Annotated in this window: 38 protein-coding genes (1 of these 38 running past the window's edge); 11 read left to right on the forward strand and 27 right to left on the reverse strand. The window is 72.9% G+C overall.

Annotation, left to right across the window (positions count from 1 at the left end; all coding sequences use genetic code 11):
• Nucleotides 1–171 precede the first annotated feature (171 nt).
• The 16 genes from ABZ822_RS22210 to ABZ822_RS22285 all read right to left on the reverse strand — a co-directional run bounded on the left by ABZ822_RS22210 (nucleotide 172) and on the right by ABZ822_RS22285 (nucleotide 29,005).
• Nucleotides 172–1,275 (reverse strand): S8 family peptidase, encoded by a 1,104-nt coding sequence (locus tag ABZ822_RS22210; protein WP_360856777.1) that lies wholly within the window; start codon nucleotides 1,273–1,275, stop codon nucleotides 172–174.
• 153 nt (nucleotides 1,276–1,428) lie between these two features.
• The gene (locus ABZ822_RS22215; RefSeq protein WP_360856780.1) at nucleotides 1,429–2,619 is read right to left on the reverse strand and encodes a GDSL-type esterase/lipase family protein; all 1,191 of its coding nucleotides are present in this window, start codon (nucleotides 2,617–2,619) and stop codon (nucleotides 1,429–1,431) included.
• 160 nt (nucleotides 2,620–2,779) lie between these two features.
• Entirely contained in the window at nucleotides 2,780–3,349 is a 570-nt protein-coding gene (locus tag ABZ822_RS22220) for a WHG domain-containing protein (RefSeq protein ID WP_360856783.1), read from the reverse strand.
• Between the two features lie 135 nt (nucleotides 3,350–3,484).
• Entirely contained in the window at nucleotides 3,485–4,051 is a 567-nt protein-coding gene (locus tag ABZ822_RS22225; protein ID WP_360856786.1) for a TetR/AcrR family transcriptional regulator, read from the reverse strand.
• 67 nt (nucleotides 4,052–4,118) lie between these two features.
• On the reverse strand, nucleotides 4,119–16,709 hold the full coding sequence (locus ABZ822_RS22230) for an amino acid adenylation domain-containing protein (protein ID WP_360856789.1): 12,591 nt from the start codon (nucleotides 16,707–16,709) through the stop codon (nucleotides 4,119–4,121).
• Between the two features lie 140 nt (nucleotides 16,710–16,849).
• Nucleotides 16,850–17,308 carry an SRPBCC family protein gene (locus ABZ822_RS22235; RefSeq protein ID WP_360856792.1) on the reverse strand — a complete coding sequence of 153 codons (459 nt, stop codon included), beginning with the start codon at nucleotides 17,306–17,308 and terminating at the stop codon, nucleotides 16,850–16,852.
• A 103-nt stretch (nucleotides 17,309–17,411) separates the two neighbouring features.
• The gene (locus ABZ822_RS22240) at nucleotides 17,412–18,797 is read right to left on the reverse strand and encodes a carotenoid oxygenase family protein (RefSeq protein ID WP_360856795.1); all 1,386 of its coding nucleotides are present in this window, start codon (nucleotides 18,795–18,797) and stop codon (nucleotides 17,412–17,414) included.
• Between the two features lie 138 nt (nucleotides 18,798–18,935).
• Nucleotides 18,936–20,378: an MFS transporter gene (locus ABZ822_RS22245; protein WP_360856798.1), complete on the reverse strand. Its 1,443-nt coding sequence runs from the start codon at nucleotides 20,376–20,378 to the stop codon at nucleotides 18,936–18,938.
• A 321-nt stretch (nucleotides 20,379–20,699) separates the two neighbouring features.
• Entirely contained in the window at nucleotides 20,700–21,305 is a 606-nt protein-coding gene (locus tag ABZ822_RS22250) for a TetR family transcriptional regulator C-terminal domain-containing protein (RefSeq protein WP_360856801.1), read from the reverse strand.
• A gap of 228 nt (nucleotides 21,306–21,533) precedes the next feature.
• Nucleotides 21,534–22,394: a 3-hydroxybutyryl-CoA dehydrogenase gene (locus ABZ822_RS22255; protein ID WP_360856804.1), complete on the reverse strand. Its 861-nt coding sequence runs from the start codon at nucleotides 22,392–22,394 to the stop codon at nucleotides 21,534–21,536.
• Between the two features lie 163 nt (nucleotides 22,395–22,557).
• Entirely contained in the window at nucleotides 22,558–23,730 is a 1,173-nt protein-coding gene (locus tag ABZ822_RS22260; RefSeq protein ID WP_360856807.1) for an acyl-CoA dehydrogenase family protein, read from the reverse strand.
• Nucleotides 23,731–23,784: 54 nt separating this feature from the next.
• Nucleotides 23,785–24,957, reverse strand: coding sequence for an acyl-CoA dehydrogenase family protein (locus ABZ822_RS22265; RefSeq protein WP_360856810.1), 1,173 nt, complete (start codon nucleotides 24,955–24,957; stop codon nucleotides 23,785–23,787).
• Nucleotides 24,958–25,040: 83 nt separating this feature from the next.
• Entirely contained in the window at nucleotides 25,041–27,101 is a 2,061-nt protein-coding gene (locus tag ABZ822_RS22270; protein ID WP_360856812.1) for an acetate--CoA ligase family protein, read from the reverse strand.
• A 1-nt stretch (nucleotide 27,102) separates the two neighbouring features.
• Nucleotides 27,103–27,294 (reverse strand): ferredoxin, encoded by a 192-nt coding sequence (locus ABZ822_RS22275; protein ID WP_360856815.1) that lies wholly within the window; start codon nucleotides 27,292–27,294, stop codon nucleotides 27,103–27,105.
• Nucleotides 27,295–27,308: 14 nt separating this feature from the next.
• A complete protein-coding gene (locus ABZ822_RS22280; protein WP_360856817.1) occupies nucleotides 27,309–28,601 on the reverse strand; it encodes an NADH-ubiquinone oxidoreductase-F iron-sulfur binding region domain-containing protein in 1,293 nt (430 codons plus the stop codon).
• Nucleotides 28,598–29,005 (reverse strand): hypothetical protein, encoded by a 408-nt coding sequence (locus ABZ822_RS22285; RefSeq protein ID WP_360856820.1) that lies wholly within the window; start codon nucleotides 29,003–29,005, stop codon nucleotides 28,598–28,600. Before ABZ822_RS22285 ends, ABZ822_RS22280 begins: the two co-directional genes overlap by 4 nt.
• A gap of 368 nt (nucleotides 29,006–29,373) precedes the next feature.
• Between ABZ822_RS22285 and ABZ822_RS22290 the strand changes: the two genes are divergently transcribed.
• From ABZ822_RS22290 to ABZ822_RS22325, 8 genes are all read left to right on the forward strand, one after another.
• Entirely contained in the window at nucleotides 29,374–30,519 is a 1,146-nt protein-coding gene (locus ABZ822_RS22290; RefSeq protein ID WP_360856823.1) for an aromatic ring-hydroxylating dioxygenase subunit alpha, read from the forward strand.
• A 149-nt stretch (nucleotides 30,520–30,668) separates the two neighbouring features.
• Complete coding sequence (locus ABZ822_RS22295; RefSeq protein ID WP_360856826.1) at nucleotides 30,669–31,796, forward strand: spermidine/putrescine ABC transporter substrate-binding protein; 1,128 nt, start codon at nucleotides 30,669–30,671, stop codon at nucleotides 31,794–31,796.
• Between the two features lies 1 nt (nucleotide 31,797).
• Nucleotides 31,798–32,703: an ABC transporter permease gene (locus tag ABZ822_RS22300; RefSeq protein WP_360856829.1), complete on the forward strand. Its 906-nt coding sequence runs from the start codon at nucleotides 31,798–31,800 to the stop codon at nucleotides 32,701–32,703.
• On the forward strand, nucleotides 32,700–33,611 hold the full coding sequence (locus tag ABZ822_RS22305) for an ABC transporter permease (protein ID WP_360856832.1): 912 nt from the start codon (nucleotides 32,700–32,702) through the stop codon (nucleotides 33,609–33,611). Before ABZ822_RS22300 ends, ABZ822_RS22305 begins: the two co-directional genes overlap by 4 nt.
• 5 nt (nucleotides 33,612–33,616) lie before the next feature.
• Nucleotides 33,617–34,687 (forward strand): ABC transporter ATP-binding protein, encoded by a 1,071-nt coding sequence (locus ABZ822_RS22310; protein WP_360856835.1) that lies wholly within the window; start codon nucleotides 33,617–33,619, stop codon nucleotides 34,685–34,687.
• A 169-nt stretch (nucleotides 34,688–34,856) separates the two neighbouring features.
• Complete coding sequence (locus ABZ822_RS22315) at nucleotides 34,857–36,170, forward strand: NAD(P)/FAD-dependent oxidoreductase (RefSeq protein ID WP_360856838.1); 1,314 nt, start codon at nucleotides 34,857–34,859, stop codon at nucleotides 36,168–36,170.
• A gap of 43 nt (nucleotides 36,171–36,213) precedes the next feature.
• Nucleotides 36,214–37,605 (forward strand): aminobutyraldehyde dehydrogenase, encoded by a 1,392-nt coding sequence (locus ABZ822_RS22320; protein WP_360857201.1) that lies wholly within the window; start codon nucleotides 36,214–36,216, stop codon nucleotides 37,603–37,605.
• Nucleotides 37,606–37,753: 148 nt separating this feature from the next.
• The gene (locus ABZ822_RS22325; protein WP_360856841.1) at nucleotides 37,754–38,200 is read left to right on the forward strand and encodes an SRPBCC family protein; all 447 of its coding nucleotides are present in this window, start codon (nucleotides 37,754–37,756) and stop codon (nucleotides 38,198–38,200) included.
• On the opposite strand, the gene ABZ822_RS22330 is transcribed toward ABZ822_RS22325, so the two are convergent.
• Nucleotides 38,175–39,848, reverse strand: a complete 1,674-nt coding sequence (locus ABZ822_RS22330; protein WP_360856843.1) for an FAD-binding oxidoreductase — start codon at nucleotides 39,846–39,848, stop codon at nucleotides 38,175–38,177. The genes ABZ822_RS22325 and ABZ822_RS22330 overlap by 26 nt on opposite strands.
• Nucleotides 39,849–40,025: 177 nt before the next feature.
• Here ABZ822_RS22330 and ABZ822_RS22335 point away from each other — a divergent pair, with 177 nt between their 5' ends.
• Complete coding sequence (locus ABZ822_RS22335) at nucleotides 40,026–41,144, forward strand: AraC family transcriptional regulator ligand-binding domain-containing protein (RefSeq protein ID WP_360856846.1); 1,119 nt, start codon at nucleotides 40,026–40,028, stop codon at nucleotides 41,142–41,144.
• Nucleotides 41,145–41,413: 269 nt separating this feature from the next.
• A complete protein-coding gene (locus tag ABZ822_RS22340) occupies nucleotides 41,414–42,406 on the forward strand; it encodes a helix-turn-helix transcriptional regulator (protein ID WP_360856849.1) in 993 nt (330 codons plus the stop codon).
• A gap of 279 nt (nucleotides 42,407–42,685) precedes the next feature.
• Here ABZ822_RS22340 and ABZ822_RS22345 read toward each other — a convergent pair whose 3' ends face one another.
• Nucleotides 42,686–43,915, reverse strand: coding sequence for an amidohydrolase (locus ABZ822_RS22345; protein ID WP_360856851.1), 1,230 nt, complete (start codon nucleotides 43,913–43,915; stop codon nucleotides 42,686–42,688).
• A 202-nt stretch (nucleotides 43,916–44,117) separates the two neighbouring features.
• Here ABZ822_RS22345 and ABZ822_RS22350 point away from each other — a divergent pair, with 202 nt between their 5' ends.
• Entirely contained in the window at nucleotides 44,118–44,294 is a 177-nt protein-coding gene (locus tag ABZ822_RS22350) for a thiazolylpeptide-type bacteriocin (RefSeq protein WP_003968635.1), read from the forward strand.
• Nucleotides 44,295–44,433: 139 nt separating this feature from the next.
• Here the strand turns inward: ABZ822_RS22350 and ABZ822_RS22355 are convergent, their stop codons facing one another.
• The 9 genes in view from ABZ822_RS22355 to ABZ822_RS22395 are tightly spaced (at most 38 nt apart) and all read right to left on the reverse strand, a layout consistent with a single transcriptional unit that may run on beyond the window.
• Complete coding sequence (locus ABZ822_RS22355) at nucleotides 44,434–46,386, reverse strand: TOMM precursor leader peptide-binding protein (protein WP_360856855.1); 1,953 nt, start codon at nucleotides 46,384–46,386, stop codon at nucleotides 44,434–44,436.
• Complete coding sequence (locus ABZ822_RS22360; RefSeq protein WP_360856858.1) at nucleotides 46,383–47,138, reverse strand: ABC transporter permease; 756 nt, start codon at nucleotides 47,136–47,138, stop codon at nucleotides 46,383–46,385. Before ABZ822_RS22360 ends, ABZ822_RS22355 begins: the two co-directional genes overlap by 4 nt.
• Before the next feature lie 38 nt (nucleotides 47,139–47,176).
• A complete protein-coding gene (locus tag ABZ822_RS22365) occupies nucleotides 47,177–48,109 on the reverse strand; it encodes an ABC transporter ATP-binding protein (RefSeq protein WP_360856861.1) in 933 nt (310 codons plus the stop codon).
• Between the two features lie 26 nt (nucleotides 48,110–48,135).
• A complete protein-coding gene (locus ABZ822_RS22370; RefSeq protein WP_360856864.1) occupies nucleotides 48,136–49,272 on the reverse strand; it encodes a M50 family metallopeptidase in 1,137 nt (378 codons plus the stop codon).
• The gene (locus ABZ822_RS22375) at nucleotides 49,269–50,339 is read right to left on the reverse strand and encodes a lantibiotic dehydratase C-terminal domain-containing protein (protein ID WP_360857204.1); all 1,071 of its coding nucleotides are present in this window, start codon (nucleotides 50,337–50,339) and stop codon (nucleotides 49,269–49,271) included. Before ABZ822_RS22375 ends, ABZ822_RS22370 begins: the two co-directional genes overlap by 4 nt.
• An 8-nt stretch (nucleotides 50,340–50,347) precedes the next feature.
• Nucleotides 50,348–53,038, reverse strand: a complete 2,691-nt coding sequence (locus ABZ822_RS22380; RefSeq protein ID WP_360856867.1) for a lantibiotic dehydratase — start codon at nucleotides 53,036–53,038, stop codon at nucleotides 50,348–50,350.
• A 31-nt stretch (nucleotides 53,039–53,069) separates the two neighbouring features.
• A complete protein-coding gene (locus tag ABZ822_RS22385; RefSeq protein WP_360856870.1) occupies nucleotides 53,070–54,719 on the reverse strand; it encodes a SagB family peptide dehydrogenase in 1,650 nt (549 codons plus the stop codon).
• 14 nt (nucleotides 54,720–54,733) lie between these two features.
• Nucleotides 54,734–56,830, reverse strand: coding sequence for a TOMM precursor leader peptide-binding protein (locus ABZ822_RS22390; protein ID WP_360856874.1), 2,097 nt, complete (start codon nucleotides 56,828–56,830; stop codon nucleotides 54,734–54,736).
• On the reverse strand, nucleotides 56,820–57,671 hold the 3' portion of the coding sequence (locus ABZ822_RS22395; RefSeq protein ID WP_360856877.1) for a TOMM precursor leader peptide-binding protein. The gene runs 1,473 nt beyond the window's last position; only the last 852 of its 2,325 coding nucleotides appear in the window; the start codon falls outside the window, past its right edge; the stop codon is at nucleotides 56,820–56,822. The genes ABZ822_RS22390 and ABZ822_RS22395 overlap by 11 nt, the downstream gene beginning before the upstream one ends.

Genomic DNA, 57,671 nt, shown 5'->3' on the forward strand with positions numbered 1-57,671 from the left:
CCCAGGCACTTCTCCGCCTGGCCCGCCAGCGGATCAACGTGCTGTTCGCAATGCTCCGCGACGGCACCTTCTACGAACCCAGAACCCCACGCCTCGCTTGACGAAAGACATAGAGGCACCCCCCCCGTCACCTGCGGCGGGATCCGTATTCCCCTACAGGCTCGAATTCCCCTACAGGCCCGAGACGTTGAGAAACCGGTTCGGGGTGTCCGGGGGCACCTTCTTCAGGACACCGCGGGAGGCGTGGTCGACGAGCCACGACTCGACCTGGCCGGGTGTGGCCCTGGGGTGCGCCGAGAGATACAGAGCGGCTGCTCCTGTGACGTGGGGCGCCGCCCAGGACGTGGCGCCCCAGGGGTGGGTCGCGTCGCCGTGTTCGTACCAGGCGCTGGTGATGTGGTCGCCGGGCGCGTACAGGTCGACGCACCGCCCATGGCCGGAACCGTTCTCGTCGCTTTCCTGCCAGGCCCGTCCGCGCCGGGTGGACGCCGCCACGACGACGGCCTCCCGCACTCCGGCCGGGGAGTGCTTGCACGCGTCGTCGCCGTAGTTCCCCGCGGAGACGACGACGCTCACGCCGGAGGCGATCAGGCGCCGGACCGCCGCGTCGACGGCCTTCGTCACGCCCTTCTGGTTGATGGACATGTTGACCACGGCCGGCTTCTTCGCGTGCGTGCGGACCCAGTCGACCGCCTGGATGAGCTTGGTGTCCTGAACGCCATCCGGCAGGGGCTTCCGGCCCTCGCCGCACCGGATGCCCTGCACGCGCACGAGCCGCGCCTCCGGAGCCACCCCGTACGGATCGCCCGCGACGATCCCGGCAACGAACGTCCCGTGCCCCGTCCCGTCCGAAGCCGGGCAGTCCGACGCGTCCGGCTCGTCGAAGAAGTCGGCGCCCAGGGAGGCCCGTCCGCCGAACGCCCGGTGCTTGATGTCCAGTCCGGTGTCGATGACGTAGGCCGTGACGCCCTTGCCGGTTGCCTCCGTGGTGAACGCGCCGTTCAGCGGGGGAGTGCGCTGGTCGATACGGTCCAGATTCCACGGGGCGCCGTCCTGCCGTCCGGGCCCGGAGGAGGCGCTCGCGGAGTCGGACGGCTTCCCGTCGTCGGCGGGCCGTGACGGCTTCGAGGACTCCGACGCGGTGCCGTGTCCGGAGGAACCTGTCCGGCGCGCCTCCGGATCGGTCTCACCGGTCGATGTGCAGCCGGCGAGCAGACACGCCGTCGCCGCGGTCACTGCGGCCGCCGCGCGCAGGGTGGTGGTGCGGGTGGTCATCGGGCTCCCTCTCTCAGGCAGGTGCCACCTCTCAGGCAGGTGCCACGTGCAGACGGGGGTTCCGCGGCGGCCGGTTGCACGCGAGGCATCCCCGGGAGCCCGAATGAGTACCTCGATCACACCACTTGAGTAGCCGTACCGGGGCGAAGCGTGTCAGAGGGAGCGGGAGGCGAAGGGGCCGTCGGCGCCGAAGGCGAGCGCGGCGAAGCGTTCGCCGATACGGCGGTGGGTGGCGGCATCCGGGTGCAGCTGGTCCGGCAGCGGCAACTCGGCCGCGTCGGTCTCCCCGTACAGGTCACGGCCGTCGAGGTGGTGCAGGTTCGGGTCATCGGCTGCCCGCTGCTCCACGATGCGGGTCAGTTGCTCCCGGACGATCCGCAGCGTCAGCTTCCCGCTCGCCCGCTCCGCCGGATCGCCCATGGGCCGGAACCGGAGCTGTCCGGAGCCGATCCCGCCCAGGTCCGGGGCCGTGGGACCCGGCGTGTCCTCGTGCATGGGGCACAGGATGGGTGAGACGACCAGCAGCGGTGCGGTGGGGTGCCCCTCGCGGACGGTGTCGAGGAAACCGTGGACGGCCGGGGTGAAGGCGCGCAGCCGCATCAGATCGGTGTTGACCAGGTTGATGCCGATCTTGACGCTGATCAGGTCGGCGGGGGTGTCGCGCAGCGCGCGAGCGGTGAACGGGTCGAGCAGGGCACTGCCGCTCAGCCCCAGATTGATCAGCTCCACCCCGCCGAGGGACGCGGCGAGCGCGGGCCAGATGGCGGTGGGGCTTGCGGCGTCGGAGCCGTGACTGATCGAACTGCCGTGGTGCAGCCACACCTTGAGGCCCCGGTCCGGAGCCTGCTCGACGGGGGCGTCGGTGCGCAGGGCGATGAGTTCCGTGGTCTCGTTGTGCGGCAGCCAGATCTCGACGTCCTTGTCGCCCTCGGGCAGGTCCGTGAAGCGGACGGTGCCGGGAGGGCCGGTACGGGTCTCGGTGGTCCCCTCCGTCATGTCGATGGTCAGGGTGTTGCCCCCGCTCGCACTGGTCTGGCGCGTCAGGCGGCCGTCGACGAGCAGGTCGTAGATGCCGTCCGGGCGGGGCGGGGCGCCGACGTAGAAGCGCTTGGTCCGCAGCGTGTCCAGCTCGACGGCGGTGGCACGTGTGCGGAACACCAGCCGTACGCCCGAGGGTTGGGACTCGGCCATGGCGAGTTGCCCGTCGTCGCACTGGGCGCGGGCCCGGGCGGGCAGCCGGTGCGGCAGGACGCCGTGAGCGGTTCGCTCCACGTCGAGGGCGCCGCGCAGGAGGCCGGCGGTGACGGGGGTCGTGACCCAGGGGTGCTCGGTCGTGGTGTTCATACGTGCCTCGGCGTCGTGATCGAGAATGGGGAGGGTGCGGGGTGCGCGCCCGCGGGGAGCGGGTCGGTGGGCGCCGGCACGGGGCGCGGGGCCAACGCGTGGACGGAAGCGGGGCGTTGGTCTCCCCGGGCGGCGCGGCCGGGTGGTGCGCGGGTAGGGGTCAGGGCGAGGGCCAGTTCCTCAGCAGGGCGTCGAGAGCGTCCAGGGTGCGGTCCCAGGACTCCTGGGAGTCGGGGGCGCTGTGGCTGAACCCGCCGCCCGACTCCAGGCCGACGAAACCGTGGAAGACGCTGCCGAGCATCCGGACCGCGTGCGTCTGCTCCGGCTCCGTCAGGTCGTAGCCGCGCAGGATCGCTCGCGTCATCTGTGCGTGCCGGACGCCGGCGCCGGCGGCCGCCGTCTCGGGGTCCAGCCGGAGCTGGGCAGCGGCGTAGCGGCCGGGGTGCTCCCGGGCGTAGTCGCGGTAGGCGTTCGCGAACGCGGCCAGGGCGTCCTTGCCGGCCCGGCCGGCCAGGGCGTCGGCGGCGCGGTCTGCGAGTTCGTCGAGGGCGAGCAGCGCGATCCTGGTCCTGAGGTCCTGTGAGCTCTTCACATGGGAGTAGAGGCTCGCGACCTTGACGTCGAACCGCCGGGCGAGCGCCGAGACCGTGACGTGGTCGAAGCCGGCCTCGTCGGCCAGCTCCGCTCCCGCCCGGGTCAGGCGTTCCGCGGTGAGTCCTGCGCGTGCCATGTCGCCCCTTCCGAACCGTGTGCGAAAGCCATCATGCAAGTGGCTAAAGGTATTAGGCAAACGGTTATCGGATGTAGGGGAGGTTCGGGGCGCGGGGCGCCGCTGGGCGGGGTGGGAGAGGGCGGGGCCGGGGTGCTAGTAGTGCCGGATGCCCGCGGCGAGCGTGCGCGTCCACGGGGCGTCGATCTCCTCCGCGCCCATGGACACCACCAGATGGCAGAGCGTGCCCCGCGCGAAGAACTCCTGCACCTGCTCGTCGCTGCCGCCGGACGCGCCGCGGACGTACTCGACGGCGCGTGCGTACCCCGCCCGTACGGCCTCGCGCACGGCGGGCTCGGAGACCGATGCCGCTTGGGCGTGGAGCTGGACGAGCAGGAGATCCTGGTCGCCGATCAGCCGTGCGTAGGCCTCGCCCATCGCCGAGAGCGCCGCTTCGGCCGAACTGCCGTGAGCCGCCGCGGCGCCCTCCTCCAGGCTGTCGCGGACCCGGGTGAAGCAGTGCTCGACCACGGCGACGAAGAGGGCTTCCTTGTTGGGGAAGAGCCGGTACACGTACGCCTGCGAGATTCCGGCGGCCTTGGCGACGTCGGTCGTCGTCGTGCCGAAGTATCCGCGTGAGGCGAAGGCGCCGATCGCGGTGCGCAGCACGGTCTCGCGGCGCTCTTCGGCGGTGGACAGGCGGCGGCGCGTGGTGGCAGGCATGTGAGTACTCAATCACTCACACCTGTGGCCGGTCAATCGTCGGAGGCTACGGGACGGGGCCGCCCCCTCAGCGCCCGCGCGGGACACCGGTGAGCGAGTCCGGGTCGATGGCGTGGTTCAGCAGGTGGAGCGGCGCGGCGCGGACGCCGTACGACTCCGCCTCCCGTACGTAGTGCAGAACGCGCTCGGCGTCCACCAGGCCGTGGATCAGGGGCAGTTCGGGGACAGCCGCCCGGAGCAGCGACTCCAGGCGGCACGAGGCCACGGTGTCCGGGATGCGGGACCGTGCCGCGTATCCGTCGGCGGCCGCCGAAGGGAGGTCCGCCGCGAGGTGGTGCTCGACGGGCCCGACCGCCAGCAGCCCGCCGCCGACGACGAGCACGTCCCGCCGGTCGCGCATGCGCGTCAGCGCGCGGGCCGTGTCGAAGCAGTGGGGGAAGGAGTCGTCGACGAGGATCGTGCCGGGCCGCAGGCGGTCGGTGTCGATCAGGTCCGTCGCACCGCTGACGGCGGCGATGAGCAGATCGGCCTCGTACACCGGGGCCGGGAGGCCCGGCGAGGACTCGTGGACCTCCACGTCCGGGGCGGCGAGGCCGCGTGCGGACAACGACGCGCCCAGGTCCGTCAGGCGTGCCGCGCTCCCCGCGACATCGCACAGCAGCAGCCGGGCGGGCGGGCGCGCCGCGCGGGTCAGAAGCAGTTCCAGAGAGGTGCTGCCGATGGAGCCGAGGCCCACGACGGCCATGGTGAGGTCGCCCAGGTCGCGTCCGGCGGCCTCCAGCGCGGCCTGCACGGACAGGACCACGGAAACGGCGGTCGCCGCGTGCCCGGTGGTGACCGTCGGCCGGGGGCGATCGCGGTGCGCGGCATCCGCCGCGTCGAGGACGCCGAAGCCGTAGCCCGTGAGGGCGGGGATCATCCCGGCCAGCGAGGTGCAGCGCGAGCCGAGGGACACCGCATGGTGGACGGCGCGGGCGGTGTGCGCGGCGAGATCCGGCCCCGGGGCCAACTCGTCCGCGAACAGCGGCAGGCAGACGAACCCCGACCGGCCGAGCCGTGTGTCGATGTGCTCCAGGAGGCGCGGGCCGCCGCCCGGGAAGAGCAGCGCGCGCAGAGCGTCGCGGGAGATCGCCGGGGCCGGCCGTCCGGTCAGCGCCAGGAGCTGTTCCGGGGCCGGGAGATAGCCGATGAGAGCGGCGTCCAGCGTGGAGGGGGCGTCGGGTGCCGGGCCGGGGCCGTACGGGTGCGTGGTGGCGGTACGCGGCCGCTCCGGTCGGGGGTCGGTCGGCCCCGGTCGGGGATCCGATGCGGGCGGGGCGGCGGACGGGGGCGCCGCGTCGGCGAGTTGGTCCCGCAGGGTGCGGGTGAGATCCGCGAACGCTGCGGCGCTCAGGGCGGAGGCCGAGGCGCGCAGCATGACGCGCAAGCCGTCGCCGACCGGGCGTACGGCCAGGAACGTGTCGGTGCCGACGGGCGGCGGGTCCAGCTCCGCGTCATCGTCCCAGGAGACCTCCAGGGTCTCGCTGATGAGCGGGCCGAGCGAGGAGAAGTCGAGGTAGGTGAAGAAGAACTGGGCGGCGGCCGGGAGGCCCGCCGCCGCGGCCGGGATGTCCGCTCCGTCTGCACGAGCCGCGGCGGCCGCCGCCGCCACGCGCCGCAGATCGTCCACGAAGTCCGGTACCGGATCGGCCTCTTGAGGATCCTCGGGCCTCGAGGCCCTCCGGGATACGGGAGGCTCGGCCGGGCGTACGGGTACGGCCGCGGCGAACGGGCCGAAGACGCTCCCGATACCGGGCAGCGCGTGGTCCCGCCCCGTGACGGCCAGGCCCAGGACCAGATCCCTGCGCCCCGTCAGGCCGGCCAGCGCCCGGTAGTAGGCGGTGAACAGGGGCGCATGCAGCGTGGTCCGGGCTTCGGTGGCGAGCCGCCGAAGCGCCTTGACCCGGCCGGCGTCCAGCGTGAACGCGGCCGAGTGGAACGTCCGTTCGGCGGTGTCGGCTGCGGCGCCGCACCGCAGCACCGGGCGTTCGTACGGGGTCTGCACGCGGTCGGGCCGCGGCTCCGGCCGGGCGGCCTCCCTCGTCGTGGTGTCGAGGAGGGAGGCATAGTCGCGGAACGTGGCGCGCAGGGGCGCCAGTTCGACGATGTCTTCGCCTCCCCGGACCTGACCGTCGTAGAGCGCGAGCAGTTCACGGCCGAGCAGCGCGGCGCTGTACCCGTCGCCGATCAGATGGTGGGCGTGGACGACGAGGACGTGCTCGTCCACCGCCACCGTGAAGACGCGCAGGCGCAGCAGGGGCCAGGCCCACGGCTCGAACCGGGACCGCCGCTCCTCGGCGATCCGGTCGTCCAGCATGCGGGGGTCTTCCAGGGACTCGACCTGCACGGGGAGCCGCAGGGAGGCGGGCAGTTCCTGCTGGACGGGCGGACGGGCGCCCGCGGGGAAGACGGTGCGCAGCATCGGATGGCGTTCGACGAGGACGTCCACCGCGCGCTGGAAAGCCTCGGCCTTGAGCGGCCCGCGCAGCCGCATCCGCGCGAGCCACGCGGATCCCGCCCCGGGCCTCACCGCTTCCGCGAGCAGAAAACCGCGCTGGGTGGGCGTGACGGGATACGGCCGTGAGGACCCGGACCCGGACCCGGACCCGGACCCGGACTCGGACCCGGACCCGGACTCCGGCGGTCGCGAACGCGCCTCGTCGGCTGGTGCGTCGGCTTCGGAGAGTCGTCCACCGGTGGAGTCCGCTGCGAAGGCGTCGACCGCCGCCGCCAGAGCGCCGAGCGTGCGGTGCTCGTAGATCACGGTCGGCCGGGGCAGTGCGGTGATCTCCTCGCCGAGGCGGGCGAACACGTCGAGAACGAGGAGCGAGTCGCCGCCGAGACCGAAGAAGTCGTCCTCGCGCCGGACGTCCGGGGTCTCCAGCAGCTCCGACCAGATCCGGGCGAGCAGGCACTCGGTCGGGGTCGTGGGTGATGTGCCGGTGGGCGAACGTCCGTCGCGAAGACCGTCGTCGGACACGCCGGAGGCCGAGTCCGTACCCGCGTCCGGGAGCGCCGGAGGAGCGGCGAGTCGGCGACGGTCGATCTTCCCGGTGCCGGTGAGCGGCAGCGCGTCCACGACGTGGATGCGGGACGGGAGCATGTAGTCGGGCAGGATCGCGCCGAGGTGGGTGCGCAGCCCGGTGTGGTGGAGGCCCGGTGCGCCGGCGGCGGGACCGCGCCGCGGTTCGGCGTATGCGACGAGGCGGCCGTCGTCCTGGAGGACCGCCGCGCGGGCGACATCCGGGTGGGTCTGCAGCGCCGCCTCGATCTCGCCGGGCTCCACCCGGTGGCCACGGACCTTCACCTGGTCGTCGAGGCGGCCGAGGAAGTCCAGCAGCCCGTCGGGTCCGACGCGTACGCGGTCACCACTGCGGTACCAGCGCCGACCGTCGCGTTCGGTGAACACCTCGGCCGTGAGGGCCGGTTCACCGAGATAGCCGGGGGAGAGGCAGGCGCCGCCGATGAGGAGTTCGCCGGGTTCGCCGTCCGGGCAGCGCCGTCCGTCCGCCGCGACCACCACGACGTCGGTCCCGCCGACGGCACGTCCGATCGGCAGCCGGGTCACGGCGTCGCCGGGACGGCCGTCGATGATGTGGCAGGTCGCGTTGATGGTGGCCTCGGTCGGCCCGTAGAGGTTGGCGATGCGGTGACCGGAGCCGAACAGGTCGTACCAGCGCCGGACATGGGCGGGGGACAGCGCCTCCCCGCCGACGTGGATCCAGCGCAGTGCCGTCAGATCGGGCGGTGACCCGTCGCGCCGGGCGCGGGCTTCGGCGGCGGAGAGCAGGCGCTCCCACAGGGTGGGAACCGAGCTCCACACCGTGATGCGCGCCCGCTCCACGTGGGCGAGCAGCTCCTCGGGATCGCGGACGAGGCGGCGGGGCAGGGTGACGACGGTGGCGCCGACGAGCAGCGGGGCAAGGAGCTGGCGGACGGACGCGTCGAAGCAGACGGAAGCGGTCTGGGCGAGACGGTCCCCGATGCCGTAACCGAACGTCTCCAGCGCCCAGTTGAGGTAGTGCTCCGCAGCCCGGTGGGTGATCGGAACGGCCTTGGGGCGCCCCGTGGACCCCGAGGTGAAGATCACGTACGCGATGGCGTCGGGGTCGTGGTCCGGGGTGTCGGGGGTGGTCGGGGCGGGCTCCGGCGCGGCGGCCGGTGCCGGGGAGCCGACGGCCACCGGGCGGTCGTCAGGCACCGGGAGACCGGCGGACACCGGGGCGTTGACGGACACGGGGGTGACGCCGGGCAGCGCGTCGGCCGTCGCGCGGGTCGCGTCGTGGCACACGACCGTACGCGCCGCCGTCCGTTCGAGCTGTCCGGACAGGCGCGACACGGGGTGTCCCGGGTCCAGCGGAACCCATCCCGCTCCGGCGCGGAGGATGCCGACGAGCCCGACGACGGTGTCGGAGCCCGGCTCGGTGAGCAGGCCGACGAGGCCGCCGGGGCCGACTCCGGTGGCGCGCAGTGCGGCGGCAAGTGCGGCGGAGGCGCGGTCGAGTTCGGCGTACGTCAGGGTCGAGTGCCCGGTGTCGACGGCGACGAGTCCGGGAGTGGCACGGAACTGTGCGCTGAGCCGGGCGACGAGCCCTGCGGGCCGGGACGTATCGGCCCGGGCGGTCTCCGGGCCTTGTGTCCCGGGCTGCTGCGCCATCGCGCGCAGCTCGGCGAGGTGGTCCCCGGCCAGCCGCGCCACCGTGTCGCGGTGGAAGAGGCCGGCCGGGAAGTTCCAGGAGAAGTGCAGGACGTCGTCCGACTCCCAGCACAGCAGTGCGAGTCGTGTGGCGGCCGAGGCGGTGGCGGCCGCTGTCGGCCGCACGCTCACCGGGCAGCCGGGGGTGAGGGTCGCGGGGAAGCGGGCGAAGCTGAAACTCGCAGGGGACGCCGTACGCGGTCCGGAACCGCCGACGGGCCGCAGCCGCGCGAGGTCGAGGCTGCCGGGGCGGGCGTGGAGCTCGCCGGAGAGCCACGCCTCCCGCACCCGCCCCGCCAGAGCCGCCACCGGCTCGCCGGGCTCGACGGCGACGGCGATCGGCAGCGTGTCGGCGAGCGGGCCGACGAGCCGGTCGATGCCGGGCAGCCGCGTCTCGCGGCGCGCGCGGGCGACGTTGACGGTCACGTCACGCTGCCCGCTCCACCGCGCCAGGCAGCGGACGTACGCGGTGAGCAGCAGGTGGAAGAGCGATACGCCGTGGGCGGCGGCCCGTTCGCGCAGCGCCGCCGTGAGGTCCCGGTCGGTGACGGCCGGGTGTGCGAGGAGGGGCGGCGCGGGAGGCGCGTCCGGATCGCCGTCGTAGGGCAGGCGCAGGGGCTCGTGCCCCCGGGCGAGAACGGTGCGCCAGTGCTCCAGATCGTCGTCGAACGCGTCCGATGCACGCTCCTCCTCGACGGCGGCTGCGTAGTCGGCGAAGGTCGCGCCAGGGGTGGGCCGGGCGGGGGTACGGCCGTGTGCGAGGGCGGTGTACGCGGCCCACAGCTCCTCGCCGAGGAGGTTCAGGCTGAATCCGTCCGCGGCGGCGTGATGGACCACCAGCAGCAGATGCGCGACGTCCGTACCCCCGCCCGTGTCGCCTCCGGATGATGTGCTGTCGCGGACGAGGACCGCACGCAGCGGGGGACCGGTGGCGAGGTCGAACACCCTGTTGCACAGGGCTTCTTCGAGCTCATGGAGCGGTCCGTGCAGCTCCCGCACCTCGTACCACGTGGGGAGCGGAGACGCCGGTGCCACGGACTGGCGGGGCGCCGGGCCGTCGGGTTCGATACGGATACGGAGCATCGGGTGACGCTCCATCAGGGCGGCGAGGGCTTCACCGAGCACGTCGGCGTCGAGCGGTCCGGTGATCGTCTGCCGTACGTAGCCGTAGGCGGGGACCTCGGGATGCAGCCGACCACCGGTATGGAACGCGCGTTGCACGGGGGTGAGGGGAAAGGGGGTGCCGTCGGCCGCCGATGGCCCTCCCGCCGCGCGGCGCGTCACGGGTCCGTCCGCCGGCGTCGCGTCGTCGGAGGACACCGCCGGCGCCGTCGAGGTGGCGTCGAGATGCGCGGCCAGTTCGCCGAGGGTCGGATACTCGAAGAACAGCGTCGCCGGGAGGGGGCGCCTGAGTTCCGGCTCCAGCTGCTTGACGAGGTCGACGGCGGTCAGCGAGTCCAGGCCCATGGAGAGGAGCGGCTCGTCGTCGGCGATCTCCTCGGGCCGCCGGTCCAGCGCCGCCGCGAGCAGACGGCGCAGTGTCCCGCCCACGCCGGAAGGGCGGCGGCCCTCCGCGGGCGCGGACGCGGACGCGCGCGCGGATGCGGTCTTCCGCGCGGGTACGGGGATTCGCGCGGGAACGGGGATCCGCGCGGGTACGGGGAGGGGCCTCGACGGTTCCGCACCGGCCTCCCCAGGCAGTGCGGGCATCTGGGTTGCCGGGATGGGGCGTTCCGATGCGGGTTCGGCGACGAGGAGTTGCGCCGCGTCGATGCCGGACGCGGCGTGGAGAGCCGTCAGTGCCACGTCCATGCCGACCGGCGCGACGCCGCGTCCGGCGACGGCCTCGCCCGTCAAGTGCCGTGACGCCAGGCCGGTTTCGGCGACCGCGGCGAAGTTGAGGGCCTGCCAGGGGCGTCCGGCGGACCGCTCGGCCGCGGCGAAGGCGTCCTGGAAGGCGTTGGCGGCCGCGTAGTCGCCCAGGGCCCCGGCGAGACCCGGAAGCACGGAGGCGACCGAGGAGAACGCCACGCACACGGCCGGTCGCCTGCCGTGTCGTCGCAGGGCGTCGGCGAGCACCTGCGTGCCGCGCACCTTGGGCGCGAGGACCTGGGCGATCTCCTCCGGTGACTTCGACCGCAGCGTGCCGGGCCGGACGACACCCGCCGCATGGAACACCCCGTCCAGGGAGGGGAGTCGGGCCAGGCCGGACATGAGCGCGTCGACATCGGCCCTGACCGACACGTCGGCCGCGCTATACCGGGCCGACGCGCCGAGCGCGGTGAGTTCGTCCAGCAGGGCCGCGGGTGGCTCCGGTGACCTGCCCACCAGCACCAGGGTGGGACGTCCCCGCCCCGCCAGGTCGAGGGCGAGCGCACTGCCGATGCCGCCGGCACCACCGGTGATCAGGTACGTGCCGTCGGCCGGAAGGGAGGACCGCGCCGGAGCGGGTACGGCCTCGGCGACCGGGTGCCGGGTGAGCCGGCGGCCCGAACGCCACGCAACGGCCTGTCCGCGCCCCGGTGCGGCCCGGACGCCGAGTTCCCGTTCCAGGGCGTCGAGCCGGTCCCCGAGGGAGTCGAGCGAGGACAGATCGAGGCTGCACACGGAGAGATCCCGCCGCTCCTCCGGCAGGGCCATGGCCAGACCGGTGAGCAACGCCTGGGCGGGGCGCGGCAGTTCAGGTGCGGCGCCGGTGGCGTGCACGTCCTCGGTGACGACGACGACACGGGAGACCCGGCCGGAGACGCTGTCCGCGACCGCGTCGGAGATCCCGTCGAGTCCGGTGTGCCCCAACTCCCCCTCCGGACCGGCGAGCCGGGCCATCGCCGTCAGCGCCGTGTGCTGAGCGGTGTCGAGGGCCGCTTCGGAGTCGAGGTGCATCGCAGGACCCGCGATCAGCACCACGGCCTCCGGCGGCGCCGCACCGCTGGACGGCGCCTCGCCGTCGCGGTACACGGCGGTGCCCCGCCCGGTGAGCCGATCCGCGAACGCCCGCGCCAGCGCGCAGTCGGCGCCCGTGAGACGCACCGCGCGGGGGACTGCGGCGGCGACCATCGGCGCGTCGTCCCAGACGAGCCGGTGCAACGGCGGTGCCTGCGGCGGCCCTTGAAGCGGTGCTGCGTGTGGTCGTTCCCGAACGGCCTGGTCCGGCGGGGCGACGTTCCACCCCGCCGTGGGGCTGTGGTGGCCTTGACCGGTATCGGGCCAGTGGCGCGTCCGCTGGAAGGGGTACGTCGGGACGGCGACCCGCGCCCGGCCCGCGTCGAGCCCCGTACGGTCCAGGGACACCCCGCGCGCCCACAGCCGTCCCGCCGTCTCCAGCAGGGCTTGTGCGCCGTCATCGGCCCCGCGCAGTGCCGGTGCCGCGAGCACGTCGGCCGCCGGGTGGTGAGCTGCCGCTACGGCACGCACCGGTCCAGGCAGGGTCGTGCCCGGGCCGAGTTCGACGAAGGTGTCGAACCCGTCGTCGAGCAGACGCCGTACCGCGTCGCCGAACCGTACGGTCCGCAGGGCGTGTTCGCGGAAGTGCGCCTCGTCCGGTCCGGCGCACCAGTCGCCGGTCACCGTGCTGAGCAGGGGGATCGACGGCGTGCGGAAGGCGAGCGCGCTCGCTGCGTCGGCGATCCGGTCGAGGGCCGGGGCCATGAGGGGCGAGTGGAACGCGCGCGAGACGGCCAGCCTGCGGACGGCGACGCCGTCCGCCGTCAGACGGGCGACAGCCCTCTCGATCGCCTCCGGATCTCCCGAAACGACCGCCTGACCGGGGCTGTTGACCGCCGCGACGGACAGCGAGCCACCCGCGTCGGCGACCAGCTCCGCGACGACCTCTTCCCCGCCCTTCACCGCGGCCATCGCGCCGGGAGGGGTGCCGTCGGCCATGGCGCGTCCGCGCTCCGCCGCGAAGCGCACCGCGTCGCCCAGCGTCAGCGCCCCCGCGACACAGGCAGCGGTGATCTCCCCGACGCTGTGGCCGGCAACGGCCTCAGGGGAGACGCCCCAGGCTCCGAGCTGGCGGGCCAGCGCGACACCGAACGCGACGAGGAGGGGTTGCGCGATGTCCGTCCGGGCGATGTCGGTCCGGGCGATGCCGGCGGCCGGGGTGCCGTCCCGGTCCGTGTGGAGGCACCACTCCGTCAGGGCGCGTCCGTGCAGCGGACCCACGACCGCGGACGCCTCGTCGAGCGTGTCCCGGAAGACCCGCCCCGACGCGTACAGCGCCCGGCCCTGCCGCGGGTGCTGCGCCCCCTGGCCGGGGAACAGGAACACCAGGCGCGGCCTGGTTCTTCCCGTCTCCGTGAAGTCCGGCCCGGCCTCCAGCCGGTCGGCGAGGTCGCCGGAGGCCGCGACGGCCAGCCGGTACGGCCCGTCGTCCCGGGCCGCCGCGACCGCGGCGCACACATCGCCCTCGTCGAGGTCCGGCCGGTCCTTCAGATGCGCGGCGAGGTCCTGTGCGGCAGCGCGAAGTGCTGGGGCGCTGCGCGCCGAGAGAGTCAGCAGATGCGGGCCGCGGGACGAGGACTGGGACGCGGGCCGGGACGACGAGAAGGACGGCCCCTGGACGCCACCGGGCGGAGCCTGTTCGAGGATGGCGTGCGCGTTGGTGCCGCCGAAGCCGAACGCGTTGACGCCCGCGACCAACGGGCCGGGCGCGGACCATTCGACGGGCTCGCCGACCACGGCGAACCCCGCGCCGTCGAGGCCGAGGGACGATGAGGCAGGCGTGTGGTGGAGGGACGGCGGCAGCCGCCGGTGCGTCAGCGCAAGCACCACCTTCACGAGGCTCGGCATGGCCGCCGCATGGAGCAGGTGCCCGAGGTTCGTCTTGACCGAACCCAGCAGGAGGGGCCGCCCGTCGGCGCGGGGCGGGAAGGCGTGGGCGAGCGAACGGACCTCGACGGGATCGCCGATGGCCGTACCGGTGCCGTGCGCCTCCACGTACGACACCGTGCCGGGGTCGACGCCCGCGTCGCGGTACGCCTGGGTGATGACCTCGCGCTGGCGCAGCGGGTTCGGCGCCATCATGCCGATCGACCGGCCGTCGTTGTTGACCGCCGTGCCCCGGAGGAGGGCGAGCACGGGGTCGCGGTCGCGCCGTGCGTCGTCCAGGCGGGCCAGGACGATCGCGGCTCCGCCCTCGCCCGGGACGAAACCGTCGGCCGCGGCGCCGAAGGTGTGGCACCGTCCGGTCGGCGAGAGCGCCTGGGCCCCTTCGAGCAACGCGTAGGCGGTCGGGGTGAGATGGAGTGACACGCCGCCCACGACGGCGAGGTCGCACTCGCCGTTCCGAAGGCTCTGCCGGGCCAGATGGAGGGCCACGAGGGACGAGGAGCAGGCGGTGTCGACGGCCAGGCCCGGGCCGGTCAGGTCCAGGCACTGGGCGATGCGGGCGGCGGCCAGGTTGGGGAGGTTCCCCGTCAACACTCCGGCGGGCAAGGGAGATCGAGGCACCGTCGCATCGCGGAGGACATCGCGGTAACCGCTGTCGCCGACCGCGGCGAACACGCCGACCCGGCGGCCGTGTCGGCGGCGTCCCGCGTAGCCTGCGCGCTCCAGCGCCTCATGGGCGAGTTCGAGCAGGATCCTGGCCTGGGGGTCGACGGTACGGGCCTCGTCGTCGTCGAGACCGAAGAAGCCGGCGTCGAACGCGGCGGGATCCTCAAGGAACGCGCCTGCACGGGCCGAGTCACCCGGGGCGGGGTTCTGAGTGCCGCCCCAGCGGGCGGACGGTACTGGCGTGACGGCATCATGACCCGCCATCAGGAGGTCCCAGAACGCCTCGGGGGTCGAGGCCCCGGGGAACCGGCAGGACATGCCTACGACCGCGACCGAGCCGCCGTCCTTGCCCGAAGTGCCGTCCCCGGCGGCGGGCGGCTCACACGTACGCCGCCCAGCAACCGCTGCAGCAGGCCCAGGTGCCGCATCCGGTACCGCCTCTCCCAGGACGTACCCGGCGAGTGCGGCGACCGTGTCGCGGTCGCGGACGGCGGCCGGGGGCACGGTGATGCCGAACGCGTCCTCCAGTCCGGCCAGCACCTCCATCGCCTTGAGCGACGATCCGCCGATCGTCAGGAACCGGTCGTGCGCCCCGATCCGCTGCTCCGGCACCCCCAGCACCCGAGCCCAGAGCATCCGGACGATGTCCTCGACCTCGCGACGGGAGCGTGGCCGTTGCCCTGCGACAGGCGCGGTGGTGGACACGCCGTTCGAACTGCCCCCGTCCGCAGCCCTGTTCGTCCGGTCCGGGTCCGCCCCGTACGCACCCGCCTCCCATCGCTCCCGCATCAGTCCGCGCCGCAGCTTGCCACTCGACGTCCGGGGGAAGGCCGTGCGGGGCAGCTCCACCACCGTGACGTCGTCGTGCGCCAGCGCCTCCCGTACGCGTGCCGCCACCGCGTCGCCGCGTGCGGCCGGATCAACTCCGCGACGCGGTGCGGAGCCGACGAAGACCAGGACCCGCTCCCCGCCGCCCGCCGGGTCGGTGGATCCGGCCACGGCCACCGGTCCGCCCGTGAATCCCGGCGTACCGGCCGCGACCTCCTCGATGTCCGAGGCATGGAAGGTGCGGCCGTTGACGAACAGCACGTCCTTGTGACGGCCCGTCACGCACAGGCGCCCCTCCCGCAGGAAGCCCATGTCGCCGGTGCGCAGCCATCCGTCGGTGAACGTCTCCGCGGTCGCGTCCGGCGAGCCGTGGTAGCCGCGGGCCGTCTGCGGGCCCCGCACCTCGATGTGGCCCACCCGCCGGTCGCCGAGTGGCGCCCGCGCGTCGTCCACGATCCGTACGACGCATCCCGGCACCGGATGTCCGACATCCATCAACTCCACGGCATCGGGGCCGGGTTCGGCGTCCTCTGCCCTGCCCGTGCTCAGCGCCGCCCGGTCGAGTACCAGAGGTGCCGCCGTCTCACCGAGCGGCGGGAAGGTCACCGCCAACGTCGCCTCGGCGAGCCCGTACACCGGGAGCAGAGCGCGTGCGTCGAGACCGGCTCCGCGCATCCGGCGGGCGAACTCCCGCCAGACGGACGGCGATATGGGCTCGGCGCCGACCATCACCTGGCGGACGCTGCTGAGGTCGAAGCGGTCCACGGCTGCCTGGGAGAGGCGCCGGTTGACGAGGGCCAGGGCGAAATCGGCCGCCGACAGCAACGTGGCGCGGTGGCGCTGCGCGGCGTCGAGCCACAGCTCGGGGCGCTTGGCGAACGACAGCGGGCTCAGCCTCACCTGCCGGGCGCGGGCGGCCAGCGGCGCCAGGTGGGTCCCGAAGAGCCCCATGTCGTGGAAGTACGGCATCCAGCTCGCCACGACATCGTCCGGCGTGAGCGCGGCGGCGGTCCGGATCTGCTCCAGGTTGGCCAGCACGTTGGCGTGCGTCAGCTCCACTCCCTTGGGGGCTCCGGTGCTGCCCGACGAGAACTGGAGCACCGCCACGTCGTCGGGGTGCGGCTCCGGCAGCCCGTCGGGTGGCGTGCCCCCGCGCAGGTCCGCGAGCCGCAGCGCCCGGACCGTGTCCGGCAGCCGGGAGAGCAGCGGGGCGGTCGCCTCGTCGACGACCACGGGAGGCCGTCCGAGGTGTTCCCAGACCGGCCGTACGCGGCCCGCCTCGGGCGGGAGGGGCACGGGCACCAGCCCGGCGGCGAGGGCTCCCCAGAACATCGGCTGGAAGGCGTCGCCCGGATCGGCGAGCAGCAGGACGGGGGCTCCCGGCTCCAGACCCGAAGACGGGCCCGAGGACGAGCCAGGCTCCAGGCCCGAGGAGGTGAATCCGCCGGCGACCCGCAGCGCCTCGTCGCGGAGTTCGCGGTAGGTCACGACGCGTTCGCTGCCGTCCCCCCGTACATGCACGACGACCTGTCCGGGCGCCTCATCGGCCGCGCGGAGCAGGACGTCGAGCAGGGACTTCTCGCCGTTCGGGCCTGGCATGGCGGGTAACGTACCAATCTGGGTGATCGTGTCGGGTGTGGTGCTGCGCCGCTGCCGTTCCGGCCGCCGGGGCCGTACGTTCCGGGCGCACCTTCTCCGTGGAACGGAGGGGGCCGCTCCACGGGGAAGGACCGCTTTCGTCAGCCGCGGGTTGATCCGGACGCGGCGGCCGACTCCGCCGTGCTCTTGAGGTGGGCCAGCCACGTCGACAGGGCGCCGTGCAGCGCGTCGCGCATGCCGTCGACGTCGCTGAGCACGGGTTCGCCGTTCCACGACTCGGCGGTGCGGACGAGCGTGCCCGCCGCGGTCTCCTCGAAGGTCCACACATGGACACCGTCGATGCCGTGCGCCGGGCCTCCCCACACGATGCGTCGCCGCGGCTCGACCTCGCGGACCGTGGAGGTGATGTCCAGCCCCGCCGTCTCCCAGACGAAGGTGGTTCCGGGGGCTACGGGGCCGTCCGGCTGCGCGGTGCTGATGTCGGTCTGCCAGGCGGGCCACCGCGCGATGTCGGTGTGGAGATCCCAGACGGCCGCGAGAGGCGCCTCGACGGTGACCTCGAGCTCGACGATCACGGGTGCGCTGCGGTCGATGTCCATGAAGAGTCCTTTCGGAACGGGAGAGGGGCGCGGGAGGGGAGAACGGTGCGGCAGGGGACGGGGGAGCGGAGCGGCGGAGTGCGGACGGAGGGGCAGCTGTGCGCTACTCCCGTTCGGCGTCCGGGATCCACGAGCCGTGGATCCCGGCGGGCACGCGGCGCGGCAGCTCCACCACCGCGACCGGCTCCCGCCGGATGTCCGTGGCGTCCAGGACGAGGAGCTCGGAGGTGTCGCGGGCGAGGTCGCTGACGATCGTCAGCAGGTAGCCGTCGTCCTCGGCCGTACCGCCGTCGGCGGGTACGAACACCGACTCGCCCGGCATCCTCCGCTCACCCATGGGCGCCATGCGGCGCTCTCCGGTGGCGTTGTCGTACTTCACCACGGCGTACCCGTCGAGTCCGGCGCCGGGGAAGGCGAGCGCGTAGCTGTAGCGGTTCTCCCGGCCCAGGTACGCGTCGTTGACGGTCGGGAACTCGGTGACCAGCCCGTCGCGGGGCTCCTCCGTGGCCTTGCCGCTGCGCGGGTCGAGCGTCCACCGGTGACCGACGGAGCCGATGGCGGGCGACGGCCCGTAACCCGGCGCACCCACGAACCACTTCCACGACGACTCCCACGCCGTGCGGTCGTAGCGCGGACCGTCGATGACGATGCGCCCGGCGTCGTCCTGGTGGGCATTGGCGACGTGCAGCAGAGCCCCGGGCTCGACGTCGAACCAGGTGACGGTCGCCGGCCCCGTCCGCGGCATGACGCCCATCCGCGGCGTGTAGATGTCGCTCCACCGGTAGGGGATGCCGGACTGCTCGGCGTGGTCGAAGACGACCGGGAGGTCCAGCCAGACGACGTGGTCGGTGGTGAGCGCGAAGTCGTGCATCAGCGACGGCCCGGCGCCCTCGACCTCGACGCTGCGCACCACCCGCCCGGCGGCGTCGGCCACGTAGTAGGTGAGGAACGGCGGGAAGGGCGAGTACCCGAAGAAGTGCAGCTCGCCGGTGACCGGGTCCTCCTTGGGATGGGCGGTCATCGCGGTGCGGAGTCGGCCGCCGAAGTCGTAGGGCGCGACGGTGTCGAGCTCCGGGGTCATCTGCCAGGGCAGGTTGGCCTCTTGGAGGGCGAGGATCCGGCCGGCGTGCTCGATGATGTGGGTGCCCGCGATGCTGGCGGTCAGGTCGGGGGTGCCGTCCTCACGGATGTACGGAGCGCCGTCCAGGGCGGGCGTCCTGACCCAGCGGTTGCGGTACCACTCGGCCCGGCCCTCGCGCAGGCGCAGTCCGTGGATCATGCCGCTGCCTTTGAACCAATGCGTGGGGACGTCGCCCGGCTTGGGGTTGTGGCCGTTGCGGAAGTAGCGGCCGTTCAGCTCCGGAGGCAGGGTGCCGCGGACGGTCAGACCGGTGGCGGTGGTCTCGTCGGCGACCGGTGCGAAGTGCCCGCTGAGGTAAGGCTTCTCGAGGCCGGCCCCCGTGTGCGCGGTGCTCGTGTCGATGCTCATCTCGGTCGGTCTCCTCGGTGTCGGTTCCGGGTCGTAACGGGGCGGTCGTGCCGGGGTGTTGATGTGCCGGGGGCGTGTCAGGGGCCTCTGCGAGGTCGTACGAGGGATGGTCCGGTGCGGTTCGAAGGCGTTTCTGCGTCAGCGCGGTGAACGGAGCGCCGCGTAGAGGGCGGTGAGCGCGGCCACGCCGGCGGCGGCCAGGAAGGCGGCGCCGTACCCCTGGGCCTGTTCCGCGGCCGTGACCGCAGTCGCCGCACCGCGCGGTGCGGAGGAGGCGGCGCCCGCGACGGCGGTGAGCGCGGCAAGGCCGAGGGCGCCGCCGATCTGGCGCGTGGTGTTGACCAGCCCGCCGGCCAGCCCCGCTTCCGCGGCGCCGACCCCGTCCGTGGCGAGCGTGGTGAGCCGGACGAAGGCCACGCCGAGCCCCGCGCCCACCAGCAGGGACGGGCCGAGCAGGTCCGCGGCGAACGTGCCGTCGGCCGGTGCCCGTCCGAACCACACCAGACCGGCGCTCAGCGCGATCAGCCCCGCGGTCAGGGCGGTGCGCCGGCCGAGGAGGGCGGTGAGCCGCCGGGCCAGTGCCGAGGCGAGCGTGAGGGAGAGGGCGAGCGGAAGCTGCGTCAGACCGGTCTCGAGCGGGCCGTAGCCCAGGACCTCCGTCTGGTGGAGGGGGAGAAAGTAGAAGAGTCCGATCCAGATCGCACCGAGCGCGGCCATCATCACGTTCGCCACCCGGACCGTGCCGGTGGTGAGGATCCGCGGCGGGAGGAGCGCGGCGGCCGACCGGCTCTGGATCCGGGCGAAGAGCAGGAGCAGGACGAGGCCGGCGGCGAGCGGGAGCAGGGTGGCCCGGCTCGTCCAGCCGTCACGGCTCGCGCCCGACAGGGCGAAGGCGACAGCGAAGAGGCCGGACGTCACGGTCACCGCACCCGGCAGATCGATGCGCCGCGGCGCGCTCGCGGGACGGTCGTGGGGGAGGACCGCGTACGCCCCGCCCATCGCCGCGAGGGAGAGGGGCACGCTCAGCCAGAAGACCGAGGGCCAGCCGTACGCGTCGGTGAGAAGGCCGCCCAGCAGGACGCCCGCCGCCCCGCCCGCGCCGGACACGGCGCCCCACACGCCGAGGGCGAAACCGCGCCGCGGGCCCGACGGGTACAGCGTCATCACCAGCGCCAGGGCCGCGGGCGCCAGCGCCGCGGCGGCCAGCCCCTGAACGATGCGGGCGGCGATGAGGATCTCGGCGTTCCAGGCCGCCGCCGCGATGGCGGAGGCCGCGGCGAAGAGGCCCAGTCCGCCGACGAACATCCGCCGGTGGCCGAGGAGGTCGGCGGCGCGTCCGCCGAGGAGCAGCAGGGCGCCGAAGGTCAGGACGTAGCCGTTGACCACCCACGACATCTCCACCGGGTCCAGGTGCAGATCGCGCCGTACGGGCGGCAGGGCCACATTGACGATCGAGGTGCTCAGCACGACCAGGAACTGCGCCGTGGCCGGCACCGCCAGCGCGAGGCGGGACGCGTGACCGGATCCGCCGCGGTCGTGCGCGGTGCCGGCCGCTCCGGTTCTGAGGGAAGTCGGTCCCACAACGCCTCCCGAGAAAGAGTGATTAATTACTCACTGCATGCCCGCTTGCAACGGTCGACGCCAAGGTCGGTCCGTCGGGGCGGGGTGGTGCCTCGCGGGGGCGTCGCCCCGTGTGCCGAGATCGGCGGGAGCGTCGTTCCCCTTGCGTGTGAGTAATCAACCACTCATGGCGATGGGTGTCAACCGCCCGGTCGACAGCGGCGAAGGGTCACCTCGGCCGCCGAGCCCACGCGTCAGCCCGCCGAGCCCATGCGCCGGCTGCCGGACCCGCGCCAGGCGCCGCGTCCGGCCTGGCTCAGGTGGTCAGGTGGCTCGGACGGTTCAGATCGCGGGGAACTCCGGCGGTACGCCGAGCGATCCGGCGACCGCGCCCCAGATCGCGGCCTTCGCCGCGTCGAGGCTGATCCGCGGGTCGCCGAGCATCAGACGGATGCCGAACCCGTCGCACAGGGCGAGGATCAGCGTGCTCGTCTCGTAGACATCGCGCTCGGCGAACTCACCCGACTCGATGCCGCGCTCCAGCGCCTGGCCCACCCAGGCGTGGAGCTGGTCGTAGAGGTCGACGGCGAACTCCCGGGCGGGCTCGTCGCGCAGGGCCCGGACCCACAGCTCCTGCCAGAGCCTCCAGTCCTGCCGCAGTTCGGGGTCGGTGGGCAGGAGGCTGTGCACGATGCGGGCCAGGATGACCGAGGCCGGGACGGCGTCGGCGTCGCGCTCCAGCTCGGTGGCCGTGTGGGCGAAGGAGTGGGTCATCGCCTCGGAGAAGAGCTTCTCCCGGTTCTCGAAGTGGTAGTGGAGCAGGGCCGTCGAGACCCCGGCGTGCTCCGCGACCATGCGCATGCGGATCTTCTCGAATCCCACGTCCGCGATCACTTCGCATGCGGCGGACAGGATCCGCTCGCGCGTCTCGATCGTGCGCTCGGTCATGGACACGGTGCTGCTCCCCGATCGTCGTCGTCACCGCAGGGGCCCTGCGGTCGCCCGGCCCGTCACCGGCGTCCCGCCCGGCGGTTCTCCGGGGCTCGTCCGGCGGCTGCCGGCCCGGCGTCCGTCCCCCTGCCTGCCTCTCATCTTCGCGCATCACCGCCGCAGCCGGGATCCGGACGCCGGGCCAGGGTGCGGTCGCCCGCAGGTCATCGGCGGGTCATCGGCAGATCACTGGTAGGTATGGAAGCCTCTGCCCGCTTTGCGGCCGAGCAGTCCCGCGTCGACCATCCGCGCCAGCAGCGGGGGAGGCGCGTAGAGCGTCTCGCGGAACTCCTCGTACATCGACTCCGCGATGGCCTGCGTGGTGTCCAGGCCGATGAGGTCGGTGAGCGCGAGCGGGCCGAGCGGGTGGGCGCAGCCCAGGGTCATCCCCCGGTCGATGTCCTCGACCGAGGCGATGCCGGACTCCACCATCCGTACGGCGGCCAGCAGATACGGGATGAGCAGGGCGTTCACGATGAATCCCGCCCGGTCCCGGGCGCGGATGACGGTCTTGCCCAGCGTCTCGGCGGCGAACTCCTCGACGGCCCGCGTCGTGGCCTCGCCGGTCAGCAGCGAGGGCACCAGCTCCACCAGCGGCAGCACCGGGACGGGGTTGAAGAAGTGCAGCCCGACGACCTGCTCCGGTCGTGCGGTGGCCGCGGCGAGCTTGATGACGGGAATGGAGGAGGTGTTGGTCGCCAGGATCGCGTCCGGCCGCTTCACGATCGAATCCAGCCGGGCGAACACCTCCAGCTTCGCGTCCTCGTTCTCCGCGACCGCCTCGACGACGAGGTCGCGGTCCGCCAGCTCGTCCATCTCGGCGGTCACCCGTACACGGGCCAGGGCCGCGTCCCGGTCCGCGGCGGACAGCTTCCCCGCACGGGTGGCGCGCTCCAGGGAACCGGCGATCTTGTTCCGCCCGGCCTCGGCCGCATCGGGGGAGGCCTCGACGACCACCACGTCCCGTCCGGCCCGTGCGCAGACCTCGGCGATACCGGACCCCATGAGGCCGCAGCCCACGATTCCGACGCGTTCGATGTCCGCCATCGGCCCTCCTTCGGCTCTGAAATTCCTCTTCGGATCTGTGGCGCGGGACGTGACGTGCGCCGGGCGTGCCCCCGGGGCACCTCGCGCCCGCCTCGTCCCGCTCGTGGTGGGGGGGCGGATACCGGCGGGCCCCGGCTGGAGGCCGGGGCCCGCCCGTACGCTGTCAGTCGGTCGTCGGCATGTGCAGAACGCCCGTACCGCGCTTGATGAGTTCACCCGCGACGATCAGGCGCTGGATCTCGGAGGTGCCCTCCCAGATGCGGTCGACGCGCAGTTCGCGGTAGAGCCGCTCGACGGGGTAGTCGCGGTCGTAGCCGCGTCCGCCGAAGATCTGCACGCAGCGGTCGATGACGCGTCCCGACGCCTCACTCGCCGCGAGCTTGGCCACGGCCGCCTTGGCGTGCAGCTTCTTGCGGTCGGCGTCGGGCTGGTCCGCCTCCCAGGCCACCTGGTGGAAGTAGGCCCGGTTGACGGCGATGTCGACGGCGCAGTCGGCCAACATGCCCTGGACGAGCTGGAAGTCGGCGATCCGGGTGCCGAACTGCTTGCGCTCCACCGCCCAGTCGCGGGCCAGCTCCAGAGCCCGCTCGGCCGCGCCGATGGTGCGGGCGGCGATCATCAGCCGCTCCTCGGTGAACCAGGAGCGCGTGATGTCGTAGCCGTTGCCCACGCCTCCGAGCACCGCGTCCTCACCGACCTGCACGTTGGTGAAGGTGAACTCGGGGTGCTCGTAGACGAAGGTGTGCATGAACCGGGGCACGCGGGTCATCTCGATGCCCGGGGTCTCCTTGTCGACGAGGAAGAGCGTCGGCTCCTTGTCCTCGCCGGCCGCGGCCAGCACGATCATGAAGTCGGCGTGGTCGCCGACGGTCACGAACCACTTCTCGCCGTTCAGCACCCAGCCGCGGTCGTTGCGCGTCGCGGTCGTCTCCAGGTTCTGCGGGTCGGAGCCCGCGCCCGGCTCGGTCACGGCGTAGCAGTCGCGGCGCGCGCCCCGGATGACGGGGACGAGGAACCGCTCGCGCTGCTCGGGCGTGCAGAAGCGCAGCGCGTTCGCCGGGCGCCACACCATGTCCCACAGCGCGCCGGTCAGCCGGCCGAGCGCCTCCTGGACGGTGGCCTGCTCCAGGATCGTGAGCCCGGCGCCGCCCCACTCGGTGGGCATGTTGATCGCCTGCAGCCCGCTCTCCAGAACGGCGTCGCGGATCTCGGCGTGCGCCTGCGGGGTGAGACCGTTGTTCTCCTCGCAGTCGAGCTCGTACTTCATGATGAACTCGGTGAGACCGCGTGCGGCGCTCCGGAGTTCCTCCTGACGGGGGGTGAGACGGAAGTCCATGTCATTCCTCGCGGGTTCGGTGTGGGTGAGCGGGGACGGAAGCGGGGGGCGGTTTCAGGAGGTGGGCAGCGCGAGGGCCCGGGTGCCGCGCTTGATCAGCTCGTTGGCGATGATGAGGCGCTGGATCTCGGAGGTGCCCTCCCAGATGCGGTCGACGCGCAACTCGCGGTACATGCGCTCGACGGGGTAGGAGCGGTCGTAGCCGCGTCCGCCGAAGATCTGGACGCAGCGGTCGATGACGCGGCCCGCCGCTTCGCTCGCCGCGAGCTTGGCCGTCGAGGCCTTGGCGTGGAGGGTCTTGGCATCGGTGTTCGGCTGGTCGGCCTCCCACGCGACCTGGTGGGTGTAGGCGCGGTTGACGGCTATGTCGACGGCGCAGTCGGCCAACATGCCCTGGACGAGCTGGAAGTCGGCGATCCGGGTGCCGAACTGCTTGCGCTCGACCGCCCAGTCGCGGGCGAGCTCCAGGGCGCGCTCCGCGGCGCCGATGGTGCGGGCGGCGATCATCAGCCGCTCGTCGGTGAACCACTCCTTGGTCAGTTCGTAGCCGTTGCCGACCCCGCCGAGCACGTCCTCGTCCGGGACGAAGACATCGCTGAACGTGAACTCCGGGTGCCCGTTCACGGCGTTGTGCATGAAGCGGGGCAGCCGCGTCATCTCCACGCCCGGTGCCTGCTTGTCGACGAAGAAGAGGGTGGCGGCCTTCTCCGGTCCCGCGTCCGCCTGGACGAGCAGGAAGTCGGCGATGTCGCCGCACGTCACGAACCACTTCTCGCCGTTGAGGAGCCAGCCCCCGTCGGTACGGGTGGCCGTGCTCGTGCCCGACGACGGGTCCGAGCCCGCCCCCGGCTCGGTCACCGCGAACGCGTCGAACCGCTCGCCCCGGATCACCGGCAGCAGATACTTCTCCCGCTGCTCCTCCGTGCCGTAGGCCAGGACGTTGGCGGGCCGCCAGGGGATGTCCCAGAGACAGTTGGTGGCCTTGCCGAACTCCTCCTCGACGATGACCTGGTCGAGGAGGGACAGCCCCGGACCGCCCCACTTCGCGGGCATGTTGATGGCGAACACACCGGCGTCGATCGCGGCGCGGGTCAGTTCGCGCACCGTGTCGGCGGGCAGCGGGCCGCCCGCCTCCTCGGCCTGGTTCTCGTAGGTCATCAGCAGCCGGGTGTAGGCGGCCGCGCGCGCTTTGAGGTCGGCCTGCTCGGGGGTGTAGCGGAAGTCCATGCGGGGTCCTTTCCGGGGGCAAGGGGGAGATGCGGGGGACGGACGGGAGACCGTCTGCAGGGCGGGGCCCTGCGGGGACGCGGTCAGCCGAGTACGGCGCGGGAATCCAGGGCGAGGACGCCGTCGGGGCGGACGAGCAGCGGATTGACCTCCAGTTCCGCGATCTCCGGGTGCGCGGCGGCGACGTCGGTGATGCGGGCGATGACGTCCGCGGCGGCGGCCACGTCCACGGCCGGTCGCCCGCGCACCCCTCCGAGGAGCGCCGAGGAGCGCAGACTCCACAGCAGATGCACCGCGCGGGACGCGGGCACCGGGGCGAGGGAGAAGGCCACGTCGCGGAGCGTCTCGGTGAGGACGCCGCCGAGACCGACCATGGCGACCGGACCGAACCGCGGGTCGCGGTTCACGCCGACGATCAGTTCCAGTCCGTCCGAGAGGTCCGCCATCGCCTCGACCGAGTACGACGGCGCGCCCAGCCGGGCGTGCATCGTCCGGTACGCGTCCAGCAGTTGCTCGGTGCCGTCCAGCCGCAGCGCGACCCCGCCGGCGTCGGACTTGTGCAGGACGTGGAGGGCCTTGAGGACGTACGGGCCGTTGAACTCCTCGGCGGCGGCGAGCAGTTCGGCCTCGGTGCTGATCTCGCGGGCCGGGGGGAAGGGGACCCCGGCTTCGGTGAGCAGCGCCCGCACCCCGTGGTAGCCGGGGTCGCGGAGAGGATCCGCGGCCGGGGGTAGCGCGGCGACACCGGGGCGGTCGAGACGCTCCTCCGTCGTCAGCGCGGCCAGCGCCCGCGCCGCGTCCTCGGTCGCGTCGAACACCGGGATCCCGGCGGCGGACAGCGTCCGGCAGGTCGGCGACTGCGGGTACATCGACTGCACGACCAGCGGCTTGCCCGTCGACGTACGGTGGGCGACGATCTCGTGCGCCGCCTCCCGCTCACCTTCGGCGAGCGCCATCCCGCCGCCGCCGAGACCACTGCCCGCCGCCGCGTAGCCGCCGAAGTAGCCCGTCATCAGCACGGCGTCGACCTCCTCGGAGGCCATCAGCCCGCCGACGGTGTCCGCGTACGAGCGGGGGTTCTGCTCGCCCATCCCGGCCAGGTCGACCGGGTTGCCGACCGCCGACTGCTCCCACAGCACGGACTTGAGCCGCGCCTGCGTGTCGGGGCCGAACTCGGGGACGGACAGGGCCGCGGCCTCGGCGGCGTCGGCGGCGATGACGCCGTGGCCACCGCCGTCGGTGAACACCGCGGTGCGCCGCCCCGCCGAACGGCGCGCACCCGCGAGCGCGGCCAGCACGACCACCATCTCCCGCGGCGTGGCGACGAGTTCGACCCCGGCGTCCCGGCACGCGGCGGCGACGACGTCGGCGGACGTGGTGAGCGCCCCGGTGTGCGACTGGGCGCTGCGCGCCGAGGCTGAGCCGCGCCCCGCCGTGAGCAGCACGACGGGCTTGCCCGCCGCCGCGGCGGCCTCCGCGAAGGCGCGCCCCTCGCCGAAGTCCTCGGCGTAGACGGCGATGGCCCGGGTGTCGTCGTGACGGGCGCAGTCCTCGACGAGGTCGACGAGGGTGACGTCGGCCTGGTTGCCGAGCGAGACGAAGCGGGAGAAGCCCAGACCGTGCGGGGCGCAGCGGAGCTGGAGTTCGAGCGCGAGGTTGCCGCTCTGGCTGAGCAGGGCGATGCCGCCGGGCGCGAAGGAGTCCGACGCGAGGTACAGCTCGGTCGTGTTGTCCGCGATGCCCAGGCAGTTGGGCCCGACGAGGACCGCACCGGCGGCCTGTACGCGGTCGGCCACGGCGCGCTGCCGGGCGAGCCCGGCGGCGCCGGTCTCGGCGAAGCCTGCCGTGATCCCGACGATGGCCCGGGCCCCGCAGGTCAGGGCGTCGTCGACGGCGGCCTCGAACCCGGGGCCGGGGACCGAGATCACCACCAGGTCGACGGGTTCGCCGATCTCGGTGAGCGAGGTGGCGGCGGTGCGGCCCAGGACCGTACCGCCGCGGCGGTTCACCAGGTGGACGGGGCGGCGGTCAGGGGCGCGCAGGGCCTGCGCCGCCACCGCGTGGCCGTACTTCGCCGGGTCGTCGCTGGCACCGAGGACGGCCACGGACTTGGGGTCGAAGAGCGCCGTCAGGTCGCGGCCCATGTCACTTCTCCAGCCGGAGTGCGGAGTTGGGGCAGGCCTCGACGGCGGCGCGGGCCGCGTCCTCGTCCCCGGGCGGCACGTCCCGGGAGACGATGTTCGCGTAGCCGAACTCGTCCAGCTCGATGAGGTCGGGCACGGGCTCCTGGCAGAGGCCGTAGCCCTGGCAGCGTGTGGAATCCAGCAGCAGCTTCACGGTCGGTCCTTTCGCTACGGCGCGGGGGAGGGACGGGGGATCCGCGCTTCGGGTGAGCGGATCCCGGTGATCTTCGGGACGGGTACGACGAGGCGCCGGCCGTCGGGAGGGGAGGAGGCGCATCCCGGGCAGGGACCGTCCAGATGCGAGCGCACCAGCGACGGGAAGATGCGCAGCAGGCTGCCCGCCGTGCCGGCGGACGCGTCCAGCAGGCCGCAGGCTCCGCGCCCGGGCAGGCTGGAGGACCAGCGCAGGAGTTTGTCGGGGGCGTCGTCGTCGGCCTTGCCCGTGGCGAGGGCGGCCAGGGTGGTGCTGATCGAGGACGTGCCCGCGACGCAGATGCCGCACTGGCGCGCGCTTTCGGCGGCGAGGTGGTCGACCGCGTCGGCGGCGACGGATGCGGGGCACTCTCCCGGGCCGAGGAAGCGGATGGCTCCGCAGCCCAGCGACGTACCGGCCGCGGTGAGGGTGGTGGGGTCGAGCGGGAGGTTCAGGGAGTCCCCGCCGATCAGCCCGCCGAAGAGGCCGCCCATGAGCGCGCCGCGCGCGTCCGGGGTGCCCTGGGCCTCGGCGAGGGTCCGCAGCGTCGTGCCGTACGGCGCCTCGGTGAGCAGGGGCCGTGCCGTGCCGCTGGAGAGGGTGAGCAGCGTCGACCGGCTCGTCCGGTGGCCCCGCTCGTCCGGCCGGGCCGCGATGAGCGCGATCCGGGCGAGCGTCTCGACGTTGGAGACCAGCGTCGGCCGGCCTCCGACGCCTTCCTGGTACGGGCGGGGCGGCTTGGAGGTGGGCAGGGCGGGGCCGCCGTCGATCCGGCGGACCACCGCGGTCTCCTCGCCGGCGACGTAGGTGTGGGCGGTCTCGACCACCTCGACGGGCACGTCGTGCGTCCACTCGCCCAGCGCCGCCTTGACGCGCTCGGCGGCGGCCGGATCCGAGACGTAGACGTACGCGGTACGGGCGCCGGTGATCGCCGCGGCGCGGGCGAGACCGTCCAGGACGAGGTGGGGGCGGGCGCGCAGCAGCCAGCGGTCCTTGGCCGAACCGGGCTCGCCCTCCTCGCCGTTGGCGACGACGACGGGGCTGCCGCCGGCGTCGCGTACGGTGCGGAGCTTCACGGCGACGGGGAAGCCGGCGCCGCCGCGGCCGCGCAGACCGCACTCGGAGAGCCGTTCCAGGAGCCGGTCGGGGGTGAGGGTGTCGGCGTAGCCGCCCGCCTCCGCATAGGCCGCGGCGCTCTCCGTCGCGGCCGGGTCCGTGCCGAGCAGGCCGGGCGGCCCGTCGGGCATCAGGGTCTGGATCCCGGTCATCCCCGGCCTCCGTCGCGTGCCTGGGTGCGCAGGATCCGCACCGCCGATTCGAGGGCCCTGCGGTCCTCCTCGGTCCGGCCGTAGCCGGGGCCGGGCAGGCCGATGAGCATGCGGTGGTGGTCCAGGACCACCTCTCCGGCGACCAGCGCGGCCCCCGGGTCGCCGTGGGAGGACCCGTCGGCGACGGACGTGACGAGATCGGTGACCTCGGCGAGGTAGCGGAGCCAGCTCCGCTCGGTGCCGTGGAGGATCAGCTTCTCCACGCGGCGCCGTTCGGCGGCTGCCAGGTCCGGCCGGGCCGGGGCGGGGTGTCCGGGCCTGCGCAGGACGGCGACCGTGGACGGCAACTCCCGCTCCGGTTCGGGGGTGAGCCCGAGCCAGACCAGACTCCGACGACCGCTCATGCGTGCCTCCGGGATGAGGTGGGGGAGCCTTCTCCGCGGGCCGCCGCCTCGGGCGGTGCGGCGCGGTGGGGCTCGCTTGGGGATGTGGGTGCCGGTGCGGTCCGGCGCGATGTGGGAGTGAGAAATGACCCGGGTGATGGGTGGGCCCGGGGCTGCCGGCCGGTTCGCCATGGGCACGCCGGGGGGCAGCTTGTGGCGAGTAGACTAACTAACCAATTAGTCAGTTCACAAGTCTTGACAGTGCGGAAACCCACCCGCAATCTGACTGACCAATTAGTTAGCGCGGTCTCCGGTGCACATCCCGGCCCCGCGACTCGCCCTTGGGCCGCCTCAGCACCTATCGCCCGTGCGGCATGGAGGAGTAACCGATGCAGCCCCAAGCCCCCCTAGCGCCGCCGACGCAGGCCACACCGGGGGAGGCCCTCTCGGCCCGCTACTACACCGATCCGGACCTCGTCCCCGCCGAGACCCGGGACATCTTCGCGAAGTCGTGGCAGCTCGTGTGCCACGAGTCCGACCTCCCGGAGGCGGGAGCCCGCCTGGCGGCCCGCGTCGCCGACCGCGAGGTGCTCGTCGTCCGCACCGAGGACGGCGGCCTCGCCGGCCACCTCAACGTCTGCCGGCACCGCGGAACCCGGCTCGTCACCAGCCCGGAACCGTCCGGCAAGGCGATCCGCTGCCCCTACCACGGCTGGACGTACAAGCTCGACGGACGCCTGGTCGGCGCGCCGGAGGCCCGGCAGATCCCGTGCCTCGACAAGCCGAAGCTCGGCCTGTTCCCCGTCCGCGTCGAGTCCTTCCTCGGCTTCGTCTTCGCCAACCTCGACCCCGACGCCGTACCGCTCGCCGAGCAGTGCGCCGGGCTCGCCGAGGCGATCGGCCACTACGCGGGCGCCGACCTCGAGCCCCTGGGCCGCGCCCGGATCCACGACCTGGCCGGCGCCGAGGAGCAGAACGCCAACTGGAAGGTCGCCATCGACAATTACCTCGAGGGCTATCACGTCCCGGTGGCACACCCCGGCCTCATGAGACTGCTGGACTACCAGAGCTACACCAGCGAGATCCACGAGAACTACGTGCTCTTCGCGTCGCCGCTGCGGGACAAGCCCTCGTCCAACTGGACCGAGCGCGCCTACCAGCGCCTGGCCACCCCCATGCCCGGCCTGACCGAGGCCGACCGGAGGGTCTGGCGGTACGCCGTGATCTACCCCAACACCCTCATCGACTTCTATCCCGACCATGTGCTCGCATGGACCGCCATCCCCACGGCGGTCGACCGCGTGGCCGTGCCCGGCGCCTTCTACACGCGCCGCGGTGCGAGCCTGCGCACCCGGATCGCCCGACGGCTCAACATCCATATCGGGTGGATCACCAATGACGAGGATGTCGAACTCGTGAGCCGTGTGCAGAATGGGCTGACGACGCCAGGCTTCGAACCGGGGCCTCTGTCACGGCGTGAGGCGGCGGTCGGCTGGTTCGCCGGTCGCATCCGGGCCGATCTCGACGGTGCGTGAGCGATGACCCGCTCCCCGTTAGGCCGTACCCGTACGGCACTGCGCATACCACCGTCCGGTGGCCAGAAGGTCGAGCACGGATCCAGGGCATCCGTGCAGCGCCGACCACGCCCTGAATCAGTGCTTGCCCCCTACGGAGAGGACCACCGATGTCCCCCGAGGCACCACCACTGTCACGACGCGCCTTCCTGAGCGGCAGCGCCGCGACGGTCGGCCTCACCCTGGCGGGCTGCGGCTTCCTTCCCAAGGATCCCGCCGCCAACGGAGACCCGGACCGGCCGATCAAGGTCAGGCCCGACGGCGATCTCGTCTACTTCAACTGGGCCGACTTCGTCTCCCCCGAGGTCTTCGAGGGCTTCGAGAAGGAGTACGGCGTCAAGGTCGTCCAGTCGAACTACGACTCCATGGAAGGCATGGTCGCCAAGCTCAACGCCGGCAACCGCTACGACATCATCTTCCCCACCGCGAAATGGGCCCAGCGCCTGGCCGACGGCAACCTGCTGCGGCGGATCGACCACTCACGGCTCGACAACGCCGACCGGATCTTCGACCGCTACGACTACTTCGCGGACCCCTGGTACGACAAGCGCTCGGCGCACACCGTCCCCTTCACCATGTACAAGACAGGCATCGGCTGGCGTAAGGACCGGATCGGCGACGATCTCGAAGGGTCCTGGAGCGACCTGTGGAACAAGCGGGCCAGCGGCCGGGTCTTCGTCCTCGACGACCGCGACGAGGTGCTCGGCATGGGTGCCCTCAAGCTCGGCCTCGATCTCGGTACGAGCGACCAGGACGACCTCGACCGCATCACCGACTCCCTGCAGAGCCTCCGCCCCCATCTGCGCGGCTTCTCCAGCGACAGCTACAACAACCTGCTCAACGGCAACGCCACGATGACGCAGGCGTGGTCGGGCGACATGGCCACCATGCTGAGCCAGGCCAAGAAGCCTGACCTCTTCGGATTCGAGGTCGCGAAGGAAGGCGCTCCCCTCAACTCCGACTGCTACGCCATCCCCGCCAACGCCCGGCACCCCGGGACGGCGATGCTCTTCATCAACTACATGCTCCGCCCGGAGAACGTGAAGAAGAACATCGAGTACATCGGCTACCCGATGCCGGTCGCCGGCACCGAGGACACCTACGCCGCGATCGTCGAGCAGTTCCCCGAGTGCATCGTCTCCGCCGACGATCTCAAGGCCGACCTCTATTTCCGCAACGGCAGCGCCGCGGACGAGCAGGCCCGTGATACCGCCTGGACCCACGTGAAGGCCGGCTGACATGGATCGATCCACGAAAGACCGCGGGGCCGCCCGCCCCCGCACCGGACACGCCGCCGCGAGTGCGCGGCTGTGGACCTGGCTCATGGTGCCAGGCACCCTCTGGATGATCGGGTTCCTCATCGCCTCCCTGGCGCTGGTGGCCACGCTCGCCGTCGGCACCACCGACCCCCTGGGGAACCCGCGCTTCGGGTTCAACCTGGACAACATCACGGCGCTGGCCGACCCCGCCTACCGCGACGTGCTGATCCGCTCCCTCGGCTACGCGCTGGCCACCTGCGCCATCTGCCTGGTCGTCGCCTACCCGGTCGCCTACGCCATCGCCATGTACGGCGGCCGCTTCAAGAACCTGCTGATCGCCGCGATCGTCGTCCCGTTCTTCGCCAACTACCTGGTGCGGATGTACGGCTGGTCCGTCGTCCTCTCCGACGACGGCCCCCTGCTGAAGGCCCTGCGCTCCGTCGGGCTCGCGGGGGACGACACCCACATCCTGCAGACCGGCCCCGGCGTCATCCTCGGCCTCGTCTACGGCTTCGTCGTCTTCATGATCATCCCGCTGTACGCGGCGCTGGAGCGCATGGACGTCTCCGTGATCGAAGCCGGACGCGATCTCTACGGCGGCCCTCTGCGCACCTTCTTCTTCGTGACCCTGCCCGCCACCCGCCAGGGGGCCGCGGCCGGCGCCGTCCTCGTCTTCCTGCCCGCCATGGGCGACTTCGTCAGCGCCCAGCTCATGGGAGGCCCCGACCAGATCATGATCGGCAACCTGATCCAGGACAAGTTCTTCCAGGGGCAGAACTGGCCGCTGGGCTCGGCCCTCACGATGCTGATGATGGCCGTGCTGTTCATCGGGATGCTCGGCTACCTGCGCCGCACCCGCAAGGACGAAGCGGAGGCGGCGCAATGACCGTACGCCAGGCCACCCGGCCCCACCACGACGCGACCGACAGCGGGCCCGCGGCGCGCCCCGCGACCCCCCGCCCGCCGGGCAAGCACCGGCGCCGCGGCACCGACCGCAAGCCCCGATTCGCCATGGGCGTCACGGCCGCCTTCTTCGCGCTGCTCTACATACCCATCGGCGTCGTCGTCCTCTTCTCCTTCAACTCCCAGAAGTCGCTGACCGTCTTCAAGGACTTCAGCTTCCGCTGGTACAAGGACTTCTTCGCCGACGACGCCCTGATCGACTCGCTCGGCATGAGCCTCCAGGTCTCCCTGGTCGCCATGGCCGGCTCCCTGATCCTCGGCGTCGCCCTGGCGCTCGGCATGGTCCGCTCCCGCAGCAGGTTCGGATCGCTGGCCGGACTGATCATGCTCGTCCCCCTCGTCACCCCGGAGATCGTCACCGGTGTCGCCGCGATGCTGCTCTTCAAGGGCATGGGCATCACCCTCTCCACCGGCACCGTGATGCTCGCGGAGATCACCTTCTCCATCTCCTACGTGACGGTGATCCTGCGCTCCCGCATCGCCGCCCTCAACCCGGAGGTGGAGGAGGCCGCGATGGACCTCGGGGCGACCCGCTGGCAGGCCCTGCGCCTGGTCACCCTGCCCGCCCTGCTCCCGAGCATCCTCGCCTCCGCGGTGCTCATCTTCGCCCTCGTCTTCGACGACTTCGTGCTCGCGTACTTCACCACCGGCGTGGACCCCCAGCCGCTGTCCGTGCGCATCTACTCCGCGATCCGGTTCGGCGTGCAGCCCACCATCAACGCGGTCGGAACCCTGATGCTGGCCGGCTCCATCGGCCTCATCGCCCTGGCCCTGGCCATCCCACGCCTCTTCGGCCGTCGCGGCGGCCTCGATCTGCTCTCCGGGAAGTGACACCCATGGACACAGCACCCGCCGTCCGGCTGGACACCGTCAGCAAGAGTTACGGGGACTCGTACGCGGTCCACGACCTCACCCTGGACATCGCCCCCGGCGAGTTCTTCTCCCTCCTCGGCCCCTCCGGCTGCGGCAAGACCACCACGCTGCGCATGATCGGCGGCTTCACCGACCCCACCGGCGGGACGATCCTGCTCGGCGGCGAGGACGTGACGGCGCTCCCGCCCGACAAGCGCGACGTCAACACCGTCTTCCAGAGCTACGCCCTCTTCGACCACCTGTCGGTCGCCGACAACGTGGCCTTCGGGCTGAAGCGGAAGGGCATCGCCCGCGGCGAGATCCGCGAGCGGGTCCACACCATGCTGGAGCGCGTCCAGCTCGACGGGCTGGCCGAGCGCAAGCCGCGCACCCTCTCCGGCGGCCAGCGCCAGCGCGTCGCCCTGGCCCGCGCGCTGGTCAACCGCCCCCAAGTCCTGCTCCTGGACGAGCCGTTGGCGGCGCTCGACCTCAAGCTCCGCCGCCGGATGCAGGTCGAGCTCAAGCAGATCCAGCGCGAGGTCGGCATCACGTTCATCTTCGTCACCCACGACCAGGACGAGGCGCTGACCATGTCCGACCGCGTGGCGGTGATGAACGAGGGCCATGTCGAGCAGTGCGGGACGCCGGAGGACGTCTACGAGCGCCCGGCGACCCGGTTCGTGGCCTCCTTCATGGGCACCTCCAACCTCGTGCCCGGCACGTACCGTTCCGGTGAGGTCGTCCTCGAGGGCGGAGCCGCGTTCCCCGTCGGCGCCCGCGACGGTCTCACCGAGGGCGGCAGCGTCAGCCTGTCGGTGCGGCCGGAGAAGATCTGGCTCTCCGACTTCGAGCCCGGCATGACCCTGCTCAACGGTGTGGTCCGCGAGACCGTCTACTCCGGCCCGACCACCACGTACCTCATCGACCTCGCCCCCGGCGTCACGGTGTCGGTCCTGGAGCAGAACACCGACCGGTCGCGGAACGAGGACCGCTGGAGCGGCGGCGAGGACGTCCAGATCGGCTGGAAGCCCGAGCACTGCCTGGTCCTCGACTGACGGCCCGTTCTCCCGATCGAAGGGACGCGCGGTCCCGCGGCGGGCGGGCCCCTCAGGCTCCCGCCCGCCCGGGCCGCGCCCCGGCGACCGACCCGGACCCGACGTCCCGGGCCGCGGCCCTCCGCGGCCGTGCCCGCTCCCGCTCTCCACGCAACCGTAGGAACGCCCCATGCATCACGATGTCATCGTGCTCGGCGCCGGGCTCGCCGGCCTGTCGGCCGCGCGCGACCTGGTCGCCGGCGGAGCCGATGTGCTCGTCCTGGAAGCCCGCGACCGGGTCGGCGGACGGGTCGAACAGGCCGTCCTGCCCGACGGCCGGCTCGTCCAGCTCGGCGGAGAAGTCGTCGGCCGCGCCCACACCGCCTATCTCGAACTGGCCGCGGAACTCGGCCTCACCCTCGTCCCCAGCTACGTCGCCGAGCCCGGCAACATGGCCCGCGCCACCCCGGAGGGCATCTCGGCCGACGAGCCGCCCCACTGGTTCGGCCCCGGCGACGAGGTCCGCCACCAGCGCGTCACCGCCGCCTTCGTCGCCCTTGCCCGCAGCGTCGACCCCGACGACCCGTGGTCGCACCCCGACGCGGCGGCCCTCGACCGCGTCTCGGTCGGTGCCTGGCTGCGCTCGGAAGGCGCCACCCACGCCGTCGTACGCCTCTGGGAGATCGGCCAACTCGCCCTGGCCAGCGGCTCGTTGGAGCGCACCTCGCTGCTGGCCGCCCTCCGCAAGAACGCGGCCGTGCCCGGAGGCCGGCACTACGACTACGACGACTGGGAGGGCCTGCGCGTCGCCGAGGGCTCGGCCACGGTCGCGCTGCGCATGGCCGAAGGGCTGGGCCACCGGGTCCGTCTCGGCTCGCCGGTCGCCGCGGTCGACGTCCGTCCCGGCGGCTGCACCGTACGCCTGGTGAGCGGCGAGTCCTTCCGCGCCGGCGCCGTCGTCAGCGCGCTGCCCGCCGGCCCGTTCCGCTCGCTGTCCGTCACCGGGGTCTCCGACGAGCGCCTGGCCTCGCTGCGGCGTCAACGGCACGCGGTCACGGCCAAGTTCGTCGCCGCGTACGAGCACCCCTTCTGGCGTCTGCAGGACCTCAACGGCCTCTCGGAGTGCGAAGGCGTGCTCGGCAGCACCTGGCCGCAGAACACCGGCATCCTCTCCGCCCTCATCCCGCCCGAGCGCTACGGCGTGCTGCTCGGCATGCCCACCCACCTCAGGGAGGACGAACTGCTCGACGACATCGCCCGCCTCTACGGCGCCGAGGCGCACAAACCGCTCGCCTCGTACCTGCGCCTGTGGGGCACCGACCCGTGGACCCAGGGCTATGTGACCCAGTGGACCCCCGGCGACGTCATGGCCGTCGGCCCCCTGCACGGCACCCATGAACCGCCCTTCTACGTCTGCGGCTCCGACCAGTGGGTCGCCGGATACATGGAGGGCGCGGTCCGCACCGGCCGCGCCGCCGCGAAGGAGGCGCTGAACCGTGGCTGACACCACCCCGCCCGGCGTCCCGCCCACCGCCGTCCTCAACCACATCGGCGGAGCCGACCTGCCCGCCAACTCCGGCGCCGTCATGGACCTCGTCGACCCCGCCACCGGCGAGACCCACCGCAGCGCGCCCCGGTCGGACCAGTCCGACGTCGACCACGCGTGCGCCGTCGCCGCGGCGTCGTACGAGCACTGGTCCGTGACCACACCGGCGCTGCGCCAGCAGGCTCTGCTGCGCATCGCCGACGCCATGGAGGAGCACGTCGAGGAACTGGTGGCGGCGGAGGTCGGCGACACGGGCAAGCCGCCGGAGCGGTTCCGCGACGACGAACTGCCCGCCATCGTCGACACCGTCCGCTACTTCGCCGGGGCGGCCCGCAATCTTCCGGGCGCGGCAGCCGCCGAGTACACCGAGGGCCGCACCTCGCTGCTCCGCCGCGAACCCGTCGGGGTCTGCGCCCAGATCACCCCGTGGAACTACCCGCTGATGATGGCGGTGTGGAAGATCGCCCCGGCGCTCGCCGCCGGGAACACCTCCGTGCTGAAGCCGGCCGACACCACGCCCGCGTCCGCCTCCCTCCTCGCGCGGATCGCGGCCGAGCACCTGCCGCCCGGCGTGCTCAACGTCGTGTGCGGCGACCGCGACACCGGCCGCGCCCTGACCGGACACCCGGCCACGCGCCTGATCGCGGTCACCGGCAGCGTACGGGCTGGGCGGGAGGTCGCGGCCGCCGCGGCGGCGGACCTCAAGCGGGTCCATCTGGAGCTGGGCGGCAACGCGCCCGTCATCGTCCACGAGGACGCCGACCTGGAGGCCACGGCCGCGGACCTGGCGGCCGTCGCCTACTACAACGCGGGACAGGACTGCACCGCGCCCACCCGCTTCCTGGTGCACGACGCCGTCCACGACGCGTTCCTCGCCGCGTTCACCGCCCACGCCGAGAAGCTGCGGACGGGGGCACCGGGGGAGTCCGCGGACTACGGGCCCCTCAACAACGCCGTGCAACTGGCGTCGGTGCAGGAGCTGCTGGGCCGTCTGCCCGCACACGCCGAGGTCGTCACCGGCGGCTCCTCGCCGGCCCGGCCGGGCTGGTTCCACCAGCCGACCGTCGTCGCCGGCCTCCGCCAGGACGACGAGATCGTGCAGGAGGAGATCTTCGGCCCCGTCGTCACCGTGCAGCGGTTCGCGGCCGAGGACGAGGCGCTGCGGCTGGCCAACGGCGTACGGTACGGCCTCGCGGCCAGCGTGTGGACCACCGGGCTCGACCGCGCCATGCGCGCCAGCCGCGCCCTGGACACCGGGATCGTCTGGGTGAACACCCACGGCACCACCGTGTCCGAGATGCCGCACGGCGGCGTCAAGCACTCCGGCTACGGAAGCGATCTGTCGATGGCGGGCCTGCTGGACTACACCCAGGTCAAGCACGTCATGCTCTGAGCCGCCCTACGGAAGAGGTACCGGGCACCCGGAGGCGCCGCCGTCATGGTGGACCTCCGGGTGTCCCCGGCCGAACTCCCGGGTCTCTCGGGAGCCGTCTGCGACGATGCCGCACGTCACCGACCCCACATGCGAACAGGGAGCAGTCATGGCCGGGCAGTTCGAGGCGACCGTCGAGATCGACCGTTCCATCGAGGAGGTCTTCGCCTTCCTCGCCGACGGCGAGAACGACCCCAAGTTCAGCCCCAGAGTGCTGGAGATGGCGAAGACCACCGACGGCCCGACCGGTGTCGGCACCGTCTACCGGAGCAAGGTCAAGGACGCCGGGATGACCACCGGCCGGGAGTTCCGGATCAGCGGGTTCGAGGCACCCCGGACGATCCGCTGGACGGAGATCTCCCACAACATCGTGACCGCCCGCGAGGGAGGTTACGACCTCGAGTCCGTGGGCCCGGGCAGGACCCGCGTCCGCATCTTCAACGAACTCGAGGGCCACGGCATCGGCAAGCTCCTCGTCGGCCTCGCCCTGAGCGCCGCCCGCAAGGACGCACCCGCCTTCGGCAACCGCATCAAGGCAGCCGTCGAGTCCTCGTGACGCTCTCGGCGGCCGGGTGGCCGGCCAGGAGCGGTGCCGGGAGCAGAACGCCAGGGTTGAGGATCCGGTGCGGGTCGAGCTCCCCCTTCACCGCGTTGAGGGCCGCGGCGAACGCGTCGGGGCGCTGGCGTTCGTACCAGGGCATGTGGTCGCGGCCCACGGCGTGGTGGTGGGTGATGGTGCCGCCCGTGTTCAGGATCGCCTCGGAGACGGCCGCCTTGACCGCGTCCCACTGCGCCGTCTCGCTGCCGCGGCGTGCCGGGGCCAGGACGGTGTAATAGACGGCGGCGCCGTCGGGGTAGACGTGCGTGAGCCGCCGGTTGACGACGCCGGTGCCGCAGACCTCCTCGGCTGCCTCGTGCGCCGCCCGCAGCACGGCCTCGTCGAGTTCACCGAAGCGGTTCCAGGTCACCGCCGTCTCGAACGTCTCCACCAGGATGCCGGCGGCCACGAGGGTGTCCCGCAGATACGGCGCGGCCTGGAAGCCGTCCTTCCACTGCTGTTCGGGAGCCGGGCCGCTCCGCTGTTCCGCCGCCTCCGGACGGCTGATCCGGGGCTCTCCGGCGAGTTCACCGCCGTGCTCGCGTACGCACTCCAGCGCCTGGGAGAGCAGCGTCTCCTGCGGGTGGTACGCCGACTCGAAGCCCAGGATGAGGACGGCGTGGGTGCCGTCGCCCGCGCCGTTCAGCAGGGCCTCGCGCGGGTCGAGCAGACGGCAGTTGGCGGGCTGCAGACCGGAGCGCACCACCGCCCGGGCGGCGCGGGCGCCCTCCGCGAACGTCCGGTGGCGCACGCTCGCGGAGGCGCGGTACCGCGGACGGTCCTGGACGCGCAGCCACGCCTCGGTGACCACGCCCAGGACACCCTCCGAGCCGATCAGCATCCGGTCCGGGCTCGGGCCCGCGCCCGACGCCGGGAGGCGGCGGCTCTCCCACGGACCGGTCGGGGTGAGCGCGCGGACGGACTGCACGAAGTCGTCGATGTGGGTCCGGCCGGTGGCGTAGTGGCCTCCGGCCCGCGTGACGATCGAACCGCCCACGGTGGCGTGCGCGTACGACTGCGGGTAGTGGCGCAGCGTCATCCCGTGCGGCTTGAGCTGGGCGTCGGCGTCGGGGAGCGTGGTACCGGCCAGGATGCGGGCGGAAGCCGATCCGGAGTCCACGTCCACCACGCCGGAGAGCAGGCCCAGGTCCAGGGTGACCGTCCCGGTGTAGGCGTCGCCGACCAGCGGCTCCACGCCGCCGGTCACGCTGGTGCCCCCGCCGTAGGGGATCACGGCTGCGCCGGCTTCCGCGCACCACTCCAGGACGGCCGCCGTCTCCTTCTCGTCGCACGGGAGGGCGACGAGGTCCGGCGGATTGGGGAACTCGCCGTGGAAGGCGCGGACCACGTCCCGGTAGGACTTGCCGTAGGCGTGGCGGATGCGCTCGTACGGGTCGGTGCTGACGACTCCGGCGAGGGAGGCGGGCACCGTCAGACGCGGATCCGGCAGGCGGATGTCCTCCGCCCGCGGGGGCGTGCGCACCTCGGTGTCGCCGAAGCCGAGCATGTCGCGGGCCAGCGCGGCGGTCTCCTCGACCTCGGCGCGGCCGGGCTGCTCGTCCTCGTAGCCCCAGCCCCAGAACTTCCTGCGCCGCATGTCGGCCATGCCTCCACCCTTCGTCCGTCGCGCGCTTCAGCGCCGTCGTTCGCCCGCGCGTCGCGTGCGTGCCCGTCCGAGGCGCACCGCGGGGGTGGGAGACGCTAGCGGTGCGGCGGCGCGGGGGCATTGACTCTGCAGGTCACTCCGTTGACGCCGTCGGCCACACCACGTTGACTGACGGCCATGCGGACTCCCGAGGCCCCGACCGTCGCTGCTGCGTACGCGAATGCCGTGATCAGCAACGGGGCGGCGCCGGAAGGGGACGCACCGGACCCGGCCGGAGCCGGGGACGGGGACGCACGCGGGCAGGAGGATGCGGACGCGCGCGGGCAGGAGGGTGCGGACGTGCGCGGACAGCAGGGCGCGGGCGTGCGCGCCGACGCCCGCGTGTACGAGGGCGGCGCCTGGGCCTCCTCCGCCGAGCGGCTGCCCTTCTCCGAGGTGCGACGCGTCTGGGACCGGGTGCTCGGCCCCACGGAGCAACCCCACACCGGACTGCGCATCGGATACGCCCTGCAGCCCTCCGCCCTGCACGTCCTGGGCCATCTCGTCCTCACCTGCACCAGCCTGGCGGAGGCGGCCGCCCAGGCCGTCCGCTATCTGCCGCTCGTCAGCGAGGCCGGTGCGCTGCGGCTGGAGCGCGGCGCGCGCCGCTCGCGGCTGGTCTACCGCCCGTCCGTCCCCGAAGGGGCGATGCACCCGCAGCAGGTCGAGGCCGTGGTCGCGGCCTCCGTCACCGCTGCCCGCTGGATCGCTGGACGCCGCTGGGCTCCGGCCGCCGTCGCGTTCACCCATGCCCGGATCGGCGACCTCGCGCCCTACGAGCGGATCCTGCGGTGCCCGGTCAGCTTCGGGGCCGAGCGGAACACCGTCACCGTGGCGACCCCGGAACTCGATCTCGTCCGCGGCCCGGGCGATCCCGAACTGGCCGCGCTCCACCGGGCCCACGCCGACCGGCTGCTGTCCGGCCTCGCCGCCCCGGTCACCGTCCGGCAGCGGGTGCGGGGCTGGCTCGACCAGGCGCCGCTGGACCGGGTGGGGCCCGAGGACGTCCAGGAGGCCCTGCATCTGAGCGAGCGCACGCTCCGCCGACTGCTCCGCGAGGAGGGCACGTGCTGGAGCGATCTGCTGGACGCGGCACGGCACGACCGCGCCCGGCGGCTGCTGGCCAGCACGGACCGGACGCTGGAACGCATCGCCCATGAGCTGGGGCTGAGCGGGGCGCCCGCCTTCGTCCGGGCGTTCACGCGCTGGGAGGGCACCACGCCCGGCAGCTACCGGCGCGGGCTGACCGCGCCTTGACCGGACCGCGTCCTGACCTGACCGCGCCCCGACCGGACCGCGTCCTGACCTGACCGCTCCCCGGGACGGGGGACCGGACACCGCGGCTCCCCGGAACACGGCAGCCCGGGGCCGCGCCCGGGTCCGCGGGCCGGCCGGAGACGGAGCAGGGCGCGCCGGTTGTGCGGTGTTCAACCACATCTCGTACACAATTCCGTCCCGAAAGGTCACAGGCGCTCATCGACCACCTACGCTGCTTCCTAGCCGAACAAGGAACAAGGGGGCCGAGCGTGGGCACCAATGAGATGTCCGCCTTCGGGGTCGGTCCGGACGAAGAGGAGATATACCGGCACTTCCTTCGTAATCCCGGCACGCCCGCGGACGACATCCAGCTGCTGCTGCACACCGACCCCAAGACTGCGCAGGCCGCGCTGGACCGGCTCTGCCGGCTCGGGCTCCTCCGGGCCTCCGGGAAGCTCATCTCGCCCATGGACCCCGACATCGCGCTGGGCCGGCTCATGGACATCCGGCTCCACGAACTGCACCAGGAACTCCAGCGGGTCACCCAGTTCCGGCACGTGATCGACGGCCTGCGGGCCGAGCAGGGGCTGCGCTCCGCCTGCCGGCACGGCATCGAGCAGCTCGAGGACCTGGACCAGGTCCGCAGCCGCATCGCGGACCTCGCCTTCTTCGCCCGGGACGAGATCCTCTCCGTCGAGCCCTACACCGAACTCCAGCCGGAGAACGTCGAGCAGGCCCGCCCGCTCGACCTGCGATGTCTCCGCCGTGGCGTGCGCATCCGCAGCGTCGTGCTGCGCAAGGCGCTCGACCACGGCCCCACGGTCGGATACCTGCGCGAACTGGTCTCCCACGGCGCCCTGATCCGAGTCGCCGAGGACATCACCGAGCGGATCCTCGTCTACGACCGCCGCATCGCCATGGTCCCCGTCGACCCCGAGGACACCTCCCGGGGGGCGTTGCTCGCCCACGAGGGCGGCCTGGTCGCCAACATCATCGCGCTGTTCGAGAAGATCTGGGACCAGGCCGAGGACCTGCCGATGGGCACGGACGCGGCGGACGACACGGCCTCACAGGGACTCTCCCAGATCGAGCAACGCGTCCTGGTCCTCATGTGCTCCGTCGGCAAGGACGAGGCGGGCGCCCGCGAACTCGGCGTCTCCGTGCGGACCTACCGCCGCCACGTCGCCGACCTCATGCGGGTGCTGTGCGCGGCGAGCCGGGCCCAGGCGGCGCTGCTGGCCCGTGAGCGGGGCTGGATCTGACGACGGCACCCGCCTGCGCGGAGCCCCGGAAGGCACTCCGGACCTCCTCACGCCAGCCGCGCAGCGCACTGTCCGCGAGCACCCGCGTCACCGCCTTGCGGACCGCACGGCTGCCGCCGGTGCCCTCGAGCCGGATCTTCAGCCGGACCCGGTCGCGTTCGACATGCGGCGTACATGCCCAGTGCGGGGGAAGCAGCCCCACGAGTCTGACGGCCGTGGTCGCCGCCGCGGGCGCCGCCATGTCGCTGCGGACCGCGATCACTTCGACAAAATCCGTGCTCATGGTGGTTCCTCCCGTAGAAGGTGCAGAGCCGCATCGGTCATTGCCGTGATGCCTGTGGGCAGGGACGTCCGGAGGTCCGGGGCGAACTCCGGTGAGTGGTTGGCCGGGACGGGACCGCCGCCCGAGAGCGCGGCACGCCACTGCGCCGCGCCCGTCACGCCGAGCATCCAGTAGGCGGTGCGGACGTCGGTGCCGCCGTGCAGCGCCGCCCCGTCCGGCCCGAACCAGGAGAAGTCCTCGGTGGCGGTCGAGCCCGGCCAGTGGGTCACACGCCCCGCGCCGAGCCCCGCCGTGTGGACGTCGCGCAGTTCCTGGGCGAGGCCGGGGTCGGGCACGAGGGCGGGAGACCGGGACGCGACGTTGACGACCGGATCGTCCGGGCAGCCGGAGGCCGCGCACTCGCCCCGTACGATCCGCTCGACCGCGCCGGCGGCCCGCTCCAGCGCCGCATCGGAGAACGCCCGTACGGTGACGCCGAGTTCGGCGCGGTCGGGGATGACGTTCCCGCGCTCCCCGGCGCGCAGCGAGCCCACGGTCAGCACCACTTGGTCGGCCGGGGTCGTCTCCCGGGAGACGACGCCCTGAAGGCGCAGCACGATCGCGGCGGCCGTCACCACCGGATCGACCGCGAGGTGCGGGGTCCCGGCGTGGCCGCCCCGGCCGTGGACGACGATGTCGAGGGTCGTGCTGCCGGCCATCACCGGGCCCCGGCCGTGGGCCACCGTCCCCGCGGGCAACGGCGCGGTGTGCTGGGCGAGGACGGCGTCCGGTGTGCCGAACCGCTCGTACAGCCCGTCCTCCAGCATGGCCCGCGCCCCGCTCAGCGTCTCCTCGGCCGGCTGCCCGACGACGAGCAGGGTGCCGCGCCACACGTCACGCGCACGGGCCAGCAGCGTGGTCGCCCCGGCGAGGGCGGCGAGGTGGAGGTCGTGGCCGCAGGCGTGCATGACGCCCGGCACCGAGCTGGCGTAGCGGAGTCCGCTGCGCTCCGTCACGGGGAGGGCGTCGAGTTCGGCGCGCAGCATCACCGTCGGCCCGCTGCCGTTGCGCAGCACTCCGACGACGCCGTGACCGCCGACCTTCCGGGTCACCGAACAGCCCTGCCGCTCCAGGTGACCGGCGAACAGACCCGCCGTGCGGCTCTCGTCCCCGGAGAGTTCGGGATGGGCGTGGAGATCGAGGCAGAGCTCGACGGCGGGCCGCAGTACGTCCGGGGACACGTCCATCCCTTGAACACCCCTCTTTCTCCTCGTGCGAGCCTGCTCGTGCGGGCCTTCAGGGAGCGGGCCCTTCCGCTGACAGCAGGTGTCAGCGAAGTGACAGCGGAAGCCGGGCCGATCTGCCAGCGGCGGCCGATGGAATGGGTCCACCCCAAGGGGAAGACCGCCGGAACAGCCGGCGGGGCCCCTGTGACCAAGGGAGAAGACCATGGCCCCGAAGACTGAGCTCGCCACCCTCGCCGACGAGATCCTCGAGCTGGAGTCGGAGACCTTCGAGATCTCGGACTACTCGGACGCCTCCGAGGTCGTGCTCGCCGGTTCGACGTCGTGCTCCTCGACCTCGACCTGCTCCAGCACCACCAGCACCACCTCCTGCAGCGCCTGATCTCGTCCAGGCCACCGCGCCCGGCGCCCCCGCTCCAGCGGGGACGCCGGGCGCTTTGCGTGTGCGGGTCACGGCGCGCGTGCCGGGCCGTACGCCCGGCGCATGCGATGCACCGGGCGTACGGCCTCCGCTCCGCCCCTCACGGGAACGGATGCGGCACCTCCTTGGCGCCCGTCCTGCCCGCCTTCGCCAGCGCCGCCCACAGCCGGGGCATCCGCAGCGCCCGCTGCCGGTTCCACCCGAAGTCCAGCGGCAGCAGCCCCGGTACGGTCGTGCTGACCGTGTGCAGTCCCATGCGCTCCTGCTCGGGGCTGGTCTGGTCGACGGCGATGACGTCGTGGCCCGCGCGCACCAACGCGTCGCGCACGAAGAGCAGATCGTCCCGCAGGTCGCCCGTCCGGGGCCGTACGGCCTCCCAGTCCGCGTACGTCTCCGCCAGCGGCACCACCGCCGAGGGCTCCAGGTACTCGCGGGCGTGACGGGCCATCACCGGCAGCCCGTACAGCTGCGCGTGGTCCTTGAGATGCTTCACCTGGCCGAAGTCCTCGGCCATCGCCTTGAGTTCGTCGTGCCGGTCGGCGACCTGGTACGGCAGGTGCGGGATGTAGGTGAGGACTTCGGACAGCGCGGAGTCCACGGTCGCTTCGGGGTCCAGCCCCGCGGCCGCACTGAACGCGAGCGTGCCGTGGCCGCCGTCCCTGCGCACGGCGACGGCCGTGACGACGGGGATGCCGAGGTCCATCCGGTTGTCGTAGGCGTGCACGTCGTAGCCGTGCAGGGCCGCCCGGTCCAGCATCGTGCGGATCGTGCCGCTCCGGCAGGAGCCGAGGTCGATCCGCGGCAGCCGGGCGCGGCCGTACCAGGCGAGGAGGAAGGCGTCGCGCTCGATGAGCTCCAGCAGCCCGAAGAGTGTCGCTTCCTCCGGACTGCCGCCGGTGGCACAGCCGTTGGAGCACTCGAAGACGAAGTTGTCCGCCTCCACGCCCGCGCTGTAGTGCACCAGCCGGGCCGGTACGAGGACGGGCCGGTCGTCGCGCAGCGAGTGGCCCCACAGCCACGGGATGGCACGGTCGGGGTCGAACGGGCTCACCAGCGGATCACCGGCGTAGGTCTCCGGCGCGTAGAAGCCGCACACCTCCGGGTCGAGGACGGCATCGCCGTGGAGGGCGCGCAGCCGGTGGTACGAGTCGTGGACCGGCGAGGTGCCGCGTCGCCGGTGGGTGCCCGCGTAGCGCTCGAGCCCTTCGAGGTAGGCGAGGGTGCGACTGGTGGCGTAGCTGTTGGCCTGCCCGCTGAAGGTGACGTCGTTCAGGCCCGCGTAGCCGCGGACGAAGTTGGAGCCGGCGACCGGGGCCGTCGTGGTGGACGCCGGGTTGATCCAGACGCCCGAACCCAGGGCTCCGCAGACCGGGTTGGCCAGCGCCGAGGTGGGCAGCGGGAAGGAGTCCAGCGGCCGCAGCCGGTAGGCGGACGGGTCCGGCTTGGGGCGGGAGGCCGGTCGCAGCCGGACGGAATCGGGGGTGTCGGGCCGGGCGCTCACGCACCGCGGGCACAGCGGCTCCGGCAGCACGGGAAAGGTGGCGACGGCCAGCGTGCCCAGGTCGACCCGGGTGACCTGCCCCAGCTCACGGTCGGCGGCCACCGGTGATGCGGTCTGGCGCCGTCCGTCCATCACAGCACGGTAGGCGGCCCACACGGCGTCCAGCGCGTAGTCGGTCAGCACCGGCCAGGCGCCGGCACCGCGCGGCCGGAACCCCAGCTCCAGCGCCTCGCGTTCGGAGCGGCTGCGCAGCCGCTGCCAGCGCATCGCGAGGCAGTTCCCGCAGGCGCGGGCCGGAGCGCTCCCGCCCCAGGGCCCGATGAGGACGGCCCGGGAGGAGAGATGGACGTTCGCCCCGGGCCGTACGTCGGCGTGCGGATCCCTCTGACCGTCTCCGAGGGCGTCGGCGGCACCGAGGGGTACGACGAGCGGGGCGGGGAGCGGGCCGGCCCCTTGCGGCGCGAACTCCTCGTACCGGCGGTCGAGTTCGTGCTGCAGCAGGGCCTCGCCCGCCGAGAAGGGCGCCGCCTCGGGCGCCCCGGTCTGCGTCATGACTTGTCGCTCCAGCGGAAGGTCTTCATGGCGATGAGGCCGAAGACCACGGTGTACCCGCCCAGTGCCGCACAGGCGAGGAGCATGTCCGACGTGCCGCCGTCACCGGTGATGGCCGCGGAGACACCGTCGTTGAGATAGCGCAGGGGGAAGATCCGGGAGAGGGTCTGCAACCAGTCCGGCATCTGGTCGAGCGGGAAGAACGAGCCCGAGAGGAAGGCCATCGGCACCATCATGCAGTTGGCGACGGCGGCGACCGACTCGGGCGTCTTCGCGTACGAGCCGACGATGGCCCCGATGGCGAGGAACGCGGTGATGCCGAGGACGAGAATCGGCACCGCCAGCGGCCAGGTCCCCGCCAGCTTCAACCCGAAGACGGGGAGCAGGGCGACCGAGACGAACATGACCGCCTGGACCAGTCCGATGGCCACGGCCAGGACGTAGCGGGAGCCGAGGACGGCGGTCAGCGGGGCCGGAGTCATCCGGATGAGGCGGAGGAGGTCGTCGCGGCGCCACTGCATCAGCACGAAGGCGATGCCGAACACGGCGGCGTTGGCGATGCCCCAGGACATGACGCCGGGGGCGATGTAGTCGATGTAGGCCCGCCCGGTCTCGTCGACGGACTGCCCGTTGAAGATCAGCCCGAAGACGATGAGGAAGAGCAGGGGGAAGGCGAAGACGAAGAAGAGGGTGGTCTTGTCCCGGACGTGGGCCTTGTAGCCGGCCTGGCTCAGCGCGGAGTATGCGCTCATGGTGGTGCCTCCGTATCTTTCGTGCGCTCGTACCGGGCTCAGCCCTGGGGTGTGCCGGTGAGTTCGAGGTAGACGTCCTCGAGCGTGGCGGTACGGGTCCGTACGCCCTGGAGGCCCGCGATCGCGTCGACCGCCGACAGGACGGGCCCGGAGTCGAGGGTTTCCAGGACGACGGTGTCGCCGTCGAGCGTGGCCTGCTGGACGCCGGGGATGGCCTGTGCCTGTTCGAGGGTGATCCGGTCCGCGGGCACCAGCAGCCGCGTCATGGGGCTGCCCGCCGCGACGAGCCGGCCGGGGGTGTCCAGCGCGGTGATCCGGCCGTTCACCACGATGCCGACGCGGTCGCACAACTCCTCGGCCTCGTCGAGGTGGTGGGTGGTGTAGACGATGGTGCGCCCGGCGCTTTTGAGGTCCCGCAGCACCTGCCACAGGGCGCGGCGGGCCTGCGGGTCGAGGGCCGCGGTGGGCTCGTCGAGGAAGATCAGCTCGGGTTCGTGGACCAGCGCCGAGGCGATCGCCAGGCGCTGCCGCTGCCCACCCGAGAGGTCCTCGACCCGCTGGGAGCCGTGCTCGGTCAGGCCGACCATGGCCAGGGTCCGGTCCACCGCGCGGCGCGGCGCGCCGTAGAGGGCCGCGACCGTCGCCAGGTGCTCGCGCGCGGTGAGCCGGACGAAGAACGCCGACGCCTGGGTCTGCACGCCGAGGCGGGGCAGCAGCCGGACATCGCGGGGCCAGGGCTGGTGGCCCAGGATCGTGACCGTCCCGGAGTCCGCCTGCCGCAGGCCCTCCATGATCTCGACGAGGGTCGTCTTGCCGGCGCCGTTGGGGCCGAGCAGCCCGAAGAACTCGCCGCGGCGCACGGTCAGCGAGACTCCGTCGACGGCCCGGACTTCGCCGTACGCCTTGCGCACATCGTGCAGCACGGCCGCCGCTTCCGGTGGCTGCGCGCCGTTCGCAGGGGTGGTGTTCACCGTGGTCTCCTTCGTGGTCGTCGGTTTCACAGGGTCGTCAGCAGGAACAGGGCGAGTGCTGCGAAGGCTGCGACCAGGGCGCAGAGGACGAGCACGGTGCCGAGGACATAGGCGAGGTACGCGATACGGGCGCGGCGCGGGTAGTCGGCAGCTGCCGGGTCCCGGCGGACGGCCAGCACGAGGTAGGCCCGGCTGTCGGCGGCCAGTTGGGTGGCTCCGGCGAGCTGGCCGGCGATCTTGTAGCCGTCGAGGGGCGGCAGCGGGACGAGCATGGCGAGGGCCTGGGCGCTGCCGAGGAAGACCAGGCCGCCGAGGGCGTCGTGGGTGGCGTCGTCGGAGGGGACGAACAGCCACACGGCGCAGAAGGGGAGCAGGAACAGCAGGTTCATCACCGCGCCGGCGACGGCGGTGGCGATCCGCTGCCAGCGGGTCCGCAGATAGAGGTAGTTGTCGACCTCGCAGTACATCATGATCAGCGGGAGACGCCAGCGCAGGCCGATCTCGGTGACGTGACCGCCGTAGTGCCGGGCGGTGACGCCGTGGGCCAGTTCGTGGAGTGTCGTGCTCAGCCACATGAGGCAGCCCGCCCCCGCCAGGAGGACGGGATTGCGCAGCATGCCCCATGCGCCGAGCACGAATTCGCCCAGGTGCAGCAGCATCACCCCTTCCATGGCGGCGACCATGAGCAGCATGGGCACCATCGCGTACGGGGTGAGGAGGAAGCGCGTGGCGCGGTAGAGGCGGGCGGTGGTGGCGTCGGCGTCGGTGACCAGCCGCCGGTCGCCGCGCATGAAGCTGTTGCGGGCGTGCTTGCGCTTCCTCTTGACGCGGGCGCCGGCCGACATGGAGGTGACGGGGGCACGCTCGGAGCCCTGCAGCAGGCCCCGGCTCCCCAGCATGCCCAGGATTCCCTGCCAGTTGGTGTCCCCGAGCCGTCGGCCGTACTCGCGGGCGTAGTCCGTTCCGATGTCCTCCAGGCTCCGGGTGCCGTCCATACGGGAGATCAGGAAGTGCTCCTTCACGCCCACCTCGAAGGACCGGCCGCTGTCGGTGTCCTTGATGAGGTGGACGGTCCGGGCACCGTGGAGCATCCCGCTGCTGATGAGGATCTTCTTCCTCAGCGCCGGGCGGTACTCCGCGAGTTGGGCCGGGGCCGCCGTCATGTGCCTGCCCCGACGGTGTACTCCCGCAGGACGCGGGCGAGGACGTGCGAGAGGTACGCCTCGTCGCGGATGGTCACGTGCAGGCGGTTGTTGGTCATGTGCATATACGGGGACAGCAGGCGGGGCAGGGCCTTGTCCGGGTCGGTGAACGGTACGAGCTTCCCGTCCGCGGACGGGAAGATCAGCTCGCCGCGGACGGACAGGTCGTGCGCGCGGTCGCGCAGTTCACGGCAGTGCGCCGCCCAGCCGTCGACGAAGGCGGGGAGCCGCCCCGGCTCGCCCGAGGCCACCGCCTGCCGGATGTGCGCGAAGCGGCGGGCCAGATCGGGAGCCAGCTCGGCGTAGTTGCGGTCGTACTCGTCGGTGCCGATGAAACCGGTGTCGGGGAACGCCCGGTGCCAGAACTGGTAGTAGCTCTCCAGATATCCGGCCAGCCGGTCGTCCTCGGGCATGAAGCAGCCCGACATCACCATCATCAGCTGGGCGGACGTGCCGAGCAGGACGGTGCGCAGATGGAGGTTCTTGGTGCGGAACGCGTCGATGACGAGGTCGCTGGAGCGGCGGAAGTGCCACTCGGCCAGCTCGATCCCGGCCGGGCCGCCGTACTTGGCGTACTCGGGCTCGTACGGCTCGGCGCTGCGCGAATTGTTGGGCTGCAGCCGCATGCGGCCCTGGTCGTCGAGGAATTCGGCGCGGTCGGCCTCCGGGAACTCGATCTGGAAGAGGGCGTCGTAGAAGTCGCGGAGGAAGCCGGAGTCCACCTCGTAGAGCGCGGGGCGCTCGGTGAGGAAGGCGTCGATGGCCTCCTCGGTGCGGCGCCGTACCTCCGCTTCTGCCTCGGGGGAGGAGGGGCGGATGCGCAGCCGGACGTGCGGGCCCTGCAGCCAGTAGTTGATGAAGAAGTAGTTCGCCAGCAGCCCGTCCGCCTCGAGGGACGCGATGAGGGGGCGGATGCACTGGAGGAACATGGGACGGGGGTTGGCGGCGTAGAAGATGTGCGTCGCCTGCCAGGCTCCGCGCCGCTCCCCGCCCGCGGTCCCCGCGCCCGTGCTCACGTCGCTTCCCATGCCCGTCGTCACGTCTCATCACTCCCTCGGGTGGAGAACACGGTCTCCACGGCAAGTTCCGCGACGTGGCGGCCGCGGTCGGAGACGGCGTGCAGGCCGTCCTCCTCGGGCAACATCTCCCGGAACACCACACGGGCTCCCGGGCTCTTCATCAGTGCTTCGAACGCCGTCAGCGACAGGAAGCTGTCGAAGTCGACACAGCTCGGCTTGGACCCGGTCGCACCGCGTCCGCCGCCGTCCGACACGGTCGCGAACACCCGGTCGGGCAGGCCGTGGGCGCGCCGCCAGCGGTGCCACTCGAGGAACCAGTCCTCGTCGCTCACCCCGGGCGCGCGCAGCGGCAGCACGGAGGCGGGCACGCTCCACCGGCGTCGGCTGAGCACCACGTTGCCGTGGCGGACCCGCGGTCGCCGGGTCACCCCGTCGGAAGGCTCGCCCTCCGGAATGCCGGCCCAGACGTCCAGCGGGGCGATGGAGGTGGGGGAGAGGAGCAGCAGGGTGCGGGGGATCTCGGGCAGCGCGAGCGGTACGAGATAGCCGAGGTAGACCGGGACGACCTCGCGGCCGAGCCGCGCCGAGCGCAGCACGAGCCGGTCCGCCGCCTCGTCGTGCTCGATGTACAGGTCGTCCAGGCGGAGTTGGCACTCTGGGGGCAGTGTGCCGGTCTCGCCGGGGCAGACGATCTCGTGGTCGGTCAGCCGCCCGTGGAGATTGAGATTGCTGGTCACGGAGCCGCCGGTCACTTCCGCGAACACCACGCCGTCCGGCTCGATAGCACCGGCCTGGGCGCGCAGCTCCTCGTCGAGGCCGTCGAAGCAGTGGGTGAAGCGGCTGAACGGGAAGCTGAGCCCGCCGAACGAGCGGTTGAGCACGAACAGCGGGCCCTCCTCCTCGTCGGAGAGCTGGATGTGGTGGCTGAGCGTGGCGAAGTCCGGTGTGACGGTGGTGAGTTCACCCGCGACCTCGTCCAGGAACGCCTCGTCCAGGAAGAGTTCGCCGCTCTCCTCACCTTGGGCCGCCGCGTCGCTCCAGCTGTCCCACAGGGCCCGCATCCGGCCCGAGAACGCCTGCCGGGCGGTGTCGAGTGCCTTGATCTGCGGGAGTCCGAGCCAGTTCTCCTCGGGGACGTACCGTCCTTCGGCGTCGTAGGCCTTCCGGCCCGCCGTGAAGGACAGGTACTGGTCGAAGAAGTCCTCGTGGAAGTCGTGCACCAGCTTCAGCAGGTCCTCGCAGCGGCCGCCCTGTCCGTAGCGGGCCAGGAAGAAGCCCTTGAGGGTGATCCGCTGAGGGAGCGTCAGATCGAAGGCGGGCAGCACCCGTTCGACCGCGCGCAGCGGGCCCTCGGCCAGGTCCGTCCACGCCGACGGATCGCACGCCAGGTCACGCCCGGCGACCGCGTCCTCGTACAGCACGGTCTGCGGCACCTTGGCCTGCTCGGTGCCCAGGTCCTCCTGGACCTGGCGCAGGCCGCCGCGCAACTCCTGCAGAAGCCCCCGCCGTTCGGACGGCTCGGCCTCGGCGAACCGCTCGATGCGGGACGCCGGGTCCTCCAGCGCCCCGGCCAGCTCGTGCGCCCAGGGCCGGTCCAGGTCCCGCAGCGATTCCTGGAAGGCGCGCAGCGGGTCGATGTCGTGGACGCCGGTGCGCAGCCCCGGCGCCTCGATCATCCCGAGTCCGAGCAGCGCCTCCAGATAGCGCTCGCACTCCTCTTCGGGCGCCTCCTGCTCGGCGGCCAGCCAGCGGACCAACTCGCCGTAACGCAGGACCGGTTGCTGCTCGAAGAGCGACAGCATCCGCTCCAGAGTGCCGCTGCGGCGCAGGAAGAACAGCCGGTCCTTCACGGAGTCGAAGGTGACGGCCGTGTCGTCGTCCCCCGCCGTGACCAGGCGGCGGACGTACCTCACCCGGTCGTCGTCCCGGCCCCAGCCGGACGCGAGGGAGACCGGCAGGTCGGCGCGGCGCTCGCGGTGGTCGGTCACGGCCTCGGCGAGCCGGCCGAGCGCCACGACGTTGAGCTGCGGATGGCTGGTCCAGTCCGTGTCGATCCGGATGGTGCGGTCGCCTGCCGCGCACCCGTCGGCGCGCTCGAACGCGCCGAGCGCCACCCCCGTGAAGGTGCTGAACGGGCTGGTCTTGCACGCCGTCCGGTAGAGGTACGCGACGAGGGACCGCTCGATCTTGCGCTGCCGCTTGTCGGGGCGGGGCCCCGCCTTGGCCACGAAGTCGTCGATCTGCGCGTCCAGCGACGGCGAGGCGAGCAGCAGACCCTTGCGCAGCCGCTCCTCGCCCGCGAGGCGCCGCAGCTCCTCCCGGGAGCGCCCCAGGTCGGCGGCGATCAGTCCGGCGCCCTGGGCGCGGCGGGCCTTCCATTCCCGCCGGTCGTCCAGCCAGGCGGCCAGGGCCTTCGCCGTCGGTGCGTCGAGCGGGGCGACGAGGGCGACGGCGGTGTCCGGGTCGCGCGGGAGGCGGTTGTTGAACACCTCGCGGCGCAGGGCCAGCAGGGACCGGCGCAAGGTCTCGTCCGTACACCCCCCGACCAGTGCGTGCAGGCGGTCCCCGACGGACTCGCCCGCGGCGCGCAGGCGGGCGTCCTCGGTGAGGACGTCGTCCGCCCAGCGGCGGCTCTCGGGGCAGCGCAGACCGTGCACGGACTCGACGGGGAGCCCGGCGACGCGGAGCATGAACCGGCGGCTCAGCATGGGGAGTTCCTTCCTTCCGGTACGCATCCGCTCAGGCGATCTCGTGCCGGAAGTCGGCCGGGTCCGGCCGCTCGTTGCCGATCATCATGATCAGCAGCGGAGCCTCGCCGGTGTCCTCGATGCCGAACTCTTCGATGTACGAGATGTTGTCGAAGCCCAGGGCCACACCGCAGCCCAGCTCCATGGCGGAGGTCGCGGTGTAGAGCGTCTGGGCGACGGCGCCGATCGTGGCGTTGACCAGGCGATAGCCGCGGTCGCCGACGGCGTCGAGCACCGCATCCGTGCGGACCGTCGAGACCAGCACGGCCCCGGCCTGTTCCAGGTTGTAGTTGGCCAGGAAGTAGTTCTTCTGCAGGAACAGCCCCAGATGGCCGTCCTTGACCGACTCCAGTTCGTGCGTGGCCGGGTCGTAGGCGTACGCGCCCGGCGCGATCCCCTCGACATGGCTCACGACCGCGTACAGCTTGGCCAGCGGCGGGTCCTGCGCGTGAGCGGTGTCGCCGCCGAGCCGGGCACCGGCGTGCGCGGCGGCCAGGCAGGTGGCGAGCTGGACGGCGGTCACGGGGCGCTGGGCGTCGAAGCGGCCGAAGCTGCTGCGGCGCTGCCGCAGCGCGGTGCGCACATCGGTGGCCGGCGGCTCGGCGGCCGGGAGCGGAAGCCGCTCGCCGTCACCGGCGGGCGGGGCCGCGGCCGGCGCGAGAGCACCGGGCGCGGGGCGGGCCGTGGCGTGCTCGGCGGTGGCCGCCTGCATCTTGAGGATCGCCTCGAAGGTGAGGACCGTGCGCGACCGTTCGACGTCGCGGTGGCGTACGGAGGCGCCCGTGGCGACCTCGGGCGAAGCGGGCAGCTCGGTGTCCGAACCGGTCCCGGTTCCTGTCCCGGCTTCTGCCCTAGTCCCGGCGCCGTCCCAGGTCAGCGGGATGACCGCGAAGATGCCCTCCTCCTCGGTGCGCACCCCGAGGAGCCGCGCGAGGCGCTCCTCGTCGAACCACAGCGCGGGTTCGACGGACAGCCCGCGTGCCCGCGCCCACATCCGCCACGTCTGCAGGGCCGCACCGAGGTCCATGGTCACGACGTGGAAGGAGAAGCTGTTGTACTTGAAGGCGTTCTGCCAGTGCTTCACGCCCACGACGAGGAACTGGTCGGTGGAGCCGGACCCCGGCGCACCCTCCCCGAGGGCCGCCCGCACCTCCCCGGACACATCGCCCGTGAGCAGCCGCTGCATGGCGTGGTGGCGCGTCGCGTAGTAGTGCACCCCGGGCGGGAGGGGACCGCTCGGCCCGGACACCCAGTAGATGCTGAGCGGGTACAGCCCGCCGCCGGACGCGGTGCCGCGCGACCAGTTGGCGAGCGGGTAGAACGGCAGCGCGCTCAGATCGCTGTTGGCCTGCACGCCGAGCCGGCGCCCGGTCAGCCCGTACGAGTCGAGCAGCATGCCGGAGAGCGACCCGAGGTCGAACGGTCGCTCGCCGCCCGGCGGTTCGCCGTCGGCCAGATCGAGACCGCGCTCCAGCGTGGCGTCGGCCGGGTAGTCCCCGCCCGGCAGCGGCAGGCTGTCCACGCCCGGGAAGTACTTCGTCTTGCGCGGTCCGTCGGGCCAGTTGGGGACGAAGCCGATGGGCTCCATGCCGACCCGGTTGCGCCGCATGATCGCGGCGGCGTAGTCATGGGCGTACCCCATGGTGTGCTCCTCGGTCAGGGGAAGGGGTGCGGGGCCGGGTTCAGGTCCTCGGGAGTGAGGTCGCGGTCGCGCAGCCCGGCCTCCCGCAGGGCCGTGCGCAGCCGTGGCATCCGCAGCGCCCGCTGCCGCTGCCATCCGAAGTCGATCGGCAGCAGGCCGGGGACGATGACGGAGACCGTCGTGAGTCCCAGGTCCCGCTGTTCGGGCATGGTCTGGTCGACGACGATCACGTCGAACCCGGCGGCCGTCACGGAGCGCACGCACACGTCGAGGTCGTCGCGGACGTCCGTCGAGGGCGCCGGCACCGAGCCGTCGCCGTACAGCTCGGCCATCGGTTGCTTCGGCGGGCGCGGGGCGCCCGGTTCGCCGATGAGGAAGTGGGCGTGGTCCCCCATCTCCGGGATGCCGTACGCCAGCGGGTGGTCGTGCAGCGCTTCGACGCGTGCGAAGTCGGTGGCCATGGCGCGCAGTCGCGGCTCGTCCCGTTCGGTCCTGCCCTGGAGGTTGACCGCGTCGGTGGCGATCTCGCAGAGCGCGCCGGCGACCGCGGCCTCCGGGTCGAGCCCGGCGCCCGCGCCGAAGCACATCCGTCCGAGACCGCCGTCGTGGCGGACGGCCACACCGGTGACGACGGGGACGGGGAAGGTGATCCGGGTGTCGAAGAAGCGGGCCTCGTAGCCGTACATCTCCAGCCGGTCGACCATGTGGCGGGTGGAGGCGCGGGTGCTGGTGCGCGGGTCGATCTCCGGGAGCGCGGCCTGCCCGTACCAGGCGAGGAGGAACGCGTCCCGCTCGACGATCTCCATCAGGCCGCAGTAGATGGCCTCCTCCAGACAGCCGCCGGACGCACAGCCGTTGGAGCTCTCCTGCACGAAACGGTTCTCGACGCCGGGCGCGTGATAGTACGTCAGCACTTCGGGGACGAGGACCGGGCGGCGGTCGCGGAGCGAGAAGCCCCAGACCCAGGGGATCTCCCGGTCGGACGTGAACGGCGTGACGTAGGGGTGGGCGCGGTGGAACTCCTCGGAGTACAGCCCGCACACGCGCGGGTCGAGGGCGTGCTCGCCGGCGGCCAGCAGCCCGTCGAGGGAGTCCCGCACGGTCGCGGTCTTCGCGCGGGAGCGCATGCCCGCGTACCGCTCAAGGCCCTCCAGCACGCCGATGCGCACGCTGTCCGCGAAGGTGTCGGCATGCCCGCCCCAGAACGTCTCGCGCAGATACTCGCCCGAACGCATGGAGAAACAGCCGATGGTGGCGGACGTCGACGTCGAGGAGACGTCGTGCACCACGGACGGGCCGAGCGCACCGCAGACCGGGTTGGCGTACGGCTCGACCGGCAGGTCGTAGGTGCGCAGGTCCCGTACGCGGAACGTGCCCGGCTTGTGCTTCGGCGCGGGCCGGAGGGTGAGGGCCGCCGCCTCGGCGGTGTCCTCCTCGGACCGGCCGCAGCGCGGGCACTCGGGGTCGGGAACGAGCGGGTAGCGCCGGACCTCCAGGGTCTGGAGGTCGACGAGATGGACGGCGGGGAAGGCGCCGGAGTCGGGACCCGCGCCCTCGCCCCGGGCCGCCACGAGACCGGCGAGGGCGGTGGCGGCGAAGGGCGTGACGTAGGGCGAAGGACCGGCCGCCCGCGTGCCGGAGCCGAGTTCGAGCGCCTCGCGCAGCGCGATCGACCGTACGGACTGCCAGCGGCGGGTCAGGCAGCGGGCGCACGGGCGCTGGTCCGTGCCGGCCTGCCCGGCGGGCGGGAAGGGCCCGGCGACGGCGTGCCGTCCGTAGAGGTGCACGGGGATGGCGGGAGAGCCGACGGCGGGGGAGTCGCTACCGGCCGCCGCCGGAACTCCCGGGACGGTCAGAGGAGTTGAGGCCGGGTCCTCGGCGAAGGCGTTCGAGACGCCCAGCAGACCCATGCTGACGGCTGAGGTGCTGCCGTGGGCGGCGAGGTCCCCACGCAGCAGGTCCGCCAGCTCCTCACAGGAGCGGGCGAGGGGCTCGGGCACCCCGGGCGCCCCCTCCCCGCGGCCCGGTGCTCCCGCCGCGCGTCTGCGCTCGGCGGGCGCGCCGCCCGGCGTCGAGTGCCCGGTGTCCCGGTGCACGGACTCAGTGCGCATCGGCACCGCCCGCGGCGCGAACGGTCAGGAGGACGCGGGCCGTCCGGATGCCCCCGGCCGGAAGGTCGCCGGGCGTCGTGGGCACGACCAGGACGTCCCGTCCGGCCGCACGCAACCGGTCCAGCACCGCCTCCCACGACACGGCCGCGGCATCGGCGGCCACGGGTCCGTCCGTCACGGCGACGGTCCCCGCGTCGAGGTCGACGACGAGCGGGTCACCGGTGTCGACGGCCGTCCCCGGAGCGTCCGTGGCCGCGTCCGGGTCCGCCGTCTCGGCGGCGAGCTGTACCGCGCCCAGCAGATCCCGCAGCGCCGCGGACGCCGCGGCCGCCCGGGACAGGTCGCAGCCGACGGTCCAGCGAGCCGGGCCCGCACCGCCGCTCTCGCTGGAGGTCTCGCGGGCGAGGACGGCGTACGCGCCGGAACGCTCGCTCTCGCCCAGGTCGAGCAGCTCGACCTCGACGCCCAGATTGCGCGCGGACTTCAGCAGGAACACCAACTCCGCGTGGCTACCCGCCTCTCCGAGGCCGTCCTCCGTGACCGGGCTGACGCGGGCGGTGCCGCGGACCGCGTGGAGCAGGGCGTCGTGCGACAGGGCGGAGAGCAGACCGCGGCCGGCCGCCTCCTGGGGAGTCGCGCCCGCGCCGGCACCCGCGCGGGTCGCCAGGTGCAGGCGGCCGCGGTTGTGCTGCCCGTAGGTCCGCACCGCGGCCGCAGGGACGAGGACGTCCTCCTTGGTGAGCAGTGAGGAGGCCGTCGTCCATGCCGTCACCTCGTTCTCCGAGGCTCCCGTACCGCCGCCGGTGGTCAGGGCCGCCGGGCCCAGCACCGCGGGCCGGGA

This window comes from Streptomyces sp. NPDC047108 (assembly GCF_040643575.1).
In the GTDB taxonomy this organism is placed as follows: domain Bacteria; phylum Actinomycetota; class Actinomycetes; order Streptomycetales; family Streptomycetaceae; genus Streptomyces.

What these genes read in the sequence shown, in the direction of transcription:
- ABZ822_RS22270 (WP_360856812.1), bottom strand. Translation starts at nt 27,101, where the DNA reads ATGGGCCGCGACCTGACGGCGCTCTTCGACCCCAAGTCCGTGGCCGTC.
- ABZ822_RS22300 (WP_360856829.1), top strand. Translation starts at nt 31,798, where the DNA reads ATGGATCGATCCACGAAAGACCGCGGGGCCGCCCGCCCCCGCACCGGA.
- ABZ822_RS22225 (WP_360856786.1), bottom strand. Translation starts at nt 4,051, where the DNA reads ATGCCTGCCACCACGCGCCGCCGCCTGTCCACCGCCGAAGAGCGCCGC.
- ABZ822_RS22260 (WP_360856807.1), bottom strand. Translation starts at nt 23,730, where the DNA reads ATGGACTTCCGTCTCACCCCCCGTCAGGAGGAACTCCGGAGCGCCGCA.
- ABZ822_RS22360 (WP_360856858.1), bottom strand. Translation starts at nt 47,138, where the DNA reads ATGAGCGCATACTCCGCGCTGAGCCAGGCCGGCTACAAGGCCCACGTC.
- ABZ822_RS22295 (WP_360856826.1), top strand. Translation starts at nt 30,669, where the DNA reads ATGTCCCCCGAGGCACCACCACTGTCACGACGCGCCTTCCTGAGCGGC.
- ABZ822_RS22375 (WP_360857204.1), bottom strand. Translation starts at nt 50,339, where the DNA reads ATGGGAAGCGACGTGAGCACGGGCGCGGGGACCGCGGGCGGGGAGCGG.
- ABZ822_RS22265 (WP_360856810.1), bottom strand. Translation starts at nt 24,957, where the DNA reads ATGGACTTCCGCTACACCCCCGAGCAGGCCGACCTCAAAGCGCGCGCG.
- ABZ822_RS22370 (WP_360856864.1), bottom strand. Translation starts at nt 49,272, where the DNA reads ATGACGGCGGCCCCGGCCCAACTCGCGGAGTACCGCCCGGCGCTGAGG.
- ABZ822_RS22335 (WP_360856846.1), top strand. Translation starts at nt 40,026, where the DNA reads ATGCGGACTCCCGAGGCCCCGACCGTCGCTGCTGCGTACGCGAATGCC.
- ABZ822_RS22230 (WP_360856789.1), bottom strand. Translation starts at nt 16,709, where the DNA reads ATGCCAGGCCCGAACGGCGAGAAGTCCCTGCTCGACGTCCTGCTCCGC.
- ABZ822_RS22220 (WP_360856783.1), bottom strand. Translation starts at nt 3,349, where the DNA reads ATGGCACGCGCAGGACTCACCGCGGAACGCCTGACCCGGGCGGGAGCG.
- ABZ822_RS22350 (WP_003968635.1), top strand. Translation starts at nt 44,118, where the DNA reads ATGGCCCCGAAGACTGAGCTCGCCACCCTCGCCGACGAGATCCTCGAG.
- ABZ822_RS22310 (WP_360856835.1), top strand. Translation starts at nt 33,617, where the DNA reads ATGGACACAGCACCCGCCGTCCGGCTGGACACCGTCAGCAAGAGTTAC.
- ABZ822_RS22390 (WP_360856874.1), bottom strand. Translation starts at nt 56,830, where the DNA reads ATGCGCACTGAGTCCGTGCACCGGGACACCGGGCACTCGACGCCGGGC.
- ABZ822_RS22385 (WP_360856870.1), bottom strand. Translation starts at nt 54,719, where the DNA reads ATGGGGTACGCCCATGACTACGCCGCCGCGATCATGCGGCGCAACCGG.
- ABZ822_RS22210 (WP_360856777.1), bottom strand. Translation starts at nt 1,275, where the DNA reads ATGACCACCCGCACCACCACCCTGCGCGCGGCGGCCGCAGTGACCGCG.
- ABZ822_RS22315 (WP_360856838.1), top strand. Translation starts at nt 34,857, where the DNA reads ATGCATCACGATGTCATCGTGCTCGGCGCCGGGCTCGCCGGCCTGTCG.
- ABZ822_RS22290 (WP_360856823.1), top strand. Translation starts at nt 29,374, where the DNA reads ATGCAGCCCCAAGCCCCCCTAGCGCCGCCGACGCAGGCCACACCGGGG.
- ABZ822_RS22355 (WP_360856855.1), bottom strand. Translation starts at nt 46,386, where the DNA reads ATGACGCAGACCGGGGCGCCCGAGGCGGCGCCCTTCTCGGCGGGCGAG.
- ABZ822_RS22250 (WP_360856801.1), bottom strand. Translation starts at nt 21,305, where the DNA reads ATGACCGAGCGCACGATCGAGACGCGCGAGCGGATCCTGTCCGCCGCA.
- ABZ822_RS22380 (WP_360856867.1), bottom strand. Translation starts at nt 53,038, where the DNA reads ATGCTGAGCCGCCGGTTCATGCTCCGCGTCGCCGGGCTCCCCGTCGAG.
- ABZ822_RS22325 (WP_360856841.1), top strand. Translation starts at nt 37,754, where the DNA reads ATGGCCGGGCAGTTCGAGGCGACCGTCGAGATCGACCGTTCCATCGAG.
- ABZ822_RS22285 (WP_360856820.1), bottom strand. Translation starts at nt 29,005, where the DNA reads ATGAGCGGTCGTCGGAGTCTGGTCTGGCTCGGGCTCACCCCCGAACCG.
- ABZ822_RS22240 (WP_360856795.1), bottom strand. Translation starts at nt 18,797, where the DNA reads ATGAGCATCGACACGAGCACCGCGCACACGGGGGCCGGCCTCGAGAAG.
- ABZ822_RS22345 (WP_360856851.1), bottom strand. Translation starts at nt 43,915, where the DNA reads ATGGACGTGTCCCCGGACGTACTGCGGCCCGCCGTCGAGCTCTGCCTC.
- ABZ822_RS22305 (WP_360856832.1), top strand. Translation starts at nt 32,700, where the DNA reads ATGACCGTACGCCAGGCCACCCGGCCCCACCACGACGCGACCGACAGC.
- ABZ822_RS22255 (WP_360856804.1), bottom strand. Translation starts at nt 22,394, where the DNA reads ATGGCGGACATCGAACGCGTCGGAATCGTGGGCTGCGGCCTCATGGGG.
- ABZ822_RS22330 (WP_360856843.1), bottom strand. Translation starts at nt 39,848, where the DNA reads ATGGCCGACATGCGGCGCAGGAAGTTCTGGGGCTGGGGCTACGAGGAC.
- ABZ822_RS22280 (WP_360856817.1), bottom strand. Translation starts at nt 28,601, where the DNA reads ATGACCGGGATCCAGACCCTGATGCCCGACGGGCCGCCCGGCCTGCTC.
- ABZ822_RS22235 (WP_360856792.1), bottom strand. Translation starts at nt 17,308, where the DNA reads ATGGACATCGACCGCAGCGCACCCGTGATCGTCGAGCTCGAGGTCACC.
- ABZ822_RS22215 (WP_360856780.1), bottom strand. Translation starts at nt 2,619, where the DNA reads ATGAACACCACGACCGAGCACCCCTGGGTCACGACCCCCGTCACCGCC.